Below are 57,671 nucleotides of genomic sequence, written 5' to 3'. Positions count from 1 at the left end.
AGAGCCTTAGTTACCTTAACCACTCAAATAAATGATAGGATTACTATAAACGGAAATGTAGGTGTTCCGGTAGGTGGTATTAATCAATCATATGTTGTAGGTAACGTGGAAGTAGAAATGCGATTAAATACTGACGGTACTTTAACCGCGCACGTATTTAATAGAGAAAACGATTTAAATTCCAATACAATTGGACAAAATATAGGCTATACGCAAGGTTTAGGGTTATCGTATCGTGTGGATTTTGACGATTTTAAAGAGTTGCTACACAAGTTATTTAAATCACAAAATGTGAAAGATAATGTAAATAAACCCGTCAATGAATCGGATGATTCGGAAACCAATCCTGAGTTTTTTAACTTTATAGAAGAAACTCGAAAACGACAAATTAAAGAAGAGAAAAAAGTCGATCCAAAGAACCGCGTTCCAGATAGTAATGATGTGCATTAAGTCAAGAATTTTTGTTAATTTTTAGAAATTTATTAACGAAAACGTTTGAAAATAACATTATAATAAAAAAGATGTCTTTTTTATGCATAATATGTAATTTCCTTTATTAATTTTACAAATAATATAGTATTAAATATGTCAACAGCAATTAAAAAAATTGGAGTTTTAACTTCAGGCGGAGATTCGCCAGGTATGAATGCAGCTATCAGAGCCGTTGTGCGTGCTTGTGCTTATTATAATATTGAGTGTGTTGGAATTTATCGTGGCTATCAAGGAATGATTGAAGGCGATTTTAAACCAATGGGACCACGTGACGTGAAAAACATTATTAACAAAGGTGGCACTATTTTAAAAACAGCGCGTTCAAAAGATTTTATGACTGTTGAAGGAAGAAAAACGGCTTATAATAATTTAAAAGCCAATGGTGTAGATTCATTAGTTGTTATTGGAGGTGACGGAACGTTTACTGGTGCAGAAAAATTTAATGAAGAATTTGGTTTTTCTGTAATTGGAATTCCTGGCACTATTGATAACGATATTTTTGGAACAAGTCATACTTTAGGTTACGATACCGCATTGAATACAGTTGTTGATTGCATTGATAAAATTAGAGATACAGCCAACTCACATAATCGTTTGTTTTTTGTAGAAGTAATGGGCAGAGATGCTGGTCATATTGCGTTAAACGCAGGAATTGGTGCAGGAGCAGAGGAAATTTTAATACCAGAAGAAGCTTTTGGTTTAGATCGTTTAGTAGATTCTTTGAAAAAAAGTAAAGAATCAGGAAAAACATCAAGTATTGTTGTCGTTTCTGAAGGGGATAAAATCGGTAAAAACGTTTTTGAGCTTAAAGATTTCGTAGAAGAAAACATGCCTGAATATGACGTACGTGTTTCGGTGCTCGGACATATGCAACGAGGAGGATCACCTTCTTGTTTTGATAGGGTTTTAGCTTCTCGATTAGGCGTAAAAGCAGTGGAAAGTTTATTAGAAGGTAAATCTAATTACATGGTTGGAATACAATATGACAAAATTTGTCTAACACCATTAGAACAAGCCATAAAAGGACAAAGTGAGATTGATTTAGAACTTGTAAAAGTTTCAGATATTGTTTCTTCATAATAAAAAAAAATATTTAATAGCAATACAAAATTTATAATTATTAACAAACAACAGGTTCCATCGGAATCAAATATTTAAATAGTATGTCAACAGTAAAAATTGGAATTAACGGATTTGGTAGAATTGGTAGAATTGTTTTTAGAGAAACATATAACAGAGGCAATGTAGAAGTTGTAGCCATTAACGATTTATTAGATGTAGATCATTTGGCTTATTTATTAAAATACGATTCAGTACACGGTCGTTTTGCTGGAAAAGTAGAAGTTAAGGATGGAAAATTATACGTAAACGATAAATATATTCGAGTAACTGCAGAAAGAGATCCAGCTCAAATTAAATGGGATGAGGCAGGAATCAACGCTGATGTAGTAGCAGAATGTACTGGTTTTTTTACCACTAAAGAAACAGCAAATGCTCATATTGTAGGGGGTGCAAAAAAAGTAATTATTTCAGCACCTTCAGCAGACGCTCCAATGTTTGTAATGGGTGTAAATCATGAAAAAGCAACTGCAGCAGATACTGTAGTTTCTAATGCATCATGTACTACAAACTGTTTGGCTCCTTTAGCAAAAGTAATTCATGATAATTTCGGAATTGTAGAAGGGTTAATGACAACAGTTCATGCATCTACTTCAACGCAAATGGTTGCTGATGGTCCTTCAAGAAAAGATTGGAGAGGTGGTCGTGCCGCTTCAGTAAATATTATTCCATCTTCAACAGGTGCTGCAAAAGCAGTAGGACAAGTAATTCCAGATTTAAATGGAAAATTAACTGGAATGTCTATGCGTGTGCCAACTGTTGATGTTTCTGTAGTAGATTTAACTGTGAAATTAGCTAAAGAAACTACCTATGCAGAAATTATGAGTGTATTGAAACACGCTTCAGAAACTTCTATGAAAGGTATTTTAGGATATACGGAAGATTTAGTTGTATCTCAAGATTTCGTATCAGACACGCGTACTTCAATTGTAGATGCTAATGCCGGAATTGGTTTAAATTCAACTTTCTTTAAATTGGTTTCTTGGTACGATAATGAATATGGATATTCTTCTAAACTAATCGATTTAGCAGTTCATATCAATGCTATAAAATAATAAAAAAATAAATACTTGAGTATAGAGAATAGAACTCAAAATCTATTTTCTATACTCAATTTCTATACTCAATATTCAAAAAAAAATGAAATTACTTGTAGACAGTGGTTCCACTAAAGCAGATTGGATTGCCATAGACACAAACGGTAAGATAATATTTACCACACAATCTTTAGGATTAAATCCAGAAGTTTTAACTAAAGAAGAAATAATTTCCCGTTTAGAAGATAAATTTGATATCTCACATAACAAAGAAAAAGTAGCACATTTGTTCTTTTATGGCGCAGGATGCGGAACTGATAGAATGAAAAACTTTTTAACAGAGGTTTTTCAGGAATATTTTAAAAATGCTGCTGTAGCTGTTTTTGAAGATACCTACGCTGCTGTATTTGCTACTACTCCTAAAAATCAAGAAGCGATTGTTTGTATTTTAGGAACAGGTTCAAATTGTAGTTATTTTGATGGGCAAATTTTACATCAAAAAGTACAGTCGTTGGGTTATATGGCTATGGATGATTGTAGTGGAAATAGATTTGGTCGTCATTTATTACGTGGTTATTATTTTAATAAAATGCCTGCGAATTTGGCCACAGAATTTGAAAAAGAATTTAATGTTGAACCAGATGCAGTTAAAGAAAATTTATACAAGAAACCTAACCCAAATGCCTATTTAGCTAAGTATGCTAAGTTTTTAATTAAACACAAAAATACCGATTTTTGCCAAAAATACATTAGAGAAGAATTGGTTTCTTTTATTGAAAATTATATTATGCAGTTTGATAATTGTAAAGAAGTTCCTGTTCATTTTGTTGGTTCTATTGCTTTTTATTTAAAAGAGGAATTAGAAGCCGTTTTAAATGAATACGGAATCAAAATAGGGAATGTATTGAGACGTCCAATAGACGGATTAATAGAATTTCACGTCGCTAATAGTTAATAAATATTAGTAAAAGTTAATTTGTTTTAAAAGCCCAAGTAGCGAAAGTTACTTGGGCTTTTTGTATATTAGTGATATGATTTCGTTTACCTACTATTCTTTACGGGTAAAATAGAGTATTTTTGCAGTATAAATAGAAAGAATGAAAGTAACACAAGTATATAAAGATTTTTTTGAAAGTGAAAAACTTGGCGGATTGATTTTATTGGTTTGCACCATCACGTCATTATTACTGGCTAATTCTGCTTTTGGAGAAAGTTACCATCATTTTTGGTTAACCGAGTTTTCAGGTAAATCGATAGAATATTGGATTAACGATGGCTTAATGACTATTTTCTTCTTATTAATTGGCCTAGAATTAGAAAGAGAAATCTATCAAGGCGAATTGTCTAATATTAAAGATGCCTTATTGCCTATATTTGCTGCTATTGGAGGAATGGCAATTCCTGCTGGAATATATTTAGCATTTAATTTTGATACGGTTACGCAATCCGGTGCAGGAATACCTATGGCAACAGATATTGCTTTTGCTATTGGAATTTTATCTTTAATAGGAAATCGAGTGCCTTTGTCTTTAAAAATATTTTTAACTGCTTTAGCCGTTATTGACGATTTAGGAGCCATTTTAATTATTGCCATTTTTTATACGAAAACTATTTTGTGGAGCAATTTAGTCATGGCTTTAGGCCTATTTTTATTTCTTTATGTTTTGGGTAAATATTTTAAAGTTAAAAACCTTCTTCCTTATTTAATTGGTGGGATTTTTATGTGGTATTTTATGTTGCATTCTGGTGTACACGCTACAATCACAGGTGTACTATTAGCTTTTGCTATTCCGTTTGGAAATGGTGGAACTAAATCTACTTCTTATATTTTACAACATATTTTACATAAACCTGTGGCGTTTATAATCTTGCCTATTTTTGCCTTAGCGAATACCGCTATTGTAATGAATGGTAATTTAGCTGAAGTTGTTACGGAAAATTATAGTTTAGGCGTTGCGTTGGGCTTGGTTGTAGGAAAACCATTAGGTATTTTTATTCTCACTTTTCTGGTTGTAAAAATAGGTTGGTGTCAACTTCCAAGTGATATGAATTGGAAATCCATTTTAGGTGTTGGGTTTTTAGGCGGAATTGGCTTTACAATGTCTATTTTTATTACACTTTTAGCGTTTGATAACCCAATAATTATTAATAACACCAAATTAATAATTGTGCTTTCTTCTTTAATTGCAGGGGTATTTGGGTTTTTATTTTTAAAAATTACATTAAAACCAAAAACAAAAGTCTAATCTTTTATTAGATACCCAAGCACTTTAAGTTATTTATAAAATAAGAATCAGGATTCGATTTTTCTTTATAAATTTCAGAATCAAGCTCTGGTTTAATTACAAAATTCACATCACCAGTTGCGGCAGCAATTTTAATTAAATACACTTTCGACGTTTTTAAATCTTCAAAATTTTCAGGAGTAAAATAAAAGAAACCAGACAAAATTCGCAGGTTATTTTTTTCTACAGCATCGTATTGCAATTCGTTACACGTTTCAGTATCTGAAGAATTTATAAGCTTAACTTGTTTTCCATTCGCCATTTCTAAATATATTTTCGTGCTTTTGTCAATGCATATTGGAGATAAAAAATCTTTACTTTTTTGTAAGTATTGAAAGTTTAAGCCAATGAAACCATCTACATTAAAAAGCTTAAAAGTTAAAAAAGAAGTAGTGTTTCCAAAAACACTTTCATCAACAATTTTATCTTTCAAAACACGTGTGTTGCTGGTATCTGTAGCTACGTCAATTTCATATTCGCAAGGTTTGTCTTGTGAAAACGTAAATTGGGTTAAAAAAAGTAAAACAGTTATTTTTAAGGCTAAATTCATCTTTAAATTTTTGTGCAAATTAATATAATCTTTTCGTTATTTATGTTGGTGGTAAAAAAAGCATAAACAGTACCACCGTCTGCAATTTTATATTTTTTTCTAATTTCTTCAACAGTTAAAGGGAAATTACGAGTGGTAATATTCATCTTCTTACCTTCAAGGTGCTTTTTAAGATTTTCTTTTTTAAACGGAATCATTTCATTAATAATAAATCGTCTTCCAGGAAAATCTATTAATTCTATATGGGTAAATAAATGCGAATGCGGATGTAATTTAGAAACATGCAGCGCATCGCACAAATAATCTACACCACCAGATTTTAGTAAAGGTGCATTTGGTTCATACAAAAATTCTTGGGGTAAACTAAAGCGAGCGGGTGTATGGTTTCCTAAAATAAAAGCATTATAATCTGTTTTTTCCTTTTGAATGTTTACGGCTAATAGTTCAATTTCATCATCATATCCTTTTTCTAAAAGCCATAGAATTTCTTTTACTTCGTTTTCAATGGCTACGATATGAATGGCTTTTATGTTCTCTAATTCCATACAACCCGAAGTAATATCTAATATTGGCGCAGTTTTTATTAAAATGGAATTACTTTTAGAAAAATATAATTTTAAATTTTCAGGCACATTTGGCAAACAATCTTTAAGTAAAAACACTTTTCCTTTTACATCACTTCGTCTGCTTGGATCAATATAAATCCAATCAAAAGTACTGTCGGATTGCATTAAAACATCGGTGCTGTTTTGTGCCAAACAAGTAATGTTAGTTACGTTTAACACACTATAATTATGTTGAACCATTTCAGAAAGTGCCGCGTTTCTTTCACAATGAATAACTCGCTCAAATTTTTTCGAAAAATAATAATCATCCACGCCAAAACCACCGGTTAAGTCAATCAGTGAGGTGCCAGAAATTAATTCAGATTTGTATTTGGCAGTTATCTCAGAAGAGGTTTGCTCTATGGAAAGACTTGGCGGATAGTAAATGTTATCCGTGTTAAACCAAGTTGGAAGTTTATGTTGCGATTTATTTTTAGAAACAATTTGATTGATAATTTCTTTCCAATCTACTTCAGGAAAAGGGTTTTTAGATAACGCTAATTTTGAAATATTGGATTGTAAAGAATTATGAATGTATTCTTGAATTTCGGCGGAAAGAAGAGATAGCTGCATTACAAACCTTTGGTTACTATTTGAATAAAAGTACTTTTAGGATAAAACTCTTTCAGTACTACTTTTAAAGCCGTGTAAACTGGAATGGCAATAATCATTCCTAATATCCCTAAAAGTGTACCAGAAATTAATGTTACCAAAAATATTTCTAAAGGATGCGAATTCGTGCTTTTAGAAAAAATAATGGGTTGGCTTACATTATTATCAATAAGTTGTACAATAAAATACCCAATGATAACGTATAATGTGGTGGGCATTACTACCAATTGAAAATCTTCGTGAATGTGCCCTAATATGGTTAAAAACGCCGTCATTACTAAAGCAATTATGGGTCCGATATAAGGTATAATGTTTAAAATAGCGCCTAAAAAGGCAATAATAAACGCATTTTCTACACCAAAAATTAATAATACAATTAAGTACATTACAAATACCAATAATAGCTGTGTTAATAAGCCAATCGTGTATTTAGATAGCATATTTTTTATACGCAAAAGCGAAGCTAAAATGCGCCATCTGTGGTTCGCAGGTAAAACGGCTCGTAAATTTGTTGTAATAAGTTTTTGATCTTTCAATAAGAAGAAACAAATAAAAAATATCGAAAAAATAGCCATTCCAAAATTTCCTATAGAACCAATTATCGAATTCAAGATATCGGTAATAAAATTAAAATTGAACGATTGTGTAATCTTCTGAATGTCTATTAATTTTTTATACTGAATATCATAGGTTTGCAACCAAACATCTACTTGATTGATAAATAATACAGAATTTTTTTCTAAAGCCACCATATCAAGCAACGCTAAATTTTTACTCTGACTAACTATTAAAGGCACAAATAATAATAAGATGCCAAACGCTAAAACAATAAACAGTGTTAATGACAAGATAATAGCTAAAATAGGAGGAAAGCGTAACTTTTTTTGCAAAAAATCAGAAATGGGTTGCGCCACAAAACTTAATAAAATCGCTACAATAACATAAATTAATACCGACGAAATTACTCCAATTATATAGCCCAAAAACACTATGCCTGCAAGTATAAAAAGCGTGCGAAGTAAAGCATTAGAAATGTTTTTAGATGTCATTTTGTAATGGGTAATTGAATTAAAAAACAATTAAATTAATGTCTCTATGTTCCAATTGAAACCAATCGGCGATGGATTTATTGGTTAAAATTCCGTGGTAAAAATAGATACCATTTTTCAATCCTTTATTGCAACGAATTGCCGTTTCAATCCCACCATCTTCAGCAATGTTAATTAATGTTGGCGTGATAATATTACTAATTGATATACTTGCGGTTTTAGAATAGCGTGAAGGAATATTCGGCACACAATAATGAATGACATTGTTTTTTATAAAGGTAGGGTGTTCGTGCGTGGTAATTTCTGAGGTTTCAAAACAACCACCCGTATCAATACTTACATCAACAATTACGGCCCCTTTTTTCATATGTTCTACCATTGTTTCTGTAACTACAATGGGTGTTCTATTTTCCCCTTTTAAGGCCCCAATAGCTACATCACATCTTCGCAACGCTTTTAATAAGGCTTTATCGTGAATGGTAGAGGTAAATATTCTTTGGTTTAATGTATTTTGTAATCGTCGTAATTTTGTAATTGAATTGTCAAATACTTTTACGTTAGCGCCTAAGCTTAATGCAGTTCGTACGGCATATTCGGCAACCGTTCCTGCACCTAAAATAACAACTTCAGTAGGAGGTACGCCTGTTATGTTTCCAAAAAGTAATCCTTTACCATCATTATTATTAATCATTAATTCGGCGGCAATTAAAACCGAGGCCGTTCCTGCAATTTCACTTAACGATTTTACTGCTGGATACGAACCATCGCTGTCTTTAATAAATTCAAATGCTAATGAGGTGATTTTCTTTTTGGTAAGCGCTTCAAAATATTCTTTTTTCTGTGTTTTTAATTGAATGGCTGAAATCAGAATGGCTTCTAAGTTCATCATTTCAATTTCTTCTAAAGTAGGCGGTTCTACTTTTAAAAGTATAGGACAAGAAAATACTTTTTTGGTATCTTGTGTTATTTCTGCGCCTGCATTTGCATATTCTTTATCAGAAAAACTGGCATTTTTACCCGCATCACTTTCAATCATCACACGGTGTCCGTGACTTACCAATGAACTCACCGCATCGGGCGTTAAACAAATACGACGCTCTTGGTAGGAAGTTTCTTTAGGAATCCCTATAAACAATTCACTTTTGTGTTTGCCAACTTCCAATTTTTCTTCTTGCGGAAGCAATTGTTTGGCTGAAAATGGAGTATAGATTGACATACGTGTTTTGATTTTGTAGCCAAATTAAGTAATTTTCTATTAAGTTACAAGCCAGCAGCTAAATAATATAGGAAACCAATGGTTTGAGATGCTGAAACAAGTTTAGAATGAGAGGTTTTTATAATCATTTTTAATAACAATTCTCTTTTTCCGTTGAGTCACTGACTAATTACAAAGCAACACTAAAATTTAAAAATTTATTACATAAGATGCTGAAGCACCGGTCATAGTTGTTTTTAAAGTAAAGGGGTCTCCATTTTTTGATACATGTATTTCAATAGTTGGAGTTCCGCCTTGATAATTGCCTATTTGTACTTTACATGTAAATCCTTTATTGACTGGGCCGTATGTTTGATTCCAATTACTTGTTTGAAGACCATTATTACTATATGTCCCATCAGGAGTAGAGGCAGTCCAGTTACTAAAACGACCATAAGGACTTGGAGCTTTTATATTATATTTTATATAGTAATTGTCATTGTTATTTTGCTGACTATCATCTTTATCACAAGAATAAAAAGTAATAATGGAAAATAGGCCAATTGTAAGAAACAATATATTAAAGATCCCTATCTTTTTAAAATGAGATTTCATGTAATTTATAAGTTTTATTTGATTGTTTTTCATTTTTCAAAACTTGATTTATGTATCCAAATAACGTTCTACAACTAAACGCAGTATTTCATTTTGGTGCAGTACAGCTGTTTTGCGCTATTATTAAAATCAAATATAATAAATTATTTTGAAACGTTTTTATAAGGATAACCCTGTTTTAATCATTATTTAACAACAATTCTCTTTTGCCATTGGGAAGCGTCCTCATTACAATAGACGCATGGTCGAATGGTAATAAATGCGGTATTTTTTCTGGCCATTCAATAAAGCACCAATTTCCCGAATAAAAATACTCGTCAATTCCCATGTCGTAAGCTTCCATTTCAGTGTTTAGTCGATACAAATCGAAATGATAAATGGTTTCACCCGTTTCCGATTCGTATTCGTTAACTAACGAAAATGTTGGGCTGCTTGAATTTCCTATAACGCCTAATTCTTTTACTATTTCCTTAATTAAAGTAGTCTTACCCACGCCCATTGTGGCATGAAAAGTAATTACTTTTTTTAAACTTGGCGTAGCAAGAATTTCTTTAGCTACTTTATTTATTTCTTCTAATGTGAATGTGGCAGTCATTATTTTTGGTTAAGGGTTAAGGGTTAAGGGTTAAGGGTTAAGGGTTTGGCTTTCACCTTTTACCTCATACCCAAAACCTTTTACCTATTCTACTTTGGATTCAAAACTATACACGGAATAATCATTTCTTCTAACGAAATACCACCGTGCTGATACGTATTTCTATAATAACTTACATAATGATTAAAGTTGTTTACATAGGCTAAAAAGAAATCGCTTTTGGCAAATATATACGAACTGGTCATATTTATTGTGGGTAAACCTATTTTTTTAGGATCTTTTACAGCATAAACATCTTTTTCTTCATACGTTAAACTTCTACCTGTTTTGTATCGTAAATTTAAACTGGTGTTTTTATCGCCAATCACTTTCGATGGATTTTTGCAGTTAATCGTACCGTGGTCGGTAGTAATAATAAGTTTAAAACCCATTTGTTGTGCTTGTTGAATCATTTCTAATAAAGGCGAATTTTTAAACCAACTTAACGTTAAAGAACGATACGCTTTGTCATTAGACGCCAATTCTTTTACCACATCCATTTCGGTTTTAGCGTGTGATAACATATCTACAAAATTGTACACAATAGTAGTTAAATCGTTGTTTTTGCACGATTTAAAATTATCTACCAACTTCTTACCATCACGTAAATTGGTAATTTTATAGTATTCGCTTTTAATGTTTAAGCCCAAACGTTTTAGTTGTTCGTTTAAAAAATCAGCTTCGTGCATGTTTTTTCCACCTTCATCGGTATCGTTTTTCCAATATTGTGGATATTTCTTTTCCATTTCTAACGGCAACAATCCTGCGAAAATAGCATTTCGGGCATATTGTGTAGCGGTTGGTAAAATAGAGTAGTAGTTCACTTCCTTTTCAGGCTTGTAATGATTGAATACTATACTTTCGAAAATTTTCCATTGATCCAAACGCAAGTTGTCGATAACTACAAACAGAATAGGCTTGTCTTTCTTACGAATTTCGGGTGCTACTAATTCACCAAATAATTTATGCGATAAAATCGGTTTGTCTGCTTTTTCATCGAACCAATCTTCGTAATTGCGTTCAATAAATTTTCCAAATTGCAAATTGGCTTCCGCTTTTTGGCTTTCTAAAATTTGAATTAAATTATGGTCTTCAATGGTTTCCAATTCTATTTCCCAATACACTAATTTTCTGTAAAATTCTGCCCATTCATCAAACGAATTTACCATAGACATTTCCATAGCAATTTTTCTAAATTCTTTCTGATAATCCAAAGTGGTTTTTTCAGAAATTAAACGCGAATGGTCTAAATTTTTCTTTAAACTCAATAAAATCTGATTCGGATTTACGGGTTTTATTAAGTAATCGGCAATTTTACTACCAATAGCTTCTTCCATAATGTATTCTTCCTCACTTTTTGTAATCATAATTACAGGTGTAGAAGATTTGAACTCTTTCATTTCCGATAGCGTTTCTAAACCCGAAAGTCCTGGCATATTTTCATCTAAAAAAACCACATCAAAAGCGGTTTCTTTGTATAAGTCAATCGCGTCTTGTCCGTTGTTACAAGTAGTAACGGTATAGTTTTTCTTTTCTAAAAATAAGATATGTGGCTTCAATAAGTCAATTTCGTCGTCTACCCAAAGTATTTTTATATTGTTCATCGTATGTTGGATTTAAAAGTGCAAGTTACTATATCTTAAACGTAAAATTTCTTAAAAATTGTGTAAAATTTTGAAATTTTTGAAAATTCAAATCTACACTTTCAAAAAACGTATAAGTAAAATGTTCCAAAGCCTTCTGTTTTTAAGTTCAACAAACTCATATTAAAACAATAAAAAACTTATTCTATTTTTTCTTACATTTGTTACACAAAAACATATCTTGTGAGCCAAATTAATAAATTAAAAATACTCAACGATCCAATTTATGGTTTCATCACCATCCCCAATACTTTACTTTACGATTTAATTCAGCATCCGTATTTTCAGCGATTGCGACGAATTTCTCAAATGGGTATGTCTTATTTGGTCTATCCAGGTGCGCACCATACCCGTTTTCATCACGCGTTAGGGTGTTTGCATATTATGCAAAATGCGGTACAAACTTTGAAATTTAAAGGTGTAGCCATTTCTGATGAAGAAGAAAATGCATTATATATAGCGATATTATTACACGATATTGGTCACGGACCTTTTAGTCATGCTCTAGAAAATAGTGTATTGGAAGAAGTACATCACGAAGAATTGTCGTTGTTATTCATGGAACAATTAAATAAGGAATTTGACGGTAAACTAGCGTTAGCTATCCAAGTTTTTAAAGGTGAATACCATAGAAAATTTATGTTGCAATTGATTTCCAGTCAGTTAGACATGGATCGAATGGATTACTTGAAACGCGATAGTTTTTATACCGGTGTGAATGAAGGAAACGTAAATAGCGAACGATTAATTCAAATGCTAAACGTACAAGATGACGTGCTGGTAATGGAAGAAAAAGGAATTTATTCTATAGAAAAGTTTCTAATGGCGCGCCGATTGATGTATTGGCAAGCGTATTTGCATAAAACCAGCGTTGTAGCCGAATTAACATTGACAAAGATATTAAAACGAGCAAAAGAACTTACATCAAGAGGTGAGGTGTTATTTGGAAGTCCGTTTTTATTGTTCTTTTTAAACCATAAAATTGAATTAAAACAAATAGATAAAACCATCTTAGATACGTTTTCTAATTTAGATGATTACGATGTGTTAGGAGCTATAAAACAATGGCAATTTCACGATGATTTTGTGCTGAGTTCTTTAAGTAAAATGGTTATTAATAGAAATCTATTAAAGATTGAATTAACAGAAGATAAAATAAACAAAATCAAGTTGTTAGAATTGAAAGAAAAGTACACAAAACTATATAATCTTTCCGACAAAGATGTGGACTATTTTGTTTTCAAAGGGAAAATAAAAAATGAGGCCTATAGCAAATCTTCGGAGCCAATTAGGATATTAAAAAAGGATAAAACAATTGAAAATGTGGTAGCCGCTTCCGATCAAATGCATTTAAAAGCATTGTCTAAAACCATCGTTAAATATTTTATTTGTTATCCTAAAGCGGTAGATTAAGGTTAATTTTTATATTTTTGCAAAGATGAAATTTACAGCAGAACAAATAGCAGGCATTTTAGATGGAGAAGTTTTTGGAAATCCAGATGCTGAAGTATATAAATTAGCTAAAATAGAGGAAGGAACAGAAGGTTCGCTAACTTTTTTAGCTAACACTAAGTATTCCAATTATTTATACGGTACAAACGCCACAATAGTTATTGTAAATAAATCATATGAACTTGAAAATGAAGTAAGAGCCACATTGATTAAAGTCGATGATGCGTACAGTTCTTTTTCAAAATTATTAGAATATTACAATCAAATTAAACTAATGAAATCGGGTATAGAGCAACCTTCTATAATTTCGGAAGGTGTAACTTATGGAGACAATTTATATTTAGGTAGTTTTTGCTACATTGGTAAAAACGTACGAATTGGAAATAATGTAAAAATATATCCAAATAGTTTTATTGGCGATAATGTAACAATTGGCGATAATTGTGTCTTTTTTGCAGGAGTGAGGGTATATTCTGAAACAGAAATAGGCAATCATGTAACCATTCATTCCGGATCCATTATTGGTTCAGATGGATTTGGTTTTGCACCACAAGAAGATGGTTCGTTTACAAAAATTCCACAAATTGGAAATGTTGTAATTGAAGATTATGTAGAAATTGGTTCGTGTTCTACAGTAGATAGAGCTACATTAGGTACAACGTATATCAGAAGAGGTGTAAAGTTAGACAACCAAATTCAAGTAGCACATAATGTGGAAATTGGTGAAAATACCGTAATTGCGGCTCAAACTGGCATTGCAGGTTCTACCAAAATTGGTAAAAACTGTATGATTGGCGGCCAAGTAGGTATTGCAGGGCATATTACCATTGGAAATTATGTAAAAATACAAGCACAATCAGGTATAGGAAAAAGTTTAAAAGACGGAGAAGTAGTACAAGGAAGTCCAGCATTTAATTATGGCGATTTTGCGAAGTCTTTTGTCCATTTTAAAAACTTACCTAAAATCGTTAATGAAATTGAAGAATTAAAAAAGAATAATAAATAAAATCATGTTAAAACAAACAACTCTTAAAAGCGAAATTTCTTTAAAAGGTGTCGGACTTCATACAGGTCAGGAAGTTACAATTACTTTCAAACCCGCACCAATTAATAATGGTTTTACATTTGTACGTGTCGATTTAGAAGGAAGCCCAATAATTGAAGCCGATGCAAATTATGTAGTAAACACGCAACGTGGAACTAATTTAGAGAAATTAGGAGTAATGATTCAAACTCCTGAACATGTTTTGGCAGCTTTAGTAGGTTGTGATTTAGATAATGTGATAATTGAATTAAATTCATCAGAATTACCTATTATGGATGGTTCTTCCAAATATTTTGTAGAAGCATTAGAAAAAGTAGGTTGTGTTGAGCAAGAAGCCGAACGAAAAATATATGTTGTAAAAGATGTCATTTCATATTTAGATGAAGCTACAGGTAGCGAAATTACAATAATACCAAGTGATAGTTATTGTGTTACTGCAATGGTTGATTTTGGTACAAAAGTATTAGGAACACAAAATGCAAACATGAAAAACATTTCTGATTTTAAAACGGAAATTGCAGAATGTAGAACATTTAGTTTCTTACATGAATTAGAAGCACTATTAAATAACGGATTAATTAAAGGTGGCGATTTAAATAATGCCATAGTATACGTAGATAAAGAAATTTCTGACGAAACAATGGCTAATTTAAAAAAGGCCTTTAACAAAGAACATATTTCTGTAAAAGAAAACGGAATTTTAGATAATTTAACGTTGCATCATCCAAACGAAGCGGCTCGTCATAAATTATTAGATATAGTGGGCGATTTATCTTTAATTGGAAGAAGAATTCAAGGAAAGGTAATTGCCACTAAACCAGGACATTTTGTAAACACACAGTTTGCTAAAAAAGTTTCAAAAATTATTAAATTGGAAGAGAAAAATCAAATTCCAGTTTACGATTTACATAAAGATCCGGTATTAGATATCCATGGAATTATGGATTTACTACCTCACAGACCACCGTTTTTATTAGTAGATAAAATTTTAGAATTATCTGAAACGCATGTAGTAGGCCTAAAAAACGTAACTATGAATGAACCTTTCTTTATAGGACATTTTCCAGGTGCACCAGTAATGCCTGGTGTGTTGCAAGTAGAAGCTATGGCACAAACGGGTGGTATTTTAATTTTAAGCACGGTACCAGATCCAGAAAATTATCTTACATTCTTTATGAAAATTGATAATGTAAAATTCAAACAAAAAGTGTTACCAGGTGATACCATCGTTTTTAAATGCGAATTAATTACACCTATTAGAAGAGGAATTTGCCACATGCAAGCGTATGCATATGCCAACGGTAAATTGGTTTCTGAAGCCGAATTAATGGCACAAATTGTAAAAGTAAAAAACGATTAAATATAAAATCCATTGTTTAAATTTGTTTAATCATTGAAAAACATTCGGAAATAAAATAATAAAAATATATGAATCAACCTTTAGCATACGTTCATCCAGGGGCAAAAATTGCAAGAAATGTAGTTATTGATCCGTTTACTACCATTCATAACAATGTAGAAATTGGTGAAGGAACTTGGATAGGCTCTAACGTAACCATTATGGAAGGCGCAAGAATTGGTAAAAATTGTAATATTTTCCCAGGAGCTGTTATATCTGCCGTACCACAAGATTTAAAGTTTGGCGGTGAAGATTCTTTAGCAATAATAGGTGATAACACTACAATCAGAGAATGTGTAACCATTAATCGAGGAACTGTTGCAGCAGGAAAAACGGTAATTGGCAAAAATTGTTTAATTATGGCAACCGCACATATTGCGCATGATTGTATGATTGGTGACAATGCTATTATTGTAAATGGTGTGGCTTTAGCAGGTCATGTTACGGTTGGACAATTTGCAGTTATTGGTGGTTTGGCTGCCGTACATCAGTTTATCTCCATTGGAGACCACGCAATGGTTTCTGGTGGAAGTCTAGTAAGAAAAGATGTACCACCTTTTTCAAAAGCAGCAAAAGAACCTTTATCTTATGTAGGTATTAATTCTGTTGGCTTAAGAAGAAGAGGATTTACCACAGAAAAAATCAAAGAAATTCAAGATATATACCGTATTTTATATCAGAAAAATTATAATACCTCTCAAGCATTAAGTATTATTGAAGCCGAAATGGAAGCAACACCAGAAAGAGATGAAATTTTAGATTTTATTAGAAACTCTTCTCGCGGAATCATGAAAGGCTACACAGGAAGCGTTTAAAAAAAATAGGAACATAATTAAAAACAAACAAAATGGCAAGTACATCAGATATTAGAAATGGTTTATGTATTAAATTTAACCACGACATTTATAAAATCATCGAATTCTTACACGTAAAACCAGGTAAAGGTCCTGCTTTTGTAAGAACAAAATTAAAATCGTTAACTAACGGAAAAGTATTAGACAATACGTTTTCTGCAGGTCATAAAATAGATGTAGTGCGTGTAGAAACACAAACGTACCAATTTTTATATCCCGAAGGAAATGAATTTCACTTTATGAATATCGAATCTTTTGAACAAATTACTTTAAATAGAAATATTTTAGATGCACCAGATTTATTAAAAGAAGGTGAAAATGTAATGATTCAAATCAACACAGAAACTGATTTACCTCTTTCTGTAGATATGGCAGCTTCTGTAATTTTAGAAGTAACTTATACCGAACCAGGTTTAAAAGGAAATACAGCTACAAATGCTACCAAACCAGCAACAGTAGAAACCGGTGCTAGCATTAATGTACCTTTATTTATTAATGAGGGTGATAAAATTAAAATTGATACCGCATCTGGTAAATACATGGAAAGAGTTTAACATAGTATTATGTGAAAAGTGAGAAGTATAGACTTTTCACTTTTTTTATTGACTATTTTTATTTTATAAAATGAAATTCAACAAAACCTATACATTAAAACAAATTGCTGAAATTATCAATTCTACTTATGTTGGATCAGATGATTTTCCAGTTTATGGTATGAATGAAATTCATGTGGTAACACCAGGCGATATTGTTTTTGTAGACCATCCAAAATATTACGATAAAGCGTTGCAATCAGCGGCTACAATTGTACTTATAAACAAAGAAGTACCATGTCCGGAAGGAAAAGCATTGTTAATTTCAGATGACCCTTTTAGAGATTTTAATATATTGACAAAATATTTTAGACCTTTTCAATTTTCAAATGTTTCAATTTCAGAAACGGCATCAATCGGCGAAGGCACATTAATACAACCAAATTGTTTTATTGGACATCAGGTCCAAATTGGTAAAAATTGTTTGATTCATTCCAATGTTTCCATATACGATAATACAATAATTGGTGACAATGTAATTATTCATGCAGGTACTATTTTAGGAGCCGATGCTTTTTACTACAAAAAACGTACGGAAGGTTTTGATCAATTGCTATCAGGTGGACGAGTTGTTATAGAAAACAATGTAGGAATTGGGGCACTTTGTACTATTGATAAAGGCGTAACAGGTGATACTACTATTGGTGAAGGTACTAAAATTGACAATCAGGTTCATGTAGGACATGACACCATTATTGGAAAAAAATGTTTAATTGCTTCCCAAACCGGTATTGCAGGTTGTGTAATAATTGAAGATGAGGTAACACTTTGGGGACAAGTTGGTACCACCAGTGGAATAACTATTGGTACAAAAGCTGTGATTATGGGCCAAACTGGAGTAACAAAATCTGTTGAAGGTGGAAAATCCTATTTTGGAACACCAATTGAGGAATCTCGCGAAAAATTAAAACAACTAGCTAATATTAAGCGTATCCCAGAAATAATAGAGAAACTAAAAGGGAAGTAGCTAAAAGTATTTCATCTGTTACTTAAAAGTTAATGGATATCAAATTAGCAAAAAAGTATAAAAAAAATCTCAAAAAATTAATTTATTACTGGCAAAAAACTTATTTTTGCTCAACTTTAAAAAATCAAATAACATCATGAGTGTTTTAGTAAATAAAAATTCAAAAATTATAGTTCAAGGATTTACAGGAAGTGAAGGAACGTTTCACGCTTCTCAAATGATTGAATATGGTACAAATGTAGTTGGAGGAGTAACGCCAGGTAAAGGAGGTACGTTACATTTAGAAAGACCTGTTTTCAATACAGTTAAAGACGCTGTTAAAACAGCAGGAGCAGATACATCAATTATTTTTGTTCCGCCAGCATTTGCTGCAGATGCCATTATGGAAGCTGCAGATGCAGGAATTAAAGTGATTATTTGTATTACAGAAGGAATTCCTGTAGCAGATATGATTAAAGCATACGATTTTATTCAAGGTAAAGACTGTCGTTTAGTTGGGCCTAACTGTCCGGGAGTAATTACTCCAGGTGAAGCTAAAGTTGGTATTATGCCAGGTTTCGTATTCAAAAAAGGAACAGTTGGTATTGTTTCTAAATCAGGAACTTTAACTTACGAAGCTGCAGACCAAGTGGTAAAACAAGGTTTAGGAATAACAACTGCAATTGGTATTGGTGGAGATCCAATTATTGGAACAACAACAAAACAAGCGGTTGAATTATTAATGAACGATCCTGAAACGGAATGTATTATTATGATTGGTGAAATCGGTGGTCAATTAGAAGCGGATGCTGCAAAATGGGTGAAAGCTGATGGAAATCGTAAACCAGTTGTTGGTTTCATCGCTGGTGAAACGGCACCAAAAGGTAGAACAATGGGTCATGCAGGTGCAATTGTTGGTGGTGCAGATGATACGGCTGAAGCTAAAAAACGCATCATGAGAGAATGTGGTATTCATGTTGTAGATTCTCCAGCTGAAATAGGAAAAAAAGTAAAAGAAATTATGGGATAATTTCCTGTATTTAAAATACATAATAATAAAAGCTCCTTTTGTGGAGCTTTTATTACTTATACTAATCAAGTTTACTTAGTTATTTGACTGAGTTGCAAATTAAATTAAAATGGAAAAAGAATTAAAAAAATACAAATCAACAAATAGTTTTTTATTTACAACAGATCTAAACTTAGAAGAGGTTTGTAATGCTCCAGATGGTGCAAGTGGAGTTTTCTTAGTGTTTGATGCAAGTAACGAAGAAAAACAATTAATTATGGTAGGTTCAACGGGTACGGTTCAAAATGACGGTACATTGAAAGTAAAAAGTGGTGGTTTATACGATAAAATTGTAAACGGACATCAATTTGCTAAAACCGGTAGAAAATATTCTTGGCCAGCACAAATGAAAAAAGAAGAAATTACAGCTTTAGAAGTAGTTTGGTATGAAACTTTTACAGGAAAAACAAAAAGTATTCCAACATTTGTTGAAGCGACTGTTTTACAAAGTTATTTAAAAGATAAGGGCACACTTCCTAAATGGAATGTAGCTTTCTAAAAAAATGATAAAAAAAATCCCGCTCTGAATATTTTAGAGCGGGATTTTTGTTTTAATTAAATGGGTTAGACCATTTCGAATTTGTATACACATCGGTACCAGACAAGGTTCTTAAAAAAGCAACAACAGCATCAACTTCTGTCGCGGTTAAATTTAATTGTTGTCCAACACCATTGGGTCTTAATCTTGGATCTAAATTAGTATTTCCTGGCGCAATATTTATAGTACCATAATGACCAATGGCTTGTTGAAGTGAGGTAATTACTCCTGTATGCATCATTTGTCCGTTTGTAGTACCATTTACTTTTACTAAATCTCTTAAAGAAGGCGCTCGGGTATTTGTAATGTCAATTCCGGTATTATTAATACTTCCAATTATTCCATTGTTTCTTGTGTTAGGATCAATGTCAAATTCTGGTGCGGCATGGCATCCTGCACAACCAACTCCGCCAGCTGTTCTTACACCAGAATTATTAAAAACAGGAGCGGTTAAAAATAAGTTTTTACCCAGATTTTCTTGTGCGGTAAAGTTTGCAAAAGGTGCTCCGTCATTTGGTGCGCCTGCACGTCCAACATCGTATTTTGAATCGAATGATTGAATACTTCTAATAAATTGCGCTAAAGCAAACTGAATTTTAGTTTCTGTAATTTCCTCAGTGCCATATACAAATTTAAATAACTCTTTGTAATAATTTATAGCGCTTAATTTTGTAATTAAAGCGTTAAAATTTAAATCGCCATTAGTACCACTAAATCCCATTTCTCCGTGATCTTTAATTGGCATTGTAGTTTGAATTTCTAAAGATGCGGCACGTTCGTCCCAAAAGAATTTAGATTCTACAGCAAAACGTGTATTAATTAATCGCATAGAATGGCGTCCTGTAGTTCCATTAACTCCGGTACTTGCTACACTGTCATCTCCAAAAGCTACTGCTTGTTTGTGGCAACTTGAACAAGATATGGTATTGTTTGAAGACATTTTTTTATCGTAAAACAAAACTCTACCTAAAGTTGCTCCTTTGTCCGAGATTGGATTTAATGCACTATTGTCTTTATTGATGTATGCAGGAACGGTTTGGTTCGCATAATTGGCTAAATTGTTTAAATCGACCGAGCTACCAAATTCTGCATTTACCGCAGGGTAGATTTCAGTTATGGGAGTGTAATTTTCTTCGTCAGTTTTATTACATGACAATACAGAAAAAACAATTACAAATAAAGGTAGGATTTTGAAGGGCTTCATAGATTGTATAAACTTGGTTACTACCTATTAGACTTTCAATATTAAAAAAGGTTTAATTTAAAATCTAATTTATTTTGTTTTTTTTAATTATTTAGCAATTATAACTTTATAACTTTTATTCTGATTTCCACTAGAAATTCTAATAAAATAGATACCATTGTAAACAGAATCCGTTTCAATTATTGTTAATGTACTACCTTGTAAAATTTTATTTTCTTTCACAATTTGACCTAATTCGTTAATTAATTCCACTTTTAAATCATTTTCCGTCATTTGCGTTTGAATTGCAATGAATTCAGAAGCTGGATTTGGCGCAATGGTTATTTTAAAATCAAAATTTTCAAAAGTGTTCGAAGATAAAGTGGTTGTTCCAGCTGGAACTGTTGGTACTGTAGTTACTACTTTATTTCCGTAAAATGTAGGCCCAACAACATAGGGGTAAGTAGAGTTATGAGTGGTGTTAACTGTTGTAAAATAACAATATATTCCATTTGGATATTCTGGAGTAATACAAAAACGACCGTTATGAATATCTAAATAATCTTGACCAGAATTTGCAATAAATTCATAATCCTCTCGGTACAATCCTAAAGGAAAAGTAGTGCTAACGGCCGGACCATCTGTAACATCTACACCCGTATATAAATGTGTCCTAGTAGTAATATTTCTTAAACTAAAACTCGATTTCATTCTAGTTATGCCCCCAGTTCCATTTGTATTTGCATAACCATAAGCACCATAAATTGGAAAGCCATCATAAGCAAATCCTAAAAGTGGTGAATGTTGAGTTGGGTTAATAACATATAATCCATCAGCAGGATAGGTATTACAAATTGATGATAACACCGATAAATCTAAATTAAAAGCACTAGGATTTTGATGATGGTGATAATTTCCATTAGCTGGATGCGCTTTAGCGCAATCAAATCCTGCTCGTTCTGCTAAAACAGCATCTCTATTCCAAACACCGTCACCCATTCCTCCCAAAGGTCCACCAGCGTTTGCTCCGGTTGATAATTTATATGAAACACCATCTCTGTAATCAAATAAAGCCACACCATTTATAAAAACACCAATATTACCTCCAGTTGTAGCGGTTGGCGTTCCAGTGTTTTGAGTGGGACTTAATGTAATTTTAAAAATTTTATTTTGTGCTGTCGCTATAGTTGGATTTCCATCTAAAAATGGGCCAGTAATATATGCTGGAATGCCTGTTGCAGAGACATAAACATCAGTTGTGTTGTATTGAACCGTTTGTACGTTTGCTGCAACGGCATCCACTATTGGTGTTGAATTTCCTGAAACGTAATGACGACCGGTAATTCCTGTAAAATTTCTTAACCAACTTGTGATTGCTGGATTTGTTTGCGCAAAAGTTGAAAAACTTGCAAATAATAGTATGATAATTTGTTTTTTCATTTTAGTTAGATTTAGTTGTTTTTTATTTAGACATTTTCAAAAAATGATTTATAATTTATTTTGGGTAAGCGTATTTTTTATTAAAAAGAAAGGTTTTATCAGTTAAGGTTTTTAAAAAAGCAACCAATTCTGTTCTTTCATTGTCATTTAAATTCATAGGTTGATGTAATTCCTTTGATAACGTTCTACTCTTTTGAACACCAGAATTATAATGCTTAATCACTTCAGTTAGTGTTTTAAATCTACCATCATGCATATAAGGAAATGTAAATTCGATATTTCGTAACGTCGGAACTTTAAAAAGTAACGAATCTTTACTGTTTTGTGTAATTTTCATTCGTCCTAAATCCTTTAAATCTGCAACCATTGGCAACCCATTATTTCTAAATTCATTATTTGTCAATAACGGCTCTTTATGGCAAGAAGTACAATGATTTTGAAATAACGCATATCCTTTTTGTTCCATTTCGGTGAATTCTTCTTCATTTCTGATAAATTTATCATATTTCGAATTTGTTGTTGTTAAAGAAACTAGAAATTGCGATATGGCTTTTAAAGTTAATTGACCTGTAATTTTTTTAGTTCTAAATGCTTTTTCAAATAAATCAACATATTTTTCTGATTTTTGAAGCTTATTTACAACGTTTTCTAGGGTTTCATTCATTTCAACCTCACTTGTAATCGGTGTTATTGCCTGAACATCTAAATGATTGACACCGCCATCCCACATGAAATTTTTACTCCATGCTAAATTTTGTAATGTCAATGAATTTCGTGTGCCAATCTTTCCTTCAATTCCATGACTCAACTCGTGGTCAACATGAGTAAATCCTGTAGCTTGAAGATGACAACTAGAACAAGAAATAGTGTTATCTTTTGATAATATTGGATCATAAAATAAATGCCTTCCCAATTGAAAGCCTTCTTCAGTTAATGGATTTTTCTTAAAATCATAAACAGGTTTGGGCCAATTGGTTGGAATTTCAATGTAAATAGGCGCAAAGTGACTTTTGGAAAAAGATACTATTCCAAAAATTAAAAAACCTAAAACAAATATTAAAACTATTTTTTTCATTCTATGTAAAACATTTTCGAACTTAAATTGGCTAATGCCATGGCGTCATTTCCTGGAATCATTACAGAATTCATTTCTTTTAAATTTATTTCACTGAAAAATCGCTCTAAATCTACTGTTAAATTTATTTGATTTTGAAGTTTATTAATTGGAATTTCAATTTTACGCATGGCATAATAAGGATTTAAATAACCCCCAATATGAAAATTGAAACTATTTTTCCGTGTTTTGCAACTTGAACTTGTTCCCTCTATTTTCATGTTAATATACCCACTTTGCCAAGCCCAATACATCCCATTTGAAAGGTCTAAATCACCAGACAAAGCGCCTGAAACAGAAGCTAAACTATCAACTCCAATGGAGAAATTTATGCTTTTTATTTCCTTTTTATTATTTTTAGTTATAGCAAGTAAAGTTGTATTTGGTTTTTCCAAATCAATTAAATGTGACTTTTTATCAGATAAAATTGTGTTGTCTTCATAAGTAATTTGAAAATCAGAAATATAAAATTTAAATTGAGTAATCTTTAAAGTATCCTTTTGTTTTGAAATATAAGTAGTATTTAATTTAAAATTGTTTACACTCCATTTGGGATTAATTTTCAAAGACAAAGAATCTATTTCATTTTGTCCAAAAAGAGAAAATGAAGATAATGATAGAAAGTAAATTATGTGAAACGATTTTTTCATTTTTAGGTTTTCTAATTCCAGAAAATAATTTAGAAAGCTCATTAATTAAAATATAAAATTAGATAAAACCTATAAAATATTTTCGGTTTAATTTAAAAATTATACCTTTTTTTATTGATTTTAATTTATTTAGACTCACAAAAAACAAAAAGGTTTAATGTAAAAGAAGTTTTTATTACTTTAAATTATTATTATATTTGACTTTTATAAGAAAGTATATCATTTAAATAGAATTGTATGAAATTATTAGAAGGAAAAGTTGCTATTATTACTGGTGCAAGTAGGGGAATTGGAAGTGGAATTGCAAAGGTGTTTGCTCAAAACGGAGCAAATGTTGCTTTTACATATAGTTCATCTGCAGAATCGGCCTTAGCATTGGAAAATGAATTAAACGCTTTAGGAATTAAATCTAAAGGGTATAAATCAAATGCAGCAGATTTTAACGAAGCACAAAAATTAGTAGATGATGTAATGGCTGATTTTGGAAATATAGATATATTGATTAATAATGCTGGTATTACAAAAGATAATTTATTAATGCGTATGTCTGAAGAAGATTTTGATGCGGTAATGAATATCAATTTAAAATCGGTATTTAACATGACAAAAGCAGTACAAAAAGTAATGCTTAAAAATCGTGCTGGTTCTATTGTGAATATGAGTTCTGTAGTAGGAGTGAAAGGGAATGCAGGACAAGCTAATTATGCCGCTTCTAAAGCAGGTATGATTGGTTTTACTAAATCTATCGCATTAGAATTGGGCTCAAGAAATATTAGATGTAATGCTATAGCTCCAGGTTTCATTGAAACGGAAATGACAGCAAAACTAAACGAAGATGTTGTAAAAGGTTGGAGAGAATCTATTCCATTAAAGCGTGGTGGAACTCCAGAAGACGTAGCAAATGTGTGTGTGTTCTTAAGTTCGGATATGAGCGCCTATGTAACAGGTCAAGTTATAAATGTAGATGGAGGAATGTTAACATAGCATTGTAAATAAGGTTTAAAGGTTTTTGTGTTTAAAAGTTTAAAAGGTTTTGGGTTGAATTTAGCTTGAAATTTACAAATTTAATACTATTTCAATGAGAATATTTAGTTTTGAAAAGTTGATTGCTTGGCAAAAAAGTAGAGAATTAGCTATGTTGATATTTGCAGAAACTAAAAAATTTCCAAAAGATGAATTATTTGGATTAACTAGCCAAATGAGAAGATGCTCTGTTTCTATTGCATCAAACCTAGCTGAAGGTTCAGGAAGAAATTCTATGAAAGATAAAGCTAGATTTTCCGAAATTGCTTATAGTTCTTCATTAGAATTATTAAATCAAGTTATTTTATGTCGCGATTTTGAATATCTAGATGAAAATCAATCCATTTTAATAAGAGAAAAAATAACTGAAGTAAATATGCTAATTGATGGATTGTATAAGTCGCAAATTTCAAATATAGAATAACTTTCACCTAATCCATAAACGTAAAGCCTTTTAATCTTTTAACCCTATAAACACTTAAACTAACAATGACAACAAGCACAATTCTTCTAATACTACTTTCGGTTATTATTTCTGGAGTTGTTGCGTTTTATCAATATTTATTTAAAGTAGATAACCAAAATAAAACAAATTGGTTATTGGCTTTTTTGCGTTTTATTTCGGTTTTTTCATTGCTTTTATTAATAATTAATCCTGTAATTTCAAGAAAAATAGTAGAAACCAATAAAATTCCGCTTGCCATTGTTGCTGATAATTCTCGTTCTATATTAGAATTGAAAGCTACGACTGATGCGTTAAAATTAGTTGAAACCCTAAATTCAAATTCGGCATTAAAAGAAAAATATGAAATTCAAAGTTATACTTTTGATGATACATTTGTTGCTGGAAAGTCTCTAGATTTTAAAGGAAATCAGTCAAACATTCACGACGTAGCTGTAAATTTAAAGCAGTTAAATAAAAATGCATTCTACCCAGTTGTGTTAGTAACGGATGGAAATCAGACAATTGGAAATGATTATGTATTTAGTTTTCACGAATCTACAACCGTTTTCCCAGTTGTTTTAGGTGATACTACCACCACTTTTGATTTGAAAATTAATCAGCTTAACGCCAATAAATATGCGTTTTTAAAGAATAAGTTTCCAGTAGAAGTATTCTTACAGTACAATGGTAATAAGTCGGTTTCTGCTGCCTTTTCAATTGAAAAAAATGGTAAGAAAATTAGTAATCAAACGATAAATTTTGATGCTAAAAATAAAGTGCAATCGGTACAAATTTTATTAGAAGCAGACAGAGTAGGTTTACAAAAATACAAAGCTGTAATTTCTTCATCTGTTAAAGAAAAAAACACCTACAACAACAGTAAAAACTTTGCGGTTGAAGTGCTAGATCAGAAAAAAGAAATTGCACTAATTTCAGATGTTTCGCATCCAGATTTAGGCGCCATAAAACGCGCAATAGAATCTAACGCACAACGTAAGGTAACAATTGTTAAACCTAATTCAATCAATGATTTAAAAAAATACAATGTATTGATTTTGTATCAACCAAATGCTTCTTTTAGAAAAGTATTTGAAGCTAATAAAAATTTAAAAATAAACACTTTTATTGTAACCGGAATGGCAACGGATTATAATTTATTAAATCAAATGCAATCCGATTTAGAGTTTAAATTAACCAATAAAAAAGAAAATTTTACTACTTCATTTGTACCCAATTTTAATCTTTTTGCACAATCTGATATTCAGTTTTCGCAATTTCCACCATTAGAAAATCCTTTTGGAAAAATTACTGAAAAAGGAAGTGTAAACACCTTGTTGAAAGCAAAAGTAAATGGCATTGAAGTTGGAAATCCTATTTTAACTTTTTCAGAAAAAGGAATAAGTAGAAATGCTTATTTATTAGGTGAAAATTCTTGGAAGTGGCGAATGGAGAGTTTTGTTTTAAATCAATCTTATGAGAAATACGACCTGTTTATTGATAAGATTATTCAGTATTTATCTACTAATTCTGCAAAGAAATCACTTTTGGTGGAACACGAAAGTTTTTATAATTCTGGTGAAACCATTGAAATTTTTGCTCAATATTTTAATAAAAGTTATGAATTGGAAGAAAACGCCAATCTTTCTATCACTTTAACGAATAAGAATACTAAATCAACAAAAAACTACAATTTCTCAAAAGCAAACAATGGTTATCAAGCTATTTTTGATGGAATAACTCCAGGAAATTATATGTTTCAAGTAAAAGAGACAACAAGTAACGCCAGTTATAATGGAACTTTTGAAGTTTTAGATTTTGATGTGGAAAAACAATTTGTCAATCCGGATGTGTCAAAATTACAACAATTAGCCAATCAGAATAATGGTGAAATTATTTATCCTAATCAAATAGAAAAGTTACTTCAGAAATTACTTCAAAAAGACACTTATTTACCCGTAGAAAAAACGATAATTAAAAATTCTCCTTTAATTGATTCCTTGTGGTTATTAATTATTATAGTTGTATCTTTAACTATCGAATGGTTTACCAGAAAGTATAACGGATTAATATAATTAATACTTCCAATATGATTAGTTTAAAAAGCATTCAAACAGAAATTGATGCAAGTTATTTGTATAAAATACTTGCTGAAAATGAAGAAGATAAAGCAGTTGCTGAAGTTTTTAAACAAATGAGTGAAATTGAGCACAGTCACGCTGTAGCTTTTATTCAGAAAAACAATTTAACGGAAACCGATTTGCCGTTGCCTTCTTTTAGAGCAAAAACATTACATAAAATAGGAAAAGTTTTTGGTTTCGATTATGTTTTAGGCGTTTTATTAGATACTGAAAAAAGTATATCGAATTCGGTTATTGGGGCTAGAAAAAAATACAGTTCGGCACAATCAATCTCTGATACGGCTCACGTTACGATATTAAAAAACATTTTAAATTCAACTACTAATGTGTCTGGATCCAATTTAGCACGTTTTGAAAAAAGACATCGCTCAGTAGGAGGGAATGCCTTAAGAGCGGCTGTTTTAGGTGGAAATGACGGATTGGTTTCTAATTTTAGTTTGGTAATGGGAATTGCTGGCGCTACTAGCGGACAAAGTGAAGTGTTACTAGCAGGAATGGCTGGTTTGTTAGCAGGCGCTTTATCTATGGCTCTAGGAGAATGGATTTCGGTTAAAAGTTCTCAAGAATTGTATGAGAACCAAATGCAATTAGAAATGGACGAACTAGAAACTAATCCTGAAGGAGAGCGAAAAGAAATTGCCTTAATTTATACGTCAAAAGGCATTCCGCAAGACCAAGCCAATCAAATGGCCGCTGATATTATTTCTAATAAGGAGTTGGCACATCAATTTTTAATTAAAGAAGAATTAGGAATAAATGCTGATGATTTAAAAGGTTCTGCAATGGAAGCGGCAATAACTTCGTTTGTTCTTTTTGGTATTGGTGCGATAATTCCGGTTATCCCATTTTTCTTTTACGGTGGTACAAAAGCAATTATTATTAGTACTTCTTTAAGCGCCGTTGGCTTGTTTTTAATTGGTGCAATAATTACTTTATTTACTGGGAAAAGCGTTTGGTATTCGGGATTTAGACAAGTATTATTTGGTTTGTTAGCTGCAGCAATCACTTTCGGTATAGGAAAACTAATTGGTGTGTCGGTTATTGGTTAATTTTACTTCTCATATTTTTTTGTTTTTAAAATATGTGAGGCAGTTTGATAGATGGCTATAGTTTCTTTTCTTAATTTCACATCTATTTTTGTTTTCGGTTTTTCTTCGTAGATAATGCTGTAATTAGTGCCTAATGTTTCGTTTTTTTGTTGAATTAAATCAAATTGCTTTACTTTCTTTTGTGGTGAAATTATTGTTAAAACACCATCTTTAATATATCCCAAATCTTGATAGGTTGCTATAAAAGCTCTTGGTATATAATTTGTTTTTAAAACATTTTTTCCAAAAAATTTAGATTTATATTTAAAGTTTAAAATACCTAAAACAGTTGGCATTATATCAATTTGCGATACTAATTTATCTACTTTTTGTGGTTGAATAAATCCAGGGGCATAAATAAAGGCAGGAATTCTATATTTATCCATTGGCAATTCGGTTTTCCCAGAACTTGAGGCACAATGATCAGCTATTATTACAAAAACTGTGTTTTTAAACCAGGCCTGTTTTTTTGCCATTTCAAAAAATTGTTTCAAAGCATAATCGGTATACATAACACCGCCTTCTCTTGATTTTGCTGTACCTGAAATGCTAATTTTTCCTTCTGGATAAGTAAATGGACGGTGATTACTTACTGTCATCCAATGATTAAAAAATGGTTTACCTGTTTTAGCTTCATCATTCATTACTTGAATGGCTTTTTTTGCCATATCTTCATCACAAACCCCCCAAATATTAGAGAATGTTATTTCGTTAGGATTTAAACTTGATTTATCTACTATATCATATCCGTTTCCTCCAAAAAAATCTTGCATATTATCAAAATAGGCATCGCCACCATATAAAAATTTTGTAGAATATCCTTTTGATTGAAATACACTTCCTGTTGTAAATTTGTTTTTATTATCTTTTCGTTTTACAACACTTTCTCCCGGAGTGGGTGGTAAGCATAATGTAACCGCTTCTAACCCTCTAACGGTTCTGTTTCCAGTAGCGTACAAATTGGTAAAAAATAAACTTTCTTCTGCTAATTGATCTAAGAAAGGTGTTATGTTGTTATGATTTCCATAATGTTTCATAAATTCTTCACTTAAGCTTTCTACGGTTATCAATACAACATTTTTTTTTATTTCCTTTCCGTTAGATGTAATGGAAGTACTATTTTGATTATAGTTTACACCAATAATTGTGTCAAACTGAGCCAATTCTTCTTGAGGTAACGATTCGTAAAACTCGAAGAAGTCTAACTCACTATTGGTAAATGCTTTATAAAATTTTTGAAGTCCATTACTTTGTAATTCATTTGCAAAAACATTCGAGCTATTTTGTTGAGATGCAATACTAGGAAGAATTAGCAAAGCACTACCAAGCAATAGTAATTGCACTACAATAATTTTTAGTTTACTTGGGAAATTTGGTAAATCCTCCAAATACGATTTTGATTTTTTTATTATGATAAAAGTAGCAGCAAATGCTAAAATTCCTACTGATGCAAATAGCGGCACCACTGGATAAGACTCCATGATGTTTCCAATAACGGCATTGGTATACACTAAATAGTCTACTGCTATAAAATTATATCTTACGCCAAATTCATTCCAAAAAAAGAATTCGCTAACGGCATTTTGTATGATTAGTAAAACAAATAAGAAAATGGTTAAAGAAAACAAAGCCAAACGAATTGATTTTCTATATTTATCTGTAAACAAAATGGCTGCAAAAAATATAGTTTTAAAACCTACAAAAGCAATTCCTATTTCTGGCAATACACCACCGTATTCGCTTAAAATACTTTTTCCAGAAATAATATATAGTAATAGTGCTACAAATACACCTAAAATTATATAACCATAAGGTTTTTTAAATTTAGAATTTGATAAAAATATAAGATAGAGCCATAAAATGACACCAATTAGTATAAAAATAAGAAAATCGGAAATTAAGCCAAGACCAAAAATTTTACTAATTTCAACAATAGAAAATTTACTTTGTGTTATAGGGTGAAATAGTAAAACTAATCGGGTTAAAAAGCTAACAATCAAATAAAAAATCGCTAAATTTGTGTATACTACGTTTTGTTTAAACAAGTTTCTCATTTTGTAGGAATTTACTACAAATGTACAGTAAATTAACTTTAAAGTAACTTTAAATAAATATAATATTATGAATGATACACATTTACACTTGGTGGTAAACCACTTTCCAATAATTGGAACCATTTTTGGATTAGGAATTTTAATTACAGGAATTGTAATGAAAAACAATGTTATTAAAAATATAGCGTACGTGCTTTTCTGTATTTCAGCCATTTTCGGATTTGCAAGTATGTTTACAGGTGAAGGAGCAGAAGAAATTGCTGAAAATTTACCTTCTGTAACGGATCAAATTATTCATGAACATGAAGAAATGGCCGAGAAATTAGCTTTAGTCTTATATGTTTTGGCTGGAATTTCTTTAGTTGGATTGTTTTTAAATTTTAAAAATCATGCTAAAGCAAACGTAGTATCTTATTTTGCTTTTGCAATAGCTTTAGTAGCGGTATTTTTAGGAAAACAAACGGGTACAACTGGAGGAGAAGTTCGCCACACAGAAATTAGATCGAATGTTACAGTTGGTTCTTGTTTAAAAACTATTGATAACGTAGAAGTTGACAAAGATTAAATTAAAACAAACTAATAAATAGCTCAAACCTCCAATTTGCATAACAATTGGTTCATTTTTTACTTTCCGATACAGAAATTAGCAAAAATATTACCAAGTAACTCATCGTTAGTTACTTCGCCGGTTATTTCACCAAAGAAATATAAGGCGGTTTTAATATCAATAGCAATTAAATCAGAAGAAATTCCAGCATCTAATCCCCATTTTACTTTCTGAATTTCTTCTAACGCTTTTAATAACGAATCGTAATGACGGGTATTTGTAATTATGGTTTCGTTATTTCTTAAAGCACCAGTATTTACAAAAGAAAGTAAGGTGTTTTTAAGTTCATCAATACCTGTTCTTTTCTTGGCAGATATAGTAATGGATAATGGATAATTAATAATGGATAATTTTTCTAAAAGATGCGCGCGTTGTTCTTCGTTTAGAAAATCGATTTTATTAACTATCATTACAAGCGGTTTTTGAGGGAATTTATTCTTAATTTTTTCAATTTCAATTTTAAACTTGTTTTCATTCTCAATTATCAATTGTAAACTATCAATTAAAAATAGAACTACCTGCGCTTGTTCAATTTTTTCAAACGTTTTTTGAATTCCAATGCTTTCTACCACGTCTTTTGTTTCTCGAATTCCTGCGGTATCAATAAATCGGAAACCGATACCATCAATTACTAATTCGTCTTCAATAGTGTCTCGGGTTGTTCCAGCAATGTCAGAAACTATGGCACGTTCTTCATTTAATAAGGCGTTTAATAGCGTCGATTTTCCTACATTTGGTTCGCCTACAATCGCTACAGGAATACCGTTTTTAATTACATTCCCAACCGCAAAAGAATCTAGTAATCGTTTTAAAACAAATTCAATTCGTATTAGTAATTCCTCAAATGCTTTTCTGTCGGCAAACGCGACATCTTCTTCAGCAAAATCAAGTTCTAATTCAATAAGTGAGGCAAAGTTTAAAAGTTCTTCACGGAGTTTCGCAATTTCATTACTAAATCCACCACGCATTTGTTGCATCGCGATTTGATGATTTGCTTCGTTATCTGAGGCGATTAAATCGGCAACAGCTTCAGCTTGAGATAAATCTAATTTTCCGTTTAAAAAGGCACGTAGAGTAAATTCTCCTGCTTGCGCCATTTTCGCTCCTTTTCGAAGCAATAATTGTATAATTTGCTGTTGAATAAAAGTAGAGCCATGACATGAAATTTCTATTACATTTTCGCCCGTGTAAGAATTTGGACCTTTAAAAATAGAAAGCAAGACTTGGTCGTACACTTTTGTATGGTCTACTATATGGCCTAAATGAATGGTATGTGTTTTTTGTTTTATAATATCTTTTCCAGAAACCGAATCAAATACTTCAGCAGCTATAGTAATAGCATCTTTACCAGATAATCTAATAATAGCAATAGCTCCAGCACCCGACGGCGTAGCTAAGGCAACTATGGTTTCTTGTGGAATCATTTTTTAAATTTTGTTTCTTGGCAAAGATAAAATTTTAGTACTTAGTAATTAGTAATAATTGAATAGTTTTTTTAAATAAAAAACCACAAAAGCCGGAAGCAATTGTGGTTTTATGAAGTAGTTTGTTTGGTTGTATATTTTTTAGTTATTAAGCATTACTGGCATAACTAACATGGTAACAGTTTCACCTTCGTCTAATCCATCAATAGGAGTAAGGATTCCGGCTCTGTTAGGTAATGACATTTCAAGTTGAATTTCATCACTTGTTAAGTTATTTAGCATTTCTGTTAAAAAACGAGAGTTGAAACCAATTTGTAAATCGTCTCCCTGATAATCACAAGTTAAACGTTCATCTGCTTTGTTTGAATAATCAATATCTTCTGCAGAAATATTTAATTCTGTACCTGCAATTTTTAAACGAATTTGATGCGTAGTTTTGTTAGCAAAAATCGCTACACGACGAACCGAATTTAAAAAAGTAACACGACTTAAAATTAGTTTATTTGGATTTTCTTTAGGAATAACCGCTTCGTAATTAGGATATTTTCCATCGATTAAACGACAAGTTAATATGTAGTTTTCAAATGAATAAGTAGCGTTAGAATCGTTGTATTCTACTTTTACTTCTGCATCTGAAGTGGCTAAAATTCCTTTTAAAATAGTTAAAGGTTTTTTAGGCATAATAAATTCAGCACTTTGCGAGGCTTTTACATCTGCGCGAGCATATTTCACTAATTTATGCGCATCTGTTGCAACGAAAATTAATCCTTCTGTGGAAAATTGAAAAAACACACCACTCATTACTGGACGTAAATCATCATTACCAGTTGCAAAAATAGTTTTTCCAATTGCTGTTGCTAACACTTCTGAAGGTATCAATGTTGTTGAAGGATCTTCTAAAGCTACTGCTTTAGGAAATTCTTCACCAGCTGCATACGCAATCGCATATTTACCCGAATTAGAACTAATTTCAACAGTGCTATTTTCTTCAACTGTAAACGTTAATGGCTGCTCTGGAAATGTTTTTAAAATATCTAATAATAATTTCGCAGGTATTGCAACACTTCCTTTGCTATTTGACTCAATTTCTAAACTTGCTGACATTGTAGTTTCTAAATCGGAAGAAGAAACGTGTAATTGATTGTTATCTAATTCAAATAAAAAATTATCAAGAATTGGTAAGGTGTTATTGCTATTAATAACGCTTCCTAAAACTTGTAATTGTTTTAATAAATACGAACTGGATACTATAAAATTCATCATTTTTATTTTTTTTTGCTTTTACAAATATAATGGGTTACAATTAAATCTAAAAATATACTTATTAACAACTAATACTTATATTTTTTCTTTCTTAAATACGTAAAAATAAATCCGAATAGTGCTAACAAAACAATTGGTAGCGCTACTGTTAGCAGTTGTGTTTGATTGTAATTATCGTGAACACTTTGTTTGTCTAGTACGGGTAAGGTTACATCTTTACTTCTAATGTTAATAAGTCCGTTATCGTCTAATAAATAATTTACGCTATTTAAGATAAATTCTTTGTTTCCGAAAAATTGTCCGGTGTATTTATCATATCCTAATTCAATTGGTGCGCCTTTATCTAATTGATTTTTTATTACGTCTCCATCAGAAATTACAATCATTTTTGTTGGAACGCTTTTATTTAAAAAAGTAGCATCTTTAAAAGGTAACACACGATTGTTGTACACTGAAGTAAAAGTGCCTTCTAACAAAGCCGCAACTGGAATTAATCCGCCATCAGCATAATCTTTTGGACTGGTTTCTTCTGTAATCATTTCCAACGAAACTACACTTGGTGTTCCTATTACTTTAGAATAAGGGGAACTTTCCAGTAAAATGGTAGTTTTAGTATTGGTTTTTAATAACTCAATTGGAGAGCAAAAGTTGAATTTTACGCCATCCGTATTTTTTACAATAGGATGTTTTTTAGAAGCTGGATAAATAAATGGTGCCATTTTCCAATTATAGGTTTCCATCTGACTTTCACTTCCTTCTTTTCCAGAAGCTAATTTTAATGGTGTTCCATATTCATCTTTAATCATTTGAGGATTAATTCGGAATCCGTATTTAAAAAACATATCCGTTAAATTCAAATCGTTATTGCTAACTAATGAGGAACCGGATTCATTGTATAAATTTTCCATTTCGGCATTAGTTCCATCTATTAACCAAAGCGTTTTTCCACCTTTCATGATAAATTGATCTAACACTTGTTTTTCGGTTTCAGTAAATTTTTCTCTTGGTTTCGCAATAATAGCCAAGTCGTACACATTTAAAGCTTTTAATGTTTTTTTAGGCTGTGAGGCCACCGAATCTAAAGTTATAGGTCCAATATAATAATTATCACGAATGGTTTTTAAAAAATCGGCAATATAAATATCATCTAACTCGCCATTTCCTTTAATAACGGCAATTTTACGTTGTTTTTCTTTTGAGATTTTATGAATGGCTTCTGCAAAAGCATATTCTAAATGTTGTACGGAGCTCTCTACTTTTTTCTCAGTTGAAGCTCCCATTAAATTTTTCAGTAATTGCACTTTTGCTCCTTTATCGCCATAATTGGCTAAAGCCCATGGGAAAACTACTTCTTGAGTTTGCTTTCCTTTATCTTCAACGGTTACGTTTATTGGTGTTAATCCTTTTTCAAAGAATTTTTTCATGACTTCCACACGTTCTTCTTCTTTTTCAATTGGATTTACGAATTGAAATGTAATATTTGAATTGTAAGCGGAAAATTCTTCTAATAACTGGCGCGTTTCTGATTGTAATTTTTTAAAATCAGCAGGAAAAGTGCCTTCTAAAAACACATCAATGATTAAGGGAGAATCTACACCATCAATAATTTTTTTAGTGGTTTCAGAAAGGGTATATCTTTTGTCTTGCGTAACATCGAAACGTTTATAAATATAATAACTCGCAAAGTTTAAAATAAATAAACCAATCGCTAAAAACCCTAATTTCTTTAAACTATTTTTTTGAACGTCTTTCATTACCATTTAAGCGATTTAAGTTGATAAACAGTTCCAGCTAAAAATAAAATTGTGATACTAATAAAATAAATAATATCACGAGTATCTAACACACCACGACTCATACTTTTAAAGTGAAAATCCATTCCTAACGTTTTAATAATTCCACTGAAATTACCAAACAAATTAGCTAAACCATCCAACCCAAAATAAAAGAAAAAGCATAAAAAAACAGCAATAATAAAAGCTACTATTTGATTGTCTGAAAGGGTAGAAGTAAATACCCCAATTGAAGTGTAAGCGGCAATTAAGAACAATAAACCAAAATAGGAACCAATGGTACTGCCATAATCGAAACTATTTTGAGCTGCTGTAAAACTTGAAACTATAAACACATAAAAAAGTGTTGGGACAATGGCAATTAAAATTAAAATAAACGCCCCAAGAAATTTACCATTAACAATTTCCCAAAGACTTAAAGGTTTTGTAAAAAGTATTTCTAATGTACCTTGCTTTTTTTCGTCAGAGAAACTTTTCATAGTAACTGCTGGTATTAGGAAAATAAGTATCCAAGGTGCTAATTTAAAAAATGGACTCATATCAGCATAACCAGAATTTAAAATATTAAAATCACCATCAAAAACCCATAAGAATAATCCATTTAGCAAAAGAAAAATAGCAATAACTAAATAGCCAATTGGCGAACCAAAAAAAGATTTTATTTCACGTAGCAATACTGCTTTCATATAGTATACTTGTTTTATATTTACAAAAGTAATTTATAAACTTGAAACTTTATAATAAAGTATCTAATTTATTAACGCTCCAAGCTTCTGGTTTTTCTGCAAAAAGTGTTTTGGTATAAGTCCAAACTTCATTAAATAAAGCTGATTTTCTGTATTTTTCTAATGCTGATTCATTTTTCCAATAGCTGTAAGTAAAAAAAATGCGTGTATCATGTTTATCTTGATACAATTCTAAAAATTCATTACCATCAAAACTTCTTATTAGATGTTTAACTTCATTAAAATTGTTTAAAAAATCTACTATTTTATCTTCTTGAAAGGTAAGTTTTACAATTCGTACCAACATATATTTATATTTAAATTCTTACACACAACACCTAAGATTCAAATTCCACAATTACAACATCTTGCATTTTTAAACCCAATAAAGTGTGCGCAGAACCTGAACGATTAGGGTTGCTTCTATAAACTGCAATTTCTAAAAAACCTTCTTGATTAAAAAGCGCAATTTCGTTTCCTGCCATTGCATTTAAATCAGCTGATTTGTAATTTTTAAAATCGGCATAATTGTGCTTTACTCTTTTAATTGTGTAAACAGAAAAACGAACACTATATTGTCTTCCCCTCGCTACTTCTTCTATATACGTTTTCGAAATATTAGTAACACAATTTCCAAAATCGTCAATATATACAATATGTCCGCGAATAGATGTTAAATTTTGATCCAAAATAGGAACCAACATATTCATCTTTTTTATTTCTGTTAGTGGTGAGCCAATTACGGTCATTTCACCGCCTTTTGCCAAATGAGTTGCCACTGTAGCAAAAACATCTAAGTCGCTAGAACCTTCTATTAATCTATCGTGAATAGTAATTTGTACTATTTTTTCTGGATTTTTTTTATTGGTTAAACCCCCAAAAATGCCATTATCGGAACCTATAAAATAATGGCCATCATAAAGCATAACAATATGAACAGTATCTGCATTTCTTGAAGCGTCTACAGCTACAACATGCACTGTTCCTTTTGGAAAATGCGAATAGGAGGTAGCTAGTAAATAACTAGCTTCTAAAATGTTAAATTTATCTATTAAATGAGAGATATCAATAATGGTCGACTCAGGAAATAATGAATATATCTTACCCTTTAAAATTCCGGCAAAGTGGTCTTTTAAACCAAAATCTGTAGTAAGCGTAATTATTGACATTTTATTGTTTATAACTTATTTTAAATGGAATGATTGTTTTTATTATATTTGAATGATACAAAATTACTCTTTTTTTTACAGAATTAAAACAATTAAAATTAAAGCCTTTGAACGAAAGAATTATTGAATTGGAAAACATTGCCCCTAAAGATTTTTGGGGTGCACATGACAGTCATTTAGAGACCATTAAAAAGTATTATCCAAAATTAAAAATTGTAGCTAGAGGTACCATTTTAAAGGCTTTTGGTGAAGCTGAAGTTTTAGAGGAATTTGAAAAGCGTTTTCGTCGTTTGATGACACATTTCACCCGTTTTAATACGATTGATGACAATGTGATTATGCGAGTTATTGAAGGTGATGCGCAACAAACTGGAGAAATGCCAAAAGGCGATCAGATTTTAGTGCACGGGTTAGGCGGGAAGTTAATTAAAGCGATGACTCCTAATCAACAAAAATTAGTTGATTTTGTAGCTAAAAATGATATGGTTTTTGCAGTAGGCCCTGCTGGTACCGGGAAAACGTACACTGGAGTAGCACTTGCTGTAAAAGCACTTAAAGAGAAACAAGTTAAGCGTATTATTCTAACTCGTCCAGCAGTAGAAGCAGGGGAAAATTTAGGGTTCCTTCCAGGTGATATGAAGGAAAAACTGGATCCATATATGCAACCTTTGTATGATGCTTTGCGCGATATGTTGCCTCCTCAAACCCTTGAAGACTATATATTAAAAGGAATTATTCAAATTGCACCATTGGCCTTTATGCGTGGAAGAACTTTAGATAATGCCTTTGTGATTTTAGACGAAGCACAAAACACAACACATTCTCAAATGAAAATGTTTTTAACGAGGATGGGGAAAAACGCAAAATTCATTATTACAGGTGACCCAGGGCAAGTAGATTTACCTAGAAGAACCATTTCAGGATTAAAAGAAGCAATTTTAGTTCTAAAAGATGTTGATGGTATTGGTATTTTATATCTTGATGATAAAGATATTGTCCGCCATCGCTTAGTAAAAGCGGTTATAAATGCTTATAAAAGTATAGAAAATTCGGATTAAAATGAATTGAGGCGTTAAAATAAACGCCTCTTTTTTTGTTAAAAAATGATTTTAAAACTACTTTTGCAAAACAAAACAACGACACACTATATGAACACAATAACGACTACAAATTTTAATTTTACAGGTCAAAAATCTGTTTACAGAGGAAAAGTAAGAGAAGTTTACAATATCAATGACGATTTATTAGTAATGATTGCAACCGATAGACTTTCTGCCTTTGACGTGGTTTTACCAGAAGGTATTCCATATAAAGGACAAATTTTAAATCAAATTGCAACAAAATTTATGCAATTAACAGAAGATATTGTTCCAAATTGGTTACTTGCTACTCCAGATCCAAACGTGGCTATTGGGCATTTGTGTGAACCATTTAAAGTTGAAATGGTAATTCGTGGGTATTTATCAGGTCATGCAGCTAGAGAATATGCATCTGGAAAAAGAATGCTTTGTGGTGTTGAAATGCCTGAAGGATTAAAAGAAAACGATAAATTTCCTACACCAATTATTACACCAACAACCAAAGCAGATAACGGTTCGCATGATGAAGATATTTCACGTGAAGCGATTTTAGCTAACGGAATTGTGACAGAAGAAGATTATTTAATCTTAGAAAAATATACTAGAGCTTTATATCAAAGAGGTACTGAAATTGCCGCTTCAAGAGGTTTAATTTTAGTTGACACAAAATACGAATTTGGAAAAACAAAAGAAGGAAAAATTGTTTTAATTGACGAAATTCATACACCCGATTCTTCTCGTTATTTTTATGCGGAAGGATACCAAGAAAGACAAAACAATAACGAAGAACAAAAACAATTGTCTAAAGAATTTGTACGTCGTTGGTTAATAGAAAACGGTTTTCAAGGTAAAGAAGGACAACAAATTCCTGAAATGACTACAGAATATATCGCAACTGTTTCAGATAGATACATTGAATTATTTGAAAATATTTTAGGAGAAAAATTCGTAAAAAGCGACATCTCAAATATTGAGGAACGCATTTTTAATAACGTTCAAGCGTATTTAGTCAAGTAATACTTTAAAATAATTAAACCTGACAGGTTTTTGAAACCTGTCAGGTTTAATTATTTTATTGCTTTATCAAATGTTTCACAACAGTTTCGGCAGCATATAATCCAAAAAGTCCCGGCATCCAACTATTTGTGCCATAAAAGGATCTTTTAAAATTTGAGCCGTCTGTCATCTTTAAGCTACTTTCATCCTGTATTTCAGAAGAAAAAACCACTTTTAATTTATCTATTTTTACTTCTTTCAAGCGTTTTCGAATGGTTTTCGCTAAAAAGCAGTTTTCGGTTTTAGTTATATCGGCTACTTTTACTTTAGAAACATCCATTTTTCCTCCAGCACCCATTGAAGAAATAATTTTCACGTGTTTTCGTTTGGCAGCAATAATTAAATTTAATTTCGGGGTTATGCTATCAATACAATCTAAAACATAATCGAATTCGGGTGATACAATCTCTAAAGCACGTTCCGGTGATAAAAATTCTTCAATGCAAGTTAACTGTAATTCTGGATTGATGTCCAGTAATCTATTAGCAACAATTGTAACTTTTGGCTGTCCGATCGTACTATGTAACGCAGGTAATTGTCTGTTAATATTTGTAATATCTACTGTATCCCCGTCAACTATAGTGATTTTTCCTACACCTGCACGAACTAAAAATTCGGCAGCAAAAGATCCTACGCCACCTAAACCTACGACTAATACATTTGCGTCTTTCAATTTATTTAAGCCTTCTTCTTTAAATAATAAAGCAGCTCTTTCTTGCCATTTTGCCATAATTTATTGCTTTTTAGTAAAAACAGTTTGATAATTGTTCCAAACTATTTCTTTCATTTCTTCCACAGAAATATTTTTACATTTTGCTGCAAAAGTATAAACTTCTTCTAAATTTTCCGACATCGTATCGGTTTCTAAGAAAATTTTTTCATTTGGTGTGTATTTAAAAACCATTCCAACTTCAGGATTACGAAGCAAATATTTTCCAAAAGACAAATAAAAATCTTGATTTAAAAGTTGTTTTGCTAACGGAATATTTTTTGAAAATCCGTGAATGATAAAAGGGGATTGAAGATTACTATTTTTTCTACAAGAAATGATTTCATCAAATGCCGCTACACAATGTAAAATTACAGGTTTTGTCACATCATGTAAAAGAGATAATTGCGATTCAAAAACGGCTATTTGTTGCTCTATTTTTTTTTCAATTCTTTTATCTAAACCACACTCTCCTAATGCAATACATTCTTTTAATTGAAGTTTATTTTTAATACTATTTAAATCTTCAATTACCCGTTCATCAACAATATGCCAAGGATGAATTCCAATGGAATAATGTGGAATATCAGCTATAAATTCATTCGGATATTGATTTACAACTTCTATAATAGAATCCGAATTGGTATACATATGTGTATGTAAATTAACAAATTTCATAAAATTGTTTTCACAAAAATAACATATTTAAACAAGTTATTTATCTAAATTTGTGACAGATATATAATTATGATTCAAAAAGCATTTCGCCAATACATTTCTAACTTTCAAGGTTTTTCTCGAGAAATTTGGATCCTTACACTTATTACATTTATAAATAGAGCAGGTACTATGGTTTTGCCATTTTTATCTAAATATTTACATGAAGACTTACATTTTTCTTATTCTCAAGTAGGAACTATAATGGTATTTTTTGGATTGGGTTCTTTATTAGGTTCTTGGTTAGGTGGAAAATTATCAGATGCTATTGGTTTTTATAAAATAATGATATTCAGTTTATTAGTAAGTGGATTAATGTTTTTTGGATTACAATTTGTTACTTCTTTTTACGGATTATGTATTAGTATGTTCTTAATTATGTCGGTTTCAGATATGTTTCGTCCTGCTATGTTTGTATCACTGGGTGCTTATGCAAAACCAGAAAATAGAACAAGAGCCTTAACACTAGTTCGATTGGCTATTAACTTAGGATTTGCAGCCGGGCCTGCCTTAGGTGGTTTAATAATTATGAAAATTGGATACAAAGGCTTGTTTTGGGTTGATGGTTTGACTTGTATAATAGCTATATTAATTTTCTGGATTAAAGTAAAAGAAAAGAAAAAATCTACCTATTTAGATAAAGAACAACCCGGGGAAGTATTGGTTAAGTCCGTTTTTAAAGATAAAATTTATTGGTTATTTTTAACTACCTCTTTAATTGTAGGGATTATGTTTTTCCAATTATTTACCACAATACCTATTTATCATAGAGAACAATTTGGGTTAACCGAATTACAAACAGGTTTACTCCTAACATTTAATGGAGTTTTGGTTTTCTTCCTTGAAATGCCAATTGTAAATTATATAGAAAAGCATAAAAAAAACAAATTGAAAGTTATTATTTTAGGTTGTTTTTTAATGAGTATCAGCTTATTTTTAATGTTAGTCAATACTTGGGCAGGCATTTTGTTAATTATGATGCTTTTTATGACCTTTTCTGAAATGTTTAATTTTCCTTTTTCAAATGCATTTGCCCTCAGTCGTGCTCCAAAACACCAACAAGGTCGTTACATGGCCATTTTTACAATGAGTTATAGTTTAGCCCACATATTAAGCGCTAAAATTGGAATGTTAATTATTGATAATTATGGGTATCAAACCAATTGGTTTTTCATGGGAACTTTGGGAATCATAGGTTCTTTTATTGGTATTTATGTTTTGCGATTAGTAAAAAAAGAAAAAATGTTAAAACGCGTTAATTAACAAAATTTTAAAATTTCATTTTTGTAAAATTTCTATTTTTGAATTTTTAAAATTAAAATCTAATAATTATGAATGTTAAAATGGTATTTCAAGGATTCGTATTGGCTACTGCAATAACTATTTTGCCAATCACAACTTTTGCTCAAAACAATCGTTTAAATCAATTGTCTCAGCAAAAAAACAATAGTTTCGAATTGCGAATTGACAATGCTATGACCGATGCACAATTGAAACAAGATGAAACTGATGCTAAGAAATTTGATTTTGAAGTTGCTTTTTCTGGAGTAAAACGTAATGAAAAAAAGCAAATCACAGCTATTAAAATTTCTTATAAAGACCAAGATGGTAATTCAGGAAATTATAATGTTAGTTCTGAAACGCCTATTAAACCAATTTCAATTAAAAAGCAATTCGATGGCACTGGAAAAGGCTTAATTAATATACAATCTGGTGCTTCACAAAATGATTTATTTGCAAATGGTTTTGACATGAAAGGATTTAATGGCATGTTGAATAATGATATGTTTATGAATTTAGACAATAATGTTTTTAAAGGTTTAATGGATGGAAATACCATTGATTTAGATAAATTTAAAGAATTGCAAGGCGAATTTCAATCCGATTCTTTAGGTGGCAATTTTAAATCATTTATTTTCAAAGATGGTGAAGTTATTGGTGACAATCCGGATATGCAATTAGAAGAAGAAAAAATAGACGAAAACGGAACGGTAACTAAAAAATATTCCGACGGAAAGGGCAGTACAATGATTTTTTCAGAACGAAATTTTTCTTCAAATGGCGATAAAACGGATGATTTGGAAAAATTTAAAAAAGAAAATAAAATTCAAATTCAAAAAAACTTTCAATTAAAAGAAGATTCCACCAAATCAGATTTAGAAAAACTAAAACAAGAATTGGAAAAAACCAAAACCGATTTAGAAAAACTAAAATCCGATTTAGAAAAGGATAAAGTGAAAAGTAAAAAGTAACAAAGTTTCATAGTAACCAAGTTATAAGTAAAAAACCAGAATTTTCAATTGAAAACTTTGGTTTTTTTATATTCGTAAATCCCAAATCGTAAATCCCAAATCGTAATTCGTAAATTACCTGAATTCTTTTTTAATTCTTGCGATATCTCGTTTGGTATCATTTTCTTTCATTGTTTCACGTTTGTCGTAATTTTTCTTACCACGGCAAAGTGCTATTTCCACTTTAGCAAATCCTTTTTCATTCGTATATAATTTTAACGGAACAATAGTTAACCCTTTATTGTCTGAGTCTTTATCGAGTTTTTTTAACTCTTTTTTATTTAAAAGCAGTTTGCGTTCGCTTTTGGCTTTGTGGTTGTAATGCGTTCCAAAAGCATATTCCTCAATAGTAGCATTGATTAAAAACAACTCAGTTTGCTCATTAAATTCGCAAAAACTTTCCGCAATAGAAGCTTTTCCTAAACGAATAGATTTAATTTCTGTACCTGTTAATACAATACCCGCGTCGTATTTGTCTATAATTTCATAGTCAAATCGTGCGCGTTTGTTTAATATGTTTATGATTTTCTGCATAGCAGTACAAAATTAGGGTTTATTTTTCAAAGAAAATAGCTTATTATTTATGATTTTTAATGAACAGGTGGCTTGATTTAGAATTATGATTTTGAAAGACAAATGAATTAGAGTATTTTTTTAGTAATTTTGCCCAAAATAAAAATTAATGTTTAAAATTTTAGCTAAATTTAATAAAGTCATTTTACCAAGTTATTCTAAGCAACGTCTTGATTTAGCGAAAGCTACAAAATTACAAAAGACAATCATTGCTTGGCGTTATTATGTTACGATTCATGCATTAGAAAAAAAATAAAAATATAATTTTAAAATATCGAATTTAGTTCTATATTTGCACCCACAAAAAAGGCCTCGTGGCGCAACTGAATAGCGCACTTGATTACGGCTCAAGAGGTTTCTGGTTTGAATCCAGACGAGGTCACTACTTTAATCCCAAAACTATTGATTTTCAATGTTTTGGGATTTTTTATTATCTTTGTGTGGCCATTTTGTGGCTACATTTATAACTTACTGCAATGTAACAAAAGAATTTAATAAAATAAATAAACCGAAAAACAATTTTATTAATCCATACAAAGGAAAATAAAAACGATATGATTGACCTTCCAGAAGAAACTATAAAAACATATCAAGATGGTAAAAACAACTTCGAAGAACAATTAATTTCTATTCGTCAAGAGTGTGAATTTATTAAGAAAGATTTTCTGGCAAAAGATTTTAATATTTATAATTCTGAGGCAGAAATTAATGCTTGTTATAGTTTCTTCTTGCAATTTGTTCCTTATTTAAATCATCTTATCTATTTTTCAAAAGATGAAGAAGTTATTTCTAAATTGAAATCATGTGGTTTTACTTATGCTACTTTAAAGTGGATGATTGACATAAATGAAATTGAAAATGAAATTAGAAGATTAGAAAAAATAGAGGGCTTACTTATTTTTCCAGATGCATACCTTTATTCTTGCATTTTTTATGTAAGTTCAAAATTTCGTTTAAATGCATTAGAATATTTTATAGGTAATGTTAGTTATAACGGTATAGTTACAAATAAAATTCATGTTGATTTTACTAAAAGAATTAGAAGAAGGAATTACAATCATAATAACAAATCGAAACTTTCCAAAGATGAGTTTGAGAATGTAATGAATGAAAAAATTGATTTGTTAGAAAAAAAATCAATCGAAAATGGAGAAGACAAATCAAAATCAATAAAATCTCTTTTAAAATTATTACATGGGAATTGTGGAAGTATTTACGAATTATTCCAATTTTCAACAAAAGGTATTAGTAAAAGTAGCTTCTACTTCGAACTTTTTCCTTTACTGAAAATTATAGTTAAAGATAAAAAACTTAAAAGCGAAACAGAATTTTTTGATAACACCTCTGAACAAGTTTACAATAACGACTACCGATTATACAGAATTTCAAAGGTAAAAGACATACTTAACCTAAAGTGATTTTAATATATAAATAATACTAAAAATTTTTTAAAATGTTTAGTATCCTATCTAATAAGTTAGTATTTTTTTTTCGTAAAAACTCCGCTCATTTTCTAATTTTTACATTTTGTTCCTTTACGACGTTGAAAAATTAAAAAAAGCACGTTATGGAAATACAAAATACACCTCCAGTTTATTGGAATAAAAATCAAGCTTCTAAGCATCTTTGCTGTTCCGTTAAAACAATTGACAGATTAATTAAAAACGGTAGAATAAAATCGTTTAAAATGGGTAGAAAAGTACTTATTTATGCAAATACCTGTATTGAGGAAAATATTAACTCAATTAAACCAAAGTTTATTTAATACTATAATAAAAAAATCATTTTCAAAGCATTTGAAAACATTTTGTATTTAATAAAGTATATAATGATTTTGCAAGAAATATTAATAAGATAATTATCAAAATTAATTCTAAAGGTAATTTTTTAATAATTAATAAAAATAGTTCATTTTCTCTTTTAAAAAACAGAAAAATAATAAATGTTATAATAAGAAAAATACATTTTTGATAATTATAATACTGATGATAATTAAATACAATAATTAAAGATAATTAATAAAGTTAATAAAGTTAATAATAACACGTTTTAACACGTATTAAAATGAATTACAATGCGAAAAAAACCAGAATTAAAATTATGTCCGTTTTCAAATGTAATATTTACACCAAAACGAAACAATCAAGTTTTTGCAACTTCAAAAGATAGAATAGCATATCATAATGAAAAGAATAATATTATTAGAAATAAAATAAGTGAAGTAAATAAGCAATTACTAAAATATTATAAAATTTTAGATTCATTATTAGAAGATTATCAATATGTATATGTTCACAAACAATATTTAAAGAAAGTTGGTTTCTCTTTTAAATTATTTACATATTACTCAGAATATAAAGGCAATGTTATTTATGGTATTTATGACATTAAATTGATGAAACATCATGATGAAAATTACTATTACATTAAACGAATTTAAATGAACAAACTAATTTGCTATTTAAAAAATAGTATTTATGATATTAATTTCTCCCCTTATTTAAGTGTTTAATTCGTTTTTCGATTACATACCGCTTCTTTACTTCTGTAGAAATCATTCTACATAAATAAATTTTCTCCTTCATATTATTAGCTTTAAATTTGAGATTATCAATAAAACCGATTGTTAATCTTGAAAATCCGATGTTTTTTGTAGAAATATGAAAATAATACCAATTTTCGATATGTAATATCAATTTTTGTTAGTAGTTGTAAAACAAAGTGTTTATTTTTATAAATATTGCGTAAAAATGCTCAATGTTTTTAAAATTCAACCAGCTAATTTTGAGCATATAAAAAAAATGGAGATAGCTTTACCCAAGTAGACTAAAAAACTGAGAATATAAATAAGTTCAATTATAAAAAATATGGATAGAATTACACAAAGCTTTATTAAAGAACTTTTAGAAACCGAAGAATTAATTTCAAAAGGAGAATCAAAAGATTTTGAAAAACTAGCTAATTATTCAATAATTTCTAATGAATATAATAAAACTTTTGACTTAAACTTTGTAACTATAGGTGATGGTGATGATACAGGAATTGACGGTATATCAATTATTGTGAACGGAGTCTTAGTTGAAAATACGGAAGAAATTGATGACCTTATTGAAAAAAATGGAACAATAGGAGTTGATTTTACTTTTATTCAATCAAAAACATCATCTAATTTTTCAACTTCCGAATTAAATACTTTTATTTTTGGTGTTAAAGACTTCTTTTCAATTACTCCTAAGTTAAGAAGAAATGAATCATTGCAAAAATTTGCAGATTTGGCAAATCACATCTATAATAATGCACCCAAATTAAAAAACAATCCGACTTGTAAATTATTTTATGTTACTACAGGAAAATGGGTTGGTGATACAAATTTGATTGCAATAATTGAATCTGGCAAAGAGGATTTAGAAACCACAAACTTATTTGATTCAATTGATGTTACACCAATTGGTGCCAGAGAATTAGCTACTTATTATAGAAAAACTAAAGAAAGTGTTAGTGCAACTATAACTTTTACAAATAGATTGACAATTACAGAAATTTCAGGAATATCAGAAGCATACATTGGTTTAATTCCTTATTCAGAATTCTTGAAAATTGTTGCGAATGAAGACCAAAATCTTTTAAATGTTTTTGAAGATAATGTAAGAGATTTTCAAGGCGAAAATAATGATGTCAATAGTGGAATTGCTTCTACCATTACTAACGAAGGCTCAGAAATATTTAGTGTTCTCAATAATGGAATAACAATAGTTGCTAGTAAAATTTCTCCAACAGGTAATCAATTTACAATTACTGATTATCAAATTGTAAATGGTTGTCAGACAAGTAATGTTTTATATAACAATAGAAACAGCACAAATACTGCTAACGTTGTAATACCTATTAAATTAATCGCAACAGAAGATGATGAAATAAAAACAAGAATTACTTTAGCGACAAACAACCAAACTCCAATTAAAAAGGAACAATTAGCTTCATTAACTCAATTTCAAAGAAGTTTAGAACAATTTTATAATTCATATGAAAATGACAACAAACTTTATTATGAAAGACGTTCAAAACAATATAATTCTGACACATCTGTTATCAAGTCAAGAGTAATAACTGTTCCATATCAAATTAAATCATTTGCTGGAATGTTTTTAAATGAGCCACATAATGTAACAAGTTACTTCGGTTCAATTGTTAGGAAATTAAATGATGGTAAAATTCAAATTTTTGACAATGACCATTCATATTTCCCATATTATACAAGTGCTTATGCTTATTATAAATTAGAAACTTTATTTAAACGTGGCTTGGTTGATTCTAGTTATAGAAAAGTAAAATTCCACTTGCTTATGCTATTTAGAATGCTGAATGAAAAGGAAGAACTGCCAAGATTTAATAGCAAAAAAATGGAACAATATTGTAAAGTTCTGTTAGACATTTTATATGATGACGATAAAGTAATTAAAACTTTTAAGAAGTGTTGTAAAGTGATAGACGAAGCTGACTTTGATAAAGCAGACAAACAAGATGTTAAATTAGTATCTAAAACTAAAAATTTGATAGATTACATTGAAAAATAACTTATGATAACACTGGTTTAATCAAATGGCAAGGCATCGGATTTATTTGAAATCGGGAAGGTTTTTAAATTAAAGTTTTTGGCTTGCAAATCCCCAAATTATTAAAGTCGCGAAAAGTTGGCAGTAATTTTTCATCATTTATAATAATGTAATTTGTTATTTTAAATAAATACACTTACAATTCTTCTGTATAAATCATTCTCCAAGACAAATACCCCTCACATTATTACCTTTAAATTTGAGAGTATCAATAAATCATATCATTAACCTTGAAAATTCAAGGTTTTTTCGACAAGAATGAAAATAATGCGAATTTTCGATAGGTGATATCAATTTTCGTGTAGTAGTTGTAAAACAAAGTATATAATTTTATTGTCATTGCGTAAAATTACGCAACGATGATAAAATTAAACCCAATAAATTGCCCTAATTTTTAATTGTAACCTATGAAACATCCTTCAAAAATTTTAATTTTTGGTTGTCTACTGACCACTTATTTTTCAAACGCCCAAGACATACTATGGGAAAAATCCTATGGCGGCAAACATGCCGAATATTTATTTGATGCACAAGCCACACCTGATTATGGTTTTATTCTGGCAGGGAGTTCTATTTCTGGAAAAACAGGTAATAAAGAAGACGCCAATAAAGGCGATTTAGATTATTGGCTTTGGAAGATGGATGAAAAAGGCGACTTGGATTGGCAAAAAAGCTTTGGTGGTTCAGGTGTTGATTTATTATATAGTGTAAAACTGACAGCTGATGGCGGTTTTATATTAGCGGGCATCTCAAATTCAAACAAAGGATTGGATAAAAAAGCAGATGCCAAAGGTCAAGATGATTTTTGGATTATAAAATTAGATGCCAAAGGAAATGAACTTTGGCAACAAACCATTGGCGGTAGCGGACAAGAAAAATTACAAACGATTTGCCAAACTAGAGACGGTGGTTATGTTATTGGAGGAACTTCTGCTTCATATAAAACCAGAAAAGACGACAAAGGCGTGCTGGATGTTTTTGGGAAGTCGGAAGATACACGCGGTAATTTAGATTATTGGATAGTCAAATTAAAAAAAGACGGCAAAATAGAATGGCAAAAAACACTAGGCGGCAGCTATGTAGATGAGTTAAAAGACCTTGTAGTATTACCCAATGGAAACATTTTGGCAGGAGGCTATTCGAATTCGCCAGAATCGGGAGATAAAACCCAAGACAATTATGGAATGGGCGATTTTTGGTTAGTGGAACTTTCTACTGAAGGACAACTGGTATGGCAACAAACTATTGGAGCCGAAGCCGATGATAATTTATTTGCAATTGAATTGACTTTTGATGGTGGTTTTATGGTAGGTGGTAACTCAAATTCCGCTAGCTCTGCTATGAAATCAAAAGCTAGTAAAAATGGTAGTGATTTTTGGATTTTGAAATTTGATAAGGATAAAATGCTGCAGTGGCAAGAAACTTATGATTATGGTACTAAAGATGTACTAACTTCAATTGTAGAGAATAAAGACGGTTCGTTTTTAATTGGCGGATACGCACAATCCGAACAAACCAATGAAGCTACAGCTAAATTTAAAAAAGCAGACAAAGAAGGCATAAACGATTATATCGCATTAAAAATCAATGCCAACGGAGAAGAAATTTGGACACAAACTGCTGGCAGCAAAGGCGAAGAAGTACTAAAAAAACTATTTGAAACCCGCGATGGCGGTTATTTATTAGCAGGCACCTCCAATGGATACGCCTCAAAAGATAAAAACAGCACGAAAGGCGGAGCAGATTTTTGGGTGGTAAAATTAAAGGACAACACCAAGCCTGAAAATGAAAAAGCGCCTATTGAAGCGATACCTAACCCAGCCGTAACGTTTACCAATGTGATTATAGGATTTGAGTACGAAAACGGCACCGCCAACCTATACGACATCAGCGGCAGACTTTTGCAAACTTACAAACTAGACGGCAGTAGAACCTTACCCGTTGAAATGAGCAGCTACCCAACAGGAATGTACATAGTAGAGCTGGTAACAGACAAAGAAAAAAATAGTGTTAAAATTTTAAAGAAATAATATGAGAAAGTATATACTACTATTTGCTGTACTACTAAACACAGTACTTTATGCGCAAAATCCAGGAATAAAATCGGACTTATCTACATTAATTCCTCCTTCACCAACTGTGGCAGCATTAATGAAATATGAAGAAATACCTGTGAACAATTATACTGGAGTACCAAATATTTCAATTCCTCTTTATAATTATAATATACCTTCCAGTAAAATAGGTATAAATGTTGGTTTAAGTTATCATACGGCTAGCACAAAATTAGACGAAGTAGCCAGTGATATTGGATTAGGATGGAGTCTAACTTGTTCAGGTTCAATATCAAGAACTGTAAGAGGAATGCCTGATGAGTTATATGAATCAAATCAAAAATTTGGAGTTTATAAATCAAATCCAGCCAACGGAAATAATTATTACCAAACTATTCAATCATTACTAAATGGTTCATTTAACCCTATGGTTCCTCAAAGTATTGTTAATAATAGTACACCAGATAACGTAAAGGAATTTTTATTTGAAACCAACGCTTTCGGAAAATACGATAGCCAGCATGATTTGTGGCAATATAATTTTAATGGTCATTCAGGAAGATTTTACATTGAAAAACAAACTAATGGAAATTTAGAAGTAAAATTATTGAGTAATGATAATTTAAAGATAATTAATCAATACAATCAAGAAGATAATATTTTTCAAAAATATAAACCAACAGGTTTTACAGTTTATGATGAATTTGGATATAAATATATTTTTGATGTTATAGAAACGACAACTGGTAGCCAATTATCCGAATCAACTGCTCCTAACGGAATGATGAATATGAACCTAAGTCAAGAAATTTATAATAGTGCCTTTCACTTATCCAAAATTTTTGATAACAACGATAAATTATTGGTTGAATATACATATTCTGACGCTAGTGTAGAATACATTACAAACAGTTCTTTTACAAGTAATCATAGTACTACAGAGTCTAATGGTTATGGAACACTTGCTGAAGAAGTGGATTTTGTAGTTCAAAATTTTACATTGTTTAGCCAAAGTTTTCTATTAGATTTATACAAGCCTACATCTTTAGTTGCTGTATTTTCTAATTCATATACTGCAAAAAAAATAAGCGAGATTAAAATTATCGGGGTAGGTAAAGTAAACTTTGAATACCAGACGGGAAGAAATGATGAAAATTATACGAACAGGGAGTTTGTTAAAATATTAAAAGGAATTAAAGTAAAACAATTAAATGATTCGATTGTTAAAAGTTTTTATTTAGATCATGAATATAAATACGCAATTACAAAAAAACTTTTTTTGAAAGGAGTAAAACAGCTAATTGGTAATGGTGGTGATATAGATTTACATAAGTTATATTATAAAGAGCCATTACAACCCTTTAATCCAGCAAAAGACAATTGGGGTTTTCTAAAAAATGCTGATATGAGTTGTGGTGGATTGGAAAAAACAGCCGATAAAGATTATGTATCATCATTTGTCTTAGAAAAAATGACATTACCAACAGGAGGTTGTGTTGTATTTAATTATGAATCAAACACTTACGCGTATCAAGGAAATGAACAATTGACCAATTTTGATTCTAATTTTTATAATTGGGACTTTCAAAGTAATGGAGCTACTTTTTCTGGATTATATAATACAAGTGTACAAAATCTGTTTACAATTAATGTAGCACAAGACGTTTGTCTTCAGGCAAGTTATAATTTCCCAGAAAGCGATTGGTATTTTAGTATATACAAAGATGCGTATGACCCTAATAACCCTACATCAAATTTGATAGGTGGAATTTCTTCCAATAGTGTTTTAGATAATAATGGCTTTTCTTATTTAAGAAATGTCCAGCCAGGAACATATGTAGTAATTTTTTCTTCCCCAAATTTGCCTACTTCTGGTAATAGTAATTATTTTTCTTCTTCAATTTCTGCAACTTATAGAAATCGAAAAACAGTTGATTACAAGAATTATTTTTATGGAGGTGGATTTAGAATTTCAAAGATTTCAACTTACAATGAAAATATTACTATTGAAGATGCTAGTACTAGTATTCCTTTAACAGTTAAAGAATACTCATATAATGATTTTGATAACAATAGTCCTTCAAGTGGCGTACTTGTGTCTAAAGAACCGCTATTTAAATTAGAAACTAGTTTGAAAAGACCATATATGAATTCAAGTGTACAAGGTGGGATTATTAATGGTGAGCTTTTCGAGAGTTTTTACACATATTCTACAATTACAAATCGTGATAAAATTAATAGAGGAAAAACCAACGGTTCAGATATTGGCTATAAAAACGTGACTATAAAAAACAGTAATGATAATACTAGTAATGGTAAAACACAATATACTTATACAACATCTTTAGAGTATCCAAATATTGAATACACACACGAGCAATTGTATTTGCCTTCTATTAATATGGATTATAAAAGAGGTTTGTTAAAAAAGGAAGAAGTATTTGATGTAACTAATAAAAGAATAGTATCCACAATTAATAACTACGACTTTACTGATTCAAGAATTATGACAGGTTTACATGTGTTTGGAACTTGGGATGAAGGTTTTAACAGCTGCCCAAGTTTTAAATTAATGACAAATTATAATAATTACAAAACATTAAAAGCTAATAATTGCAATCCTGTTGCTTTAGCTTGTGGATTAGACTATCTTGATTATATTTTTAAACCAGATATGAATATTGGTTTTACAGGTTATTTAGAAGCCTTTGGCTGGGCAAAACTAACATCAAAAACTACACAAAACTATTTCTATCCAAACGGCGGTACTGTACCAAATATAGTTACAAGTAACGAAACCTTAACGTATAATTCAATAAACAAGCAAATAGCGTCTCAAACAGTAAATAATAGTGTTGGCGAAACCCTAACCACCAATTATTTTTACCATACGGGCAATTCGCCATTTTCTCAAAATAGAATTTCTGAAATTGAGCGTATTGAAACCAAACGTGGTTCTGAATTACTTTCTGAAAGTAAAATTAATTATAGCAATACGTTTGCTGGTAATCAATCTTTTTTACCAAGTACTATTGAGGTGAAAAAAGGGAGTTCACCTTCAGAAATTCGTTTAAAAAATAATGTGTATGACGCGTTTGGTCATGTGCTGGAGGTACAACAAGAAAGCGGGATGAAAATTTCATATATCTATGGCTACAACAATACCCAACCTGTTGCTAAGTTAGAAAACATAGCCTATGCGAATATTCCAACAAACTTAATTACAGCTATTCAAAATGCAAGTAACGGAACAGATGAAATTGCACTGAATACAGCATTAAATAATTTACGTACAGCTTTACCAAACGCAATGATTACTACCCTTACTTACAAACCCTTAATAGGGGTAAGTACCGTTACCGACCCAAAAGGCGACAAACAAACGTATCATTACGATAGTTTTAACCGACTTGAATTTGTAAAAGACAAAAATGTCAACATTTTGAGTGAGAATAAATATCATTATAAAAACTAATCGGACATGAGAAAATTGCTAAATCTACTCTTGCTACTCCCTATACTAGCAATATCCCAAAGCATCGACCAAAACTGGGTAAAAACCAAAATCTATAAAGACTCTACAAAAACCAGTATTCCTACTCCCACACCTGCACAGGCGGTAACTCAGGTAAGTTATTTTGATGGATTGGGTCGTACGATACAACAAGTGGCGCATGCCCAATCCAACACGGGAAAAGACATTGTAACGCATATTGAATATGACGCTTTTGGCAGACCTGCAAAAGAATTTTTGCCTTATGCCAATCAAAATGCTAGTTTAAACTATAATGCTAGTGCTGGCACGGATGTTTTGGGGTTTTATAATACTACAGGTTATGAAAACACATCCAATCCTTTTAGTCAAAAACAATTTGAGGCATCTCCACTTAACAGGGTACTAAAACAAGCGGCTCCTGGCAATGCGTGGAGTTTGGGAAGTGGTAAAGAAATTAAATTTGATTACCAAACCAACACGGCAAATGATGTTAAACTTTACAAAGTAACCACCACTTGGAACGCTACTTTAGGAATATATGATATCGCTTTAATAGAAACTGGCTACTATGCAGCCAACCAATTGTATAAAACAATTACCTATGACGAAAACACTCCCCCTTCGGGGGCTTCGGGGCTAGAGGAATACAAAGACAAAGAAGGGAAAGTTATTTTAAAACGTACGTTTAATAATAGCCTCGCACATGAAACGTATTACGTGTACGACATATATGGTAACCTAACTTACGTGATACCACCCTTAGTAACTAGCGCTACTACCCAATTAGATGGGCTATGTTACCAATACAAATACGATGCTCGTAACCGCTTAGTAGAAAAGAAACTACCAGGTAAGCAGTGGGAATACATTGTTTACGACAAATTAGATAGAGTAGTGGCAACTGGTCCTGCCTACAACCCTTGGGGCGGAGGCGATACAAATAAGGGTTGGTTACTTACCAAATACGATGTATTTAACCGTCCTGTGTTTACCGCTTGGAATGTTATGTCTGTAAATTCAAGTTCAGATAGAAAAAAAATGCAAACGGGTGTAGATTCTAGCAATATACTTTCAGAGAGTAAAACTACTGCAACAGTTACCATTGATGCAGTAGCAACTAAGTATACTAATACTGTTTTTCCAACTAGCTTTAAACTACTTACTATTAATTATTACGACAGTTATGATTTTCCTAATGCGCCAACTATTCCAACAAAAATAGAAGGGCAAAACACACAAAACACCAACCTTAAAGGCATGCCAACAGGTAGCTGGGTGCGTGTACTAGACAATGCTAGTAGCACAACAAACGAAACGAGCTATACCATTTATGACACCAGATACAGACCTGTAAGAAGTTACACCAAAAACTATTTGGGCGGTTATACGCAAGTAGATACCAAGCTCGACTGGGCAGGTAAAACACTATACACATTAACCAGCCAAAGAAGAACCAACGCTAGTGAACTTTTTACTGTAAAAGACCGCTTTGAGTACTCACCACAAGATAGACTCACCAAGCACGTGCAACAACTAACCAGCCCAACGCTATTACCAGAGCAATTACTTACTTTAAATACCTATGACGAGTTAGGACAACTAACAAGTAAAAAAGTTGGCGGTACAGATGTTACAGGCGCACAAGCGTTACAAGCGGTAGATTATAGCTATAACATTAGAGGGTGGTTAAAAGCGATTAATGATGTCAATACCCTTGGCACAGATTTATTTGCCTTTAAAATTAACTATAACCAAAAGGAAAATGGCACGGCAGGACTGTTTAACGGTAACATAACCGAAACTTTATGGCGCACAAGTGCAGACAACATAAAACGAAAATACAACTACAGTTATGACAATTTAAACCGACTTTTACAAGCCAATTACAGCAAACCAGATGCAAGTACCAACCTAAACAACTACAAAGAATGGTTAAATTACGATCCCAATGGTAATATTACCGATATTGTCCGCACAGGATTTATGGACCCCGTAGCAGGTACTGTAGAAAATGTAATAGATGATTTAAAATTTGTATACGACACCGCCAGCCAAAACAGGCTACTTAAAGTAAATGATTTAAGCAACAGCCCACAAGGGTTTAAAGACAACTATGCTTCTGCTGCAAATGACTTTAGTTATGACAACAACGGCAACATGACAGCAGATAACAACAAAGGCATAGGCGGTATTATTTACAACCATTTAAATTTACCTATAAAAATAAATTTTGGAGCCAAAGGAGAAATTGCTTATCTTTACAATGCAATAGGGCAAAAATTGCAAAAGTTTGTAAAAGATGTTGTTAGCAATACCAACACCACTACCGATTATTTAAGTGGTTTTCAGTATCTAAACACTACTTTACAATTTTTTCCACATGCAGAGGGGTATATGCATTATACACGACCTTTGAATAATGGTCAACTGGGTTCGTTTAATTATGTTTTTAATTACACCGACCATTTAGGTAATGTGCGAGTAAGTTTTGCTAAAGACCCACAACAAGGCAACGTTCTTAAAATATTAGAAGAAAACCATTATTATGCTTTTGGGATGAAGCACGAAAACTACAACGTTACAAGAGTAGATTTCAAACGCTATCCCGATACAGGTGTTGAGTTAGTACCTATGCCAGCTGTAGCGAATGCGAGTTACAATTATAAATACAACGGACAAGAGCTTCAAGAGGAACTCGGAAGAAATGTTTATTCTTATCAATGGAGAGATTACGACCCTGCAATTGGAAGATTTAATCGGTTAGATAGATTTAGTGAAAAATATTGTAGAACTTCTCCTTATTCTTTTACTTCAAATAACCCAGTTTATTTTCGAGAAATTAATGGTGATAGTATAAATGTAAATTTGATGAAAAAATATGATGAATCAAAAAAAACAAGTTATCTTAAAACGTTAATTAATGATTTAAATAGTCAAACAGGTTTTACATTTAGTGTAAATAAAACCAATCAGCTTGTTTATGCCCTAGATTCAGAAGGAAACCCAGTTGTAAGTACTACAACTGACTCTAGTGGTAATCAAATCCAAGTTGGAAGTGCTGAAGCTAGAAAGATAATGACTAACGCAGTTTCAACTACTAATCAATTATTTGTTATAACTAATGATGTAGGAAGGACAAGCGCCACATCGGTAGGAGGTAGTGTAATTAATTTAGTTCCCAGTCAAATTAATGAAGTTTATTCAGGTATTTATGAAAAAAAGCCTAATAGCATTG

At 31.1% G+C, this 57,671-nt stretch carries 51 protein-coding genes and 1 tRNA gene (1 of these 52 running past the window's edge); 31 read left to right on the top strand and 21 right to left on the bottom strand.

The genetic code is table 11. The features are described from left to right. The 5 genes from ABWP60_RS02325 to nhaA all read left to right on the top strand — a co-directional run. Positions 1-450, top strand: the end of a protein-coding gene (locus ABWP60_RS02325; protein WP_502904805.1) for a translocation/assembly module TamB domain-containing protein. It extends 4,092 nt beyond the left edge of the window; only the last 450 of its 4,542 coding nucleotides appear in the window; the start codon falls outside the window, past its left edge; it ends in the stop codon at positions 448-450. Between the two features lie 135 nt (positions 451-585). Further along, complete coding sequence (pfkA, locus tag ABWP60_RS02320; RefSeq protein WP_353147946.1) at positions 586-1,572, top strand: 6-phosphofructokinase; 987 nt, start codon at positions 586-588, stop codon at positions 1,570-1,572. Between the two features lie 83 nt (positions 1,573-1,655). Next, a complete protein-coding gene (gene gap, locus ABWP60_RS02315) occupies positions 1,656-2,666 on the top strand; it encodes a type I glyceraldehyde-3-phosphate dehydrogenase (RefSeq protein ID WP_353147943.1) in 1,011 nt (336 codons plus the stop codon). A gap of 85 nt (positions 2,667-2,751) precedes the next feature. Next, entirely contained in the window at positions 2,752-3,603 is an 852-nt protein-coding gene (locus tag ABWP60_RS02310; protein WP_353147940.1) for an N-acetylglucosamine kinase, read from the top strand. A 142-nt stretch (positions 3,604-3,745) separates the two neighbouring features. Continuing rightward, the gene (gene nhaA, locus ABWP60_RS02305) at positions 3,746-4,894 is read left to right on the top strand and encodes a Na+/H+ antiporter NhaA (protein WP_353147937.1); all 1,149 of its coding nucleotides are present in this window, start codon (positions 3,746-3,748) and stop codon (positions 4,892-4,894) included. A gap of 7 nt (positions 4,895-4,901) precedes the next feature. On the opposite strand, the gene ABWP60_RS02300 is transcribed toward nhaA, so the two are convergent. The 7 genes from ABWP60_RS02300 to porX all read right to left on the bottom strand — a co-directional run bounded on the left by ABWP60_RS02300 (position 4,902) and on the right by porX (position 11,797). Continuing rightward, positions 4,902-5,483, bottom strand: coding sequence for a hypothetical protein (locus ABWP60_RS02300; protein WP_353147934.1), 582 nt, complete (start codon positions 5,481-5,483; stop codon positions 4,902-4,904). A 2-nt stretch (positions 5,484-5,485) separates the two neighbouring features. Beyond that, positions 5,486-6,661 (bottom strand): THUMP-like domain-containing protein, encoded by a 1,176-nt coding sequence (locus tag ABWP60_RS02295; RefSeq protein ID WP_353147931.1) that lies wholly within the window; start codon positions 6,659-6,661, stop codon positions 5,486-5,488. Next, the gene (locus ABWP60_RS02290) at positions 6,661-7,749 is read right to left on the bottom strand and encodes an AI-2E family transporter (protein ID WP_353147928.1); all 1,089 of its coding nucleotides are present in this window, start codon (positions 7,747-7,749) and stop codon (positions 6,661-6,663) included. The genes ABWP60_RS02295 and ABWP60_RS02290 overlap by 1 nt, the downstream gene beginning before the upstream one ends. A 19-nt stretch (positions 7,750-7,768) precedes the next feature. Beyond that, positions 7,769-8,965, bottom strand: a complete 1,197-nt coding sequence (locus tag ABWP60_RS02285; RefSeq protein ID WP_353147925.1) for an alanine dehydrogenase — start codon at positions 8,963-8,965, stop codon at positions 7,769-7,771. A gap of 189 nt (positions 8,966-9,154) precedes the next feature. After that, positions 9,155-9,592: a hypothetical protein gene (locus ABWP60_RS02280; RefSeq protein ID WP_353147922.1), complete on the bottom strand. Its 438-nt coding sequence runs from the start codon at positions 9,590-9,592 to the stop codon at positions 9,155-9,157. Between the two features lie 145 nt (positions 9,593-9,737). Continuing rightward, on the bottom strand, positions 9,738-10,154 hold the full coding sequence (gene tsaE / locus ABWP60_RS02275) for a tRNA (adenosine(37)-N6)-threonylcarbamoyltransferase complex ATPase subunit type 1 TsaE (RefSeq protein ID WP_353147919.1): 417 nt from the start codon (positions 10,152-10,154) through the stop codon (positions 9,738-9,740). Positions 10,155-10,243: 89 nt separating this feature from the next. Next, entirely contained in the window at positions 10,244-11,797 is a 1,554-nt protein-coding gene (porX, locus tag ABWP60_RS02270; protein ID WP_353147916.1) for a T9SS response regulator signal transducer PorX, read from the bottom strand. Between the two features lie 222 nt (positions 11,798-12,019). Between porX and ABWP60_RS02265 the strand changes: the two genes are divergently transcribed. From ABWP60_RS02265 to ABWP60_RS02230, 8 genes are all read left to right on the top strand, one after another. Beyond that, on the top strand, positions 12,020-13,249 hold the full coding sequence (locus ABWP60_RS02265) for an HD domain-containing protein (protein WP_353147914.1): 1,230 nt from the start codon (positions 12,020-12,022) through the stop codon (positions 13,247-13,249). A 25-nt stretch (positions 13,250-13,274) separates the two neighbouring features. Continuing rightward, positions 13,275-14,294 carry a UDP-3-O-(3-hydroxymyristoyl)glucosamine N-acyltransferase gene (gene lpxD / locus ABWP60_RS02260; protein ID WP_353147911.1) on the top strand — a complete coding sequence of 340 codons (1,020 nt, stop codon included), beginning with the start codon at positions 13,275-13,277 and terminating at the stop codon, positions 14,292-14,294. Positions 14,295-14,298: 4 nt separating this feature from the next. Continuing rightward, positions 14,299-15,693: a bifunctional UDP-3-O-[3-hydroxymyristoyl] N-acetylglucosamine deacetylase/3-hydroxyacyl-ACP dehydratase gene (locus ABWP60_RS02255; protein WP_353147908.1), complete on the top strand. Its 1,395-nt coding sequence runs from the start codon at positions 14,299-14,301 to the stop codon at positions 15,691-15,693. A gap of 68 nt (positions 15,694-15,761) precedes the next feature. After that, positions 15,762-16,547, top strand: coding sequence for an acyl-ACP--UDP-N-acetylglucosamine O-acyltransferase (gene lpxA, locus ABWP60_RS02250; RefSeq protein WP_353147905.1), 786 nt, complete (start codon positions 15,762-15,764; stop codon positions 16,545-16,547). 32 nt (positions 16,548-16,579) lie between these two features. Beyond that, positions 16,580-17,140, top strand: coding sequence for an elongation factor P (gene efp / locus ABWP60_RS02245; protein WP_353147902.1), 561 nt, complete (start codon positions 16,580-16,582; stop codon positions 17,138-17,140). 70 nt (positions 17,141-17,210) lie between these two features. Continuing rightward, positions 17,211-18,146 carry a UDP-3-O-(3-hydroxymyristoyl)glucosamine N-acyltransferase gene (locus ABWP60_RS02240; protein WP_353147899.1) on the top strand — a complete coding sequence of 312 codons (936 nt, stop codon included), beginning with the start codon at positions 17,211-17,213 and terminating at the stop codon, positions 18,144-18,146. Positions 18,147-18,282: 136 nt separating this feature from the next. Further along, positions 18,283-19,155, top strand: a complete 873-nt coding sequence (gene sucD, locus ABWP60_RS02235; RefSeq protein WP_353147896.1) for a succinate--CoA ligase subunit alpha — start codon at positions 18,283-18,285, stop codon at positions 19,153-19,155. A 109-nt stretch (positions 19,156-19,264) separates the two neighbouring features. Further along, the gene (locus ABWP60_RS02230) at positions 19,265-19,693 is read left to right on the top strand and encodes a hypothetical protein (protein ID WP_353147893.1); all 429 of its coding nucleotides are present in this window, start codon (positions 19,265-19,267) and stop codon (positions 19,691-19,693) included. A 52-nt stretch (positions 19,694-19,745) separates the two neighbouring features. On the opposite strand, the gene ABWP60_RS02225 is transcribed toward ABWP60_RS02230, so the two are convergent. The 4 genes from ABWP60_RS02225 to ABWP60_RS02210 all read right to left on the bottom strand — a co-directional run bounded on the left by ABWP60_RS02225 (position 19,746) and on the right by ABWP60_RS02210 (position 24,119). Beyond that, entirely contained in the window at positions 19,746-20,936 is a 1,191-nt protein-coding gene (locus ABWP60_RS02225; RefSeq protein WP_353147891.1) for a cytochrome-c peroxidase, read from the bottom strand. Between the two features lie 87 nt (positions 20,937-21,023). Further along, positions 21,024-22,355, bottom strand: a complete 1,332-nt coding sequence (locus tag ABWP60_RS02220; protein ID WP_353147889.1) for a YHYH protein — start codon at positions 22,353-22,355, stop codon at positions 21,024-21,026. 55 nt (positions 22,356-22,410) lie between these two features. Continuing rightward, positions 22,411-23,430 (bottom strand): cytochrome-c peroxidase, encoded by a 1,020-nt coding sequence (locus ABWP60_RS02215; protein WP_353147886.1) that lies wholly within the window; start codon positions 23,428-23,430, stop codon positions 22,411-22,413. Further along, positions 23,427-24,119, bottom strand: a complete 693-nt coding sequence (locus tag ABWP60_RS02210; RefSeq protein ID WP_353147883.1) for an MbnP family protein — start codon at positions 24,117-24,119, stop codon at positions 23,427-23,429. The genes ABWP60_RS02215 and ABWP60_RS02210 overlap by 4 nt, the downstream gene beginning before the upstream one ends. Positions 24,120-24,356: 237 nt before the next feature. Here ABWP60_RS02210 and fabG point away from each other — a divergent pair, with 237 nt between their 5' ends. The 4 genes from fabG (at position 24,357) to ABWP60_RS02190 (ending at position 28,774) form a co-directional block, all read left to right on the top strand. Further along, a complete protein-coding gene (gene fabG, locus ABWP60_RS02205; RefSeq protein ID WP_353147880.1) occupies positions 24,357-25,103 on the top strand; it encodes a 3-oxoacyl-[acyl-carrier-protein] reductase in 747 nt (248 codons plus the stop codon). A gap of 94 nt (positions 25,104-25,197) precedes the next feature. After that, positions 25,198-25,566, top strand: a complete 369-nt coding sequence (locus ABWP60_RS02200) for a four helix bundle protein (RefSeq protein WP_353147877.1) — start codon at positions 25,198-25,200, stop codon at positions 25,564-25,566. Positions 25,567-25,631: 65 nt separating this feature from the next. Beyond that, positions 25,632-27,659, top strand: a complete 2,028-nt coding sequence (locus ABWP60_RS02195; RefSeq protein WP_353147874.1) for a hypothetical protein — start codon at positions 25,632-25,634, stop codon at positions 27,657-27,659. A 14-nt stretch (positions 27,660-27,673) separates the two neighbouring features. Further along, the gene (locus tag ABWP60_RS02190) at positions 27,674-28,774 is read left to right on the top strand and encodes a VIT1/CCC1 transporter family protein (RefSeq protein ID WP_353147872.1); all 1,101 of its coding nucleotides are present in this window, start codon (positions 27,674-27,676) and stop codon (positions 28,772-28,774) included. Positions 28,775-28,776: 2 nt separating this feature from the next. Here the strand turns inward: ABWP60_RS02190 and ABWP60_RS02185 are convergent, their stop codons facing one another. Further along, on the bottom strand, positions 28,777-30,867 hold the full coding sequence (locus ABWP60_RS02185; RefSeq protein ID WP_353147869.1) for an LTA synthase family protein: 2,091 nt from the start codon (positions 30,865-30,867) through the stop codon (positions 28,777-28,779). A gap of 67 nt (positions 30,868-30,934) precedes the next feature. Here ABWP60_RS02185 and ABWP60_RS02180 point away from each other — a divergent pair, with 67 nt between their 5' ends. Continuing rightward, positions 30,935-31,432, top strand: a complete 498-nt coding sequence (locus ABWP60_RS02180; RefSeq protein WP_353147866.1) for a DUF2231 domain-containing protein — start codon at positions 30,935-30,937, stop codon at positions 31,430-31,432. A gap of 59 nt (positions 31,433-31,491) precedes the next feature. On the opposite strand, the gene mnmE is transcribed toward ABWP60_RS02180, so the two are convergent. The 6 genes from mnmE to ABWP60_RS02150 all read right to left on the bottom strand — a co-directional run bounded on the left by mnmE (position 31,492) and on the right by ABWP60_RS02150 (position 37,848). Beyond that, positions 31,492-32,898 (bottom strand): tRNA uridine-5-carboxymethylaminomethyl(34) synthesis GTPase MnmE, encoded by a 1,407-nt coding sequence (gene mnmE, locus ABWP60_RS02175; protein WP_353147863.1) that lies wholly within the window; start codon positions 32,896-32,898, stop codon positions 31,492-31,494. A 141-nt stretch (positions 32,899-33,039) separates the two neighbouring features. Next, complete coding sequence (gene dnaN, locus ABWP60_RS02170; protein WP_353148857.1) at positions 33,040-34,158, bottom strand: DNA polymerase III subunit beta; 1,119 nt, start codon at positions 34,156-34,158, stop codon at positions 33,040-33,042. Between the two features lie 71 nt (positions 34,159-34,229). Beyond that, positions 34,230-35,915 (bottom strand): gliding motility-associated ABC transporter substrate-binding protein GldG, encoded by a 1,686-nt coding sequence (gene gldG / locus ABWP60_RS02165; RefSeq protein ID WP_353147860.1) that lies wholly within the window; start codon positions 35,913-35,915, stop codon positions 34,230-34,232. Next, positions 35,915-36,640, bottom strand: a complete 726-nt coding sequence (gldF, locus tag ABWP60_RS02160) for a gliding motility-associated ABC transporter permease subunit GldF (RefSeq protein WP_353147857.1) — start codon at positions 36,638-36,640, stop codon at positions 35,915-35,917. The genes gldG and gldF overlap by 1 nt, the downstream gene beginning before the upstream one ends. Positions 36,641-36,689: 49 nt before the next feature. Continuing rightward, complete coding sequence (locus ABWP60_RS02155; RefSeq protein WP_353147854.1) at positions 36,690-36,986, bottom strand: putative quinol monooxygenase; 297 nt, start codon at positions 36,984-36,986, stop codon at positions 36,690-36,692. Between the two features lie 31 nt (positions 36,987-37,017). Next, positions 37,018-37,848 (bottom strand): SAM hydrolase/SAM-dependent halogenase family protein, encoded by an 831-nt coding sequence (locus ABWP60_RS02150; RefSeq protein ID WP_353147851.1) that lies wholly within the window; start codon positions 37,846-37,848, stop codon positions 37,018-37,020. Between the two features lie 107 nt (positions 37,849-37,955). On the opposite strand from ABWP60_RS02150, the gene ABWP60_RS02145 reads away from it, so the two are divergent. Together ABWP60_RS02145 and ABWP60_RS02140 are read left to right on the top strand one after the other, a co-directional pair. After that, complete coding sequence (locus ABWP60_RS02145) at positions 37,956-38,906, top strand: PhoH family protein (protein WP_353147849.1); 951 nt, start codon at positions 37,956-37,958, stop codon at positions 38,904-38,906. A gap of 90 nt (positions 38,907-38,996) precedes the next feature. Next, positions 38,997-39,944: a phosphoribosylaminoimidazolesuccinocarboxamide synthase gene (locus ABWP60_RS02140; RefSeq protein ID WP_353147846.1), complete on the top strand. Its 948-nt coding sequence runs from the start codon at positions 38,997-38,999 to the stop codon at positions 39,942-39,944. 55 nt (positions 39,945-39,999) lie between these two features. Here the strand turns inward: ABWP60_RS02140 and ABWP60_RS02135 are convergent, their stop codons facing one another. Both ABWP60_RS02135 and ABWP60_RS02130 read right to left on the bottom strand, forming a co-directional pair. Beyond that, positions 40,000-40,713, bottom strand: a complete 714-nt coding sequence (locus ABWP60_RS02135) for a tRNA threonylcarbamoyladenosine dehydratase (RefSeq protein WP_353147844.1) — start codon at positions 40,711-40,713, stop codon at positions 40,000-40,002. Positions 40,714-40,716: 3 nt separating this feature from the next. Further along, positions 40,717-41,397, bottom strand: a complete 681-nt coding sequence (locus ABWP60_RS02130; protein WP_353148854.1) for a TatD family hydrolase — start codon at positions 41,395-41,397, stop codon at positions 40,717-40,719. 42 nt (positions 41,398-41,439) lie between these two features. On the opposite strand from ABWP60_RS02130, the gene ABWP60_RS02125 reads away from it, so the two are divergent. After that, the gene (locus tag ABWP60_RS02125; RefSeq protein WP_353147841.1) at positions 41,440-42,672 is read left to right on the top strand and encodes an MDR family MFS transporter; all 1,233 of its coding nucleotides are present in this window, start codon (positions 41,440-41,442) and stop codon (positions 42,670-42,672) included. A gap of 68 nt (positions 42,673-42,740) precedes the next feature. Further along, positions 42,741-43,661, top strand: coding sequence for a hypothetical protein (locus ABWP60_RS02120; protein WP_353147838.1), 921 nt, complete (start codon positions 42,741-42,743; stop codon positions 43,659-43,661). 114 nt (positions 43,662-43,775) lie between these two features. On the opposite strand, the gene smpB is transcribed toward ABWP60_RS02120, so the two are convergent. Further along, positions 43,776-44,234 (bottom strand): SsrA-binding protein SmpB, encoded by a 459-nt coding sequence (smpB, locus tag ABWP60_RS02115; RefSeq protein ID WP_166126420.1) that lies wholly within the window; start codon positions 44,232-44,234, stop codon positions 43,776-43,778. A gap of 148 nt (positions 44,235-44,382) precedes the next feature. Between smpB and ABWP60_RS02110 the strand changes: the two genes are divergently transcribed. The 9 genes from ABWP60_RS02110 to ABWP60_RS02070 all read left to right on the top strand — a co-directional run. Then, entirely contained in the window at positions 44,383-44,529 is a 147-nt protein-coding gene (locus tag ABWP60_RS02110) for an SsrA-binding protein (RefSeq protein ID WP_353147836.1), read from the top strand. A gap of 52 nt (positions 44,530-44,581) precedes the next feature. Continuing rightward, a tRNA-Arg gene (locus ABWP60_RS02105) sits at positions 44,582-44,655 on the top strand. A 172-nt stretch (positions 44,656-44,827) separates the two neighbouring features. Continuing rightward, positions 44,828-45,691, top strand: coding sequence for a hypothetical protein (locus ABWP60_RS02100; RefSeq protein ID WP_353147833.1), 864 nt, complete (start codon positions 44,828-44,830; stop codon positions 45,689-45,691). A 149-nt stretch (positions 45,692-45,840) separates the two neighbouring features. After that, positions 45,841-46,038 carry an excisionase family DNA-binding protein gene (locus tag ABWP60_RS02095; protein ID WP_353076641.1) on the top strand — a complete coding sequence of 66 codons (198 nt, stop codon included), beginning with the start codon at positions 45,841-45,843 and terminating at the stop codon, positions 46,036-46,038. Positions 46,039-46,347: 309 nt separating this feature from the next. Continuing rightward, entirely contained in the window at positions 46,348-46,713 is a 366-nt protein-coding gene (locus ABWP60_RS02090; RefSeq protein WP_353147831.1) for a hypothetical protein, read from the top strand. Positions 46,714-47,140: 427 nt separating this feature from the next. Then, positions 47,141-48,847, top strand: a complete 1,707-nt coding sequence (locus ABWP60_RS02085) for an AIPR family protein (RefSeq protein ID WP_353147828.1) — start codon at positions 47,141-47,143, stop codon at positions 48,845-48,847. A gap of 446 nt (positions 48,848-49,293) precedes the next feature. Beyond that, the gene (locus ABWP60_RS02080) at positions 49,294-50,916 is read left to right on the top strand and encodes a T9SS type A sorting domain-containing protein (protein WP_353147825.1); all 1,623 of its coding nucleotides are present in this window, start codon (positions 49,294-49,296) and stop codon (positions 50,914-50,916) included. A gap of 1 nt (position 50,917) precedes the next feature. Beyond that, positions 50,918-54,415, top strand: a complete 3,498-nt coding sequence (locus tag ABWP60_RS02075; RefSeq protein WP_353147822.1) for a hypothetical protein — start codon at positions 50,918-50,920, stop codon at positions 54,413-54,415. Between the two features lie 6 nt (positions 54,416-54,421). After that, the coding region (locus ABWP60_RS02070) for a DUF6443 domain-containing protein (RefSeq protein WP_353147819.1) at positions 54,422-57,671 on the top strand (3,250 nt) is incomplete at its 3' end.

The sequence above is a fragment of the Flavobacterium sp. genome, from assembly GCF_040402895.1.
In the GTDB taxonomy this organism is placed as follows: Bacteria; Bacteroidota; Bacteroidia; order Flavobacteriales; family Flavobacteriaceae; genus Flavobacterium.
This window is presented reverse-complemented; position numbering and strand designations above follow the sequence as displayed.

Coding starts and splice junctions, on each gene's coding strand:
- pfkA (WP_353147946.1), top strand. CDS start 586: ATGTCAACAGCAATTAAAAAAATTGGAGTTTTAACTTCAGGCGGAGAT.
- gap (WP_353147943.1), top strand. CDS start 1,656: ATGTCAACAGTAAAAATTGGAATTAACGGATTTGGTAGAATTGGTAGA.
- ABWP60_RS02310 (WP_353147940.1), top strand. CDS start 2,752: ATGAAATTACTTGTAGACAGTGGTTCCACTAAAGCAGATTGGATTGCC.
- nhaA (WP_353147937.1), top strand. CDS start 3,746: ATGAAAGTAACACAAGTATATAAAGATTTTTTTGAAAGTGAAAAACTT.
- ABWP60_RS02300 (WP_353147934.1), bottom strand. CDS start 5,483: ATGAATTTAGCCTTAAAAATAACTGTTTTACTTTTTTTAACCCAATTT.
- ABWP60_RS02295 (WP_353147931.1), bottom strand. CDS start 6,661: ATGCAGCTATCTCTTCTTTCCGCCGAAATTCAAGAATACATTCATAAT.
- ABWP60_RS02290 (WP_353147928.1), bottom strand. CDS start 7,749: ATGACATCTAAAAACATTTCTAATGCTTTACTTCGCACGCTTTTTATA.
- ABWP60_RS02285 (WP_353147925.1), bottom strand. CDS start 8,965: ATGTCAATCTATACTCCATTTTCAGCCAAACAATTGCTTCCGCAAGAA.
- ABWP60_RS02280 (WP_353147922.1), bottom strand. CDS start 9,592: ATGAAAAACAATCAAATAAAACTTATAAATTACATGAAATCTCATTTT.
- tsaE (WP_353147919.1), bottom strand. CDS start 10,154: ATGACTGCCACATTCACATTAGAAGAAATAAATAAAGTAGCTAAAGAA.
- porX (WP_353147916.1), bottom strand. CDS start 11,797: ATGAACAATATAAAAATACTTTGGGTAGACGACGAAATTGACTTATTG.
- lpxD (WP_353147911.1), top strand. CDS start 13,275: ATGAAATTTACAGCAGAACAAATAGCAGGCATTTTAGATGGAGAAGTT.
- ABWP60_RS02255 (WP_353147908.1), top strand. CDS start 14,299: ATGTTAAAACAAACAACTCTTAAAAGCGAAATTTCTTTAAAAGGTGTC.
- lpxA (WP_353147905.1), top strand. CDS start 15,762: ATGAATCAACCTTTAGCATACGTTCATCCAGGGGCAAAAATTGCAAGA.
- efp (WP_353147902.1), top strand. CDS start 16,580: ATGGCAAGTACATCAGATATTAGAAATGGTTTATGTATTAAATTTAAC.
- ABWP60_RS02240 (WP_353147899.1), top strand. CDS start 17,211: ATGAAATTCAACAAAACCTATACATTAAAACAAATTGCTGAAATTATC.
- sucD (WP_353147896.1), top strand. CDS start 18,283: ATGAGTGTTTTAGTAAATAAAAATTCAAAAATTATAGTTCAAGGATTT.
- ABWP60_RS02230 (WP_353147893.1), top strand. CDS start 19,265: ATGGAAAAAGAATTAAAAAAATACAAATCAACAAATAGTTTTTTATTT.
- ABWP60_RS02225 (WP_353147891.1), bottom strand. CDS start 20,936: ATGAAGCCCTTCAAAATCCTACCTTTATTTGTAATTGTTTTTTCTGTA.
- ABWP60_RS02220 (WP_353147889.1), bottom strand. CDS start 22,355: ATGAAAAAACAAATTATCATACTATTATTTGCAAGTTTTTCAACTTTT.
- ABWP60_RS02215 (WP_353147886.1), bottom strand. CDS start 23,430: ATGAAAAAAATAGTTTTAATATTTGTTTTAGGTTTTTTAATTTTTGGA.
- ABWP60_RS02210 (WP_353147883.1), bottom strand. CDS start 24,119: ATGAAAAAATCGTTTCACATAATTTACTTTCTATCATTATCTTCATTT.
- fabG (WP_353147880.1), top strand. CDS start 24,357: ATGAAATTATTAGAAGGAAAAGTTGCTATTATTACTGGTGCAAGTAGG.
- ABWP60_RS02200 (WP_353147877.1), top strand. CDS start 25,198: ATGAGAATATTTAGTTTTGAAAAGTTGATTGCTTGGCAAAAAAGTAGA.
- ABWP60_RS02195 (WP_353147874.1), top strand. CDS start 25,632: ATGACAACAAGCACAATTCTTCTAATACTACTTTCGGTTATTATTTCT.
- ABWP60_RS02190 (WP_353147872.1), top strand. CDS start 27,674: ATGATTAGTTTAAAAAGCATTCAAACAGAAATTGATGCAAGTTATTTG.
- ABWP60_RS02185 (WP_353147869.1), bottom strand. CDS start 30,867: ATGAGAAACTTGTTTAAACAAAACGTAGTATACACAAATTTAGCGATT.
- ABWP60_RS02180 (WP_353147866.1), top strand. CDS start 30,935: ATGAATGATACACATTTACACTTGGTGGTAAACCACTTTCCAATAATT.
- mnmE (WP_353147863.1), bottom strand. CDS start 32,898: ATGATTCCACAAGAAACCATAGTTGCCTTAGCTACGCCGTCGGGTGCT.
- dnaN (WP_353148857.1), bottom strand. CDS start 34,158: ATGAATTTTATAGTATCCAGTTCGTATTTATTAAAACAATTACAAGTT.
- gldG (WP_353147860.1), bottom strand. CDS start 35,915: ATGAAAGACGTTCAAAAAAATAGTTTAAAGAAATTAGGGTTTTTAGCG.
- gldF (WP_353147857.1), bottom strand. CDS start 36,640: ATGAAAGCAGTATTGCTACGTGAAATAAAATCTTTTTTTGGTTCGCCA.
- ABWP60_RS02155 (WP_353147854.1), bottom strand. CDS start 36,986: ATGTTGGTACGAATTGTAAAACTTACCTTTCAAGAAGATAAAATAGTA.
- ABWP60_RS02150 (WP_353147851.1), bottom strand. CDS start 37,848: ATGTCAATAATTACGCTTACTACAGATTTTGGTTTAAAAGACCACTTT.
- ABWP60_RS02140 (WP_353147846.1), top strand. CDS start 38,997: ATGAACACAATAACGACTACAAATTTTAATTTTACAGGTCAAAAATCT.
- ABWP60_RS02135 (WP_353147844.1), bottom strand. CDS start 40,713: ATGGCAAAATGGCAAGAAAGAGCTGCTTTATTATTTAAAGAAGAAGGC.
- ABWP60_RS02125 (WP_353147841.1), top strand. CDS start 41,440: ATGATTCAAAAAGCATTTCGCCAATACATTTCTAACTTTCAAGGTTTT.
- ABWP60_RS02120 (WP_353147838.1), top strand. CDS start 42,741: ATGAATGTTAAAATGGTATTTCAAGGATTCGTATTGGCTACTGCAATA.
- smpB (WP_166126420.1), bottom strand. CDS start 44,234: ATGCAGAAAATCATAAACATATTAAACAAACGCGCACGATTTGACTAT.
- ABWP60_RS02110 (WP_353147836.1), top strand. CDS start 44,383: ATGTTTAAAATTTTAGCTAAATTTAATAAAGTCATTTTACCAAGTTAT.
- ABWP60_RS02100 (WP_353147833.1), top strand. CDS start 44,828: ATGATTGACCTTCCAGAAGAAACTATAAAAACATATCAAGATGGTAAA.
- ABWP60_RS02095 (WP_353076641.1), top strand. CDS start 45,841: ATGGAAATACAAAATACACCTCCAGTTTATTGGAATAAAAATCAAGCT.
- ABWP60_RS02090 (WP_353147831.1), top strand. CDS start 46,348: ATGCGAAAAAAACCAGAATTAAAATTATGTCCGTTTTCAAATGTAATA.
- ABWP60_RS02085 (WP_353147828.1), top strand. CDS start 47,141: ATGGATAGAATTACACAAAGCTTTATTAAAGAACTTTTAGAAACCGAA.
- ABWP60_RS02080 (WP_353147825.1), top strand. CDS start 49,294: ATGAAACATCCTTCAAAAATTTTAATTTTTGGTTGTCTACTGACCACT.
- ABWP60_RS02075 (WP_353147822.1), top strand. CDS start 50,918: ATGAGAAAGTATATACTACTATTTGCTGTACTACTAAACACAGTACTT.